Source organism: uncultured Microbulbifer sp., assembly GCF_947498635.1.
Lineage (GTDB): Bacteria > Pseudomonadota > Gammaproteobacteria > Pseudomonadales > Cellvibrionaceae > Microbulbifer > Microbulbifer echini.
This window is the reverse complement of sequence record NZ_CANMKV010000001.1, coordinates 230,687-273,185: the sequence shown is the minus strand read 5'-3', so window position 1 is coordinate 273,185 and position 42,499 is coordinate 230,687. Positions and strand designations below refer to the sequence as shown.

38 protein-coding genes (1 of these 38 only partly in view) are annotated in these 42,499 nt (G+C 54.2%); 23 read left to right on the top strand and 15 right to left on the bottom strand.

What is annotated here, in order from left to right; translation table 11 throughout:
• Positions 1-385, top strand: a 385-nt coding sequence (locus Q1A69_RS01205) for an ATP-binding cassette domain-containing protein (RefSeq protein WP_299579846.1), incomplete at its 5' end; no start/stop codon positions are given.
• Positions 386-1,054: 669 nt separating this feature from the next.
• Here the strand turns inward: Q1A69_RS01205 and ettA are convergent.
• Positions 1,055-2,719, bottom strand: coding sequence for an energy-dependent translational throttle protein EttA (gene ettA, locus Q1A69_RS01200; RefSeq protein WP_299579843.1), 1,665 nt, complete (start codon positions 2,717-2,719; stop codon positions 1,055-1,057).
• 180 nt (positions 2,720-2,899) lie between these two features.
• Between ettA and Q1A69_RS01195 the strand changes: the two genes are divergently transcribed.
• The 5 genes from Q1A69_RS01195 to fnr (Q1A69_RS01175) all read left to right on the top strand — a co-directional run bounded on the left by Q1A69_RS01195 (position 2,900) and on the right by fnr (Q1A69_RS01175) (position 8,358).
• Positions 2,900-4,006 (top strand): enoyl-CoA hydratase/isomerase family protein, encoded by a 1,107-nt coding sequence (locus Q1A69_RS01195; protein ID WP_299579840.1) that lies wholly within the window; start codon positions 2,900-2,902, stop codon positions 4,004-4,006.
• Positions 4,007-4,063: 57 nt separating this feature from the next.
• The gene (gene mmsB, locus Q1A69_RS01190) at positions 4,064-4,972 is read left to right on the top strand and encodes a 3-hydroxyisobutyrate dehydrogenase (RefSeq protein WP_299579837.1); all 909 of its coding nucleotides are present in this window, start codon (positions 4,064-4,066) and stop codon (positions 4,970-4,972) included.
• Positions 4,973-5,355: 383 nt separating this feature from the next.
• Positions 5,356-6,051: an OmpW family outer membrane protein gene (locus tag Q1A69_RS01185; RefSeq protein ID WP_299579834.1), complete on the top strand. Its 696-nt coding sequence runs from the start codon at positions 5,356-5,358 to the stop codon at positions 6,049-6,051.
• 122 nt (positions 6,052-6,173) lie between these two features.
• Positions 6,174-7,559, top strand: coding sequence for an oxygen-independent coproporphyrinogen III oxidase (hemN, locus tag Q1A69_RS01180; RefSeq protein WP_299579831.1), 1,386 nt, complete (start codon positions 6,174-6,176; stop codon positions 7,557-7,559).
• 70 nt (positions 7,560-7,629) lie between these two features.
• Positions 7,630-8,358 (top strand): fumarate/nitrate reduction transcriptional regulator Fnr, encoded by a 729-nt coding sequence (gene fnr / locus Q1A69_RS01175; RefSeq protein WP_299579828.1) that lies wholly within the window; start codon positions 7,630-7,632, stop codon positions 8,356-8,358.
• Between the two features lie 41 nt (positions 8,359-8,399).
• On the opposite strand, the gene Q1A69_RS01170 is transcribed toward fnr (Q1A69_RS01175), so the two are convergent.
• The gene (locus Q1A69_RS01170; protein ID WP_299579825.1) at positions 8,400-9,404 is read right to left on the bottom strand and encodes an adenosine deaminase; all 1,005 of its coding nucleotides are present in this window, start codon (positions 9,402-9,404) and stop codon (positions 8,400-8,402) included.
• Positions 9,405-9,642: 238 nt separating this feature from the next.
• On the opposite strand from Q1A69_RS01170, the gene Q1A69_RS01165 reads away from it, so the two are divergent.
• Complete coding sequence (locus Q1A69_RS01165; RefSeq protein ID WP_299579822.1) at positions 9,643-10,512, top strand: SDR family oxidoreductase; 870 nt, start codon at positions 9,643-9,645, stop codon at positions 10,510-10,512.
• A gap of 257 nt (positions 10,513-10,769) precedes the next feature.
• Entirely contained in the window at positions 10,770-11,501 is a 732-nt protein-coding gene (gene fnr / locus Q1A69_RS01160; RefSeq protein ID WP_299579819.1) for a fumarate/nitrate reduction transcriptional regulator Fnr, read from the top strand.
• A gap of 126 nt (positions 11,502-11,627) precedes the next feature.
• Here fnr (Q1A69_RS01160) and Q1A69_RS01155 read toward each other — a convergent pair whose 3' ends face one another.
• Both Q1A69_RS01155 and Q1A69_RS01150 read right to left on the bottom strand, forming a co-directional pair.
• Positions 11,628-12,071 (bottom strand): STAS/SEC14 domain-containing protein, encoded by a 444-nt coding sequence (locus tag Q1A69_RS01155; RefSeq protein ID WP_299579816.1) that lies wholly within the window; start codon positions 12,069-12,071, stop codon positions 11,628-11,630.
• Positions 12,072-12,109: 38 nt separating this feature from the next.
• Positions 12,110-12,685: a hemerythrin domain-containing protein gene (locus Q1A69_RS01150; protein WP_299579811.1), complete on the bottom strand. Its 576-nt coding sequence runs from the start codon at positions 12,683-12,685 to the stop codon at positions 12,110-12,112.
• 566 nt (positions 12,686-13,251) lie between these two features.
• Between Q1A69_RS01150 and Q1A69_RS01145 the strand changes: the two genes are divergently transcribed.
• From Q1A69_RS01145 to ribA, 12 genes are all read left to right on the top strand, one after another.
• Entirely contained in the window at positions 13,252-13,749 is a 498-nt protein-coding gene (locus Q1A69_RS01145) for a porin family protein (RefSeq protein WP_299579808.1), read from the top strand.
• Positions 13,750-13,964: 215 nt separating this feature from the next.
• Positions 13,965-15,233 (top strand): serine hydroxymethyltransferase, encoded by a 1,269-nt coding sequence (gene glyA, locus Q1A69_RS01140; protein WP_299579805.1) that lies wholly within the window; start codon positions 13,965-13,967, stop codon positions 15,231-15,233.
• Between the two features lie 149 nt (positions 15,234-15,382).
• Positions 15,383-15,850: a transcriptional regulator NrdR gene (nrdR, locus tag Q1A69_RS01135; protein ID WP_299579802.1), complete on the top strand. Its 468-nt coding sequence runs from the start codon at positions 15,383-15,385 to the stop codon at positions 15,848-15,850.
• Positions 15,847-16,992 (top strand): bifunctional diaminohydroxyphosphoribosylaminopyrimidine deaminase/5-amino-6-(5-phosphoribosylamino)uracil reductase RibD, encoded by a 1,146-nt coding sequence (ribD, locus tag Q1A69_RS01130; RefSeq protein ID WP_299579799.1) that lies wholly within the window; start codon positions 15,847-15,849, stop codon positions 16,990-16,992. The genes nrdR and ribD overlap by 4 nt, the downstream gene beginning before the upstream one ends.
• The gene (locus Q1A69_RS01125; RefSeq protein WP_299579796.1) at positions 16,992-17,654 is read left to right on the top strand and encodes a riboflavin synthase; all 663 of its coding nucleotides are present in this window, start codon (positions 16,992-16,994) and stop codon (positions 17,652-17,654) included. The genes ribD and Q1A69_RS01125 overlap by 1 nt, the downstream gene beginning before the upstream one ends.
• A gap of 99 nt (positions 17,655-17,753) precedes the next feature.
• Positions 17,754-18,866, top strand: a complete 1,113-nt coding sequence (ribBA, locus tag Q1A69_RS01120; RefSeq protein ID WP_299579793.1) for a bifunctional 3,4-dihydroxy-2-butanone-4-phosphate synthase/GTP cyclohydrolase II — start codon at positions 17,754-17,756, stop codon at positions 18,864-18,866.
• Positions 18,867-18,931: 65 nt separating this feature from the next.
• Positions 18,932-19,402, top strand: a complete 471-nt coding sequence (gene ribE, locus Q1A69_RS01115) for a 6,7-dimethyl-8-ribityllumazine synthase (protein WP_299579790.1) — start codon at positions 18,932-18,934, stop codon at positions 19,400-19,402.
• A gap of 65 nt (positions 19,403-19,467) precedes the next feature.
• Positions 19,468-19,911 (top strand): transcription antitermination factor NusB, encoded by a 444-nt coding sequence (nusB, locus tag Q1A69_RS01110; protein ID WP_299579787.1) that lies wholly within the window; start codon positions 19,468-19,470, stop codon positions 19,909-19,911.
• 10 nt (positions 19,912-19,921) lie between these two features.
• Entirely contained in the window at positions 19,922-20,869 is a 948-nt protein-coding gene (gene thiL, locus Q1A69_RS01105; RefSeq protein WP_299579784.1) for a thiamine-phosphate kinase, read from the top strand.
• A gap of 34 nt (positions 20,870-20,903) precedes the next feature.
• Positions 20,904-21,392, top strand: a complete 489-nt coding sequence (locus Q1A69_RS01100) for a phosphatidylglycerophosphatase A (protein WP_299579781.1) — start codon at positions 20,904-20,906, stop codon at positions 21,390-21,392.
• A gap of 16 nt (positions 21,393-21,408) precedes the next feature.
• Positions 21,409-22,044, top strand: coding sequence for a TIGR02281 family clan AA aspartic protease (locus tag Q1A69_RS01095; protein ID WP_299579778.1), 636 nt, complete (start codon positions 21,409-21,411; stop codon positions 22,042-22,044).
• Positions 22,045-22,061: 17 nt separating this feature from the next.
• Complete coding sequence (gene ribA, locus Q1A69_RS01090) at positions 22,062-22,691, top strand: GTP cyclohydrolase II (RefSeq protein WP_299579775.1); 630 nt, start codon at positions 22,062-22,064, stop codon at positions 22,689-22,691.
• Positions 22,692-22,767: 76 nt separating this feature from the next.
• On the opposite strand, the gene pulA is transcribed toward ribA, so the two are convergent.
• The gene (gene pulA / locus Q1A69_RS01085) at positions 22,768-26,094 is read right to left on the bottom strand and encodes a pullulanase-type alpha-1,6-glucosidase (protein WP_299579772.1); all 3,327 of its coding nucleotides are present in this window, start codon (positions 26,092-26,094) and stop codon (positions 22,768-22,770) included.
• A 606-nt stretch (positions 26,095-26,700) separates the two neighbouring features.
• Between pulA and rsgA the strand changes: the two genes are divergently transcribed.
• Complete coding sequence (gene rsgA, locus Q1A69_RS01080) at positions 26,701-27,828, top strand: ribosome small subunit-dependent GTPase A (RefSeq protein ID WP_299579769.1); 1,128 nt, start codon at positions 26,701-26,703, stop codon at positions 27,826-27,828.
• A gap of 98 nt (positions 27,829-27,926) precedes the next feature.
• On the opposite strand, the gene Q1A69_RS01075 is transcribed toward rsgA, so the two are convergent.
• Positions 27,927-28,244, bottom strand: a complete 318-nt coding sequence (locus tag Q1A69_RS01075; RefSeq protein WP_299579766.1) for a multidrug efflux SMR transporter — start codon at positions 28,242-28,244, stop codon at positions 27,927-27,929.
• Positions 28,245-28,451: 207 nt separating this feature from the next.
• On the opposite strand from Q1A69_RS01075, the gene Q1A69_RS01070 reads away from it, so the two are divergent.
• Positions 28,452-30,527, top strand: coding sequence for a TonB-dependent receptor (locus tag Q1A69_RS01070; RefSeq protein WP_299579763.1), 2,076 nt, complete (start codon positions 28,452-28,454; stop codon positions 30,525-30,527).
• A gap of 68 nt (positions 30,528-30,595) precedes the next feature.
• Here Q1A69_RS01070 and Q1A69_RS01065 read toward each other — a convergent pair whose 3' ends face one another.
• From Q1A69_RS01065 to Q1A69_RS01045, 5 genes are all read right to left on the bottom strand, one after another.
• Positions 30,596-32,446: a DUF885 family protein gene (locus Q1A69_RS01065; protein WP_299579760.1), complete on the bottom strand. Its 1,851-nt coding sequence runs from the start codon at positions 32,444-32,446 to the stop codon at positions 30,596-30,598.
• A 147-nt stretch (positions 32,447-32,593) separates the two neighbouring features.
• Positions 32,594-34,510 (bottom strand): 1-deoxy-D-xylulose-5-phosphate synthase, encoded by a 1,917-nt coding sequence (dxs, locus tag Q1A69_RS01060; protein WP_299579757.1) that lies wholly within the window; start codon positions 34,508-34,510, stop codon positions 32,594-32,596.
• A gap of 93 nt (positions 34,511-34,603) precedes the next feature.
• Complete coding sequence (ispA, locus tag Q1A69_RS01055) at positions 34,604-35,512, bottom strand: (2E,6E)-farnesyl diphosphate synthase (RefSeq protein WP_299579754.1); 909 nt, start codon at positions 35,510-35,512, stop codon at positions 34,604-34,606.
• The gene (locus Q1A69_RS01050; RefSeq protein WP_299579751.1) at positions 35,513-35,764 is read right to left on the bottom strand and encodes an exodeoxyribonuclease VII small subunit; all 252 of its coding nucleotides are present in this window, start codon (positions 35,762-35,764) and stop codon (positions 35,513-35,515) included.
• A 71-nt stretch (positions 35,765-35,835) separates the two neighbouring features.
• Complete coding sequence (locus tag Q1A69_RS01045; RefSeq protein WP_299579748.1) at positions 35,836-37,350, bottom strand: PQQ-dependent sugar dehydrogenase; 1,515 nt, start codon at positions 37,348-37,350, stop codon at positions 35,836-35,838.
• An 809-nt stretch (positions 37,351-38,159) separates the two neighbouring features.
• On the opposite strand from Q1A69_RS01045, the gene Q1A69_RS01040 reads away from it, so the two are divergent.
• A complete protein-coding gene (locus Q1A69_RS01040) occupies positions 38,160-38,729 on the top strand; it encodes an HNH endonuclease (RefSeq protein WP_299579745.1) in 570 nt (189 codons plus the stop codon).
• A 93-nt stretch (positions 38,730-38,822) separates the two neighbouring features.
• Here Q1A69_RS01040 and Q1A69_RS01035 read toward each other — a convergent pair whose 3' ends face one another.
• The 4 genes from Q1A69_RS01035 to Q1A69_RS01020 form a co-directional block, all read right to left on the bottom strand.
• The gene (locus Q1A69_RS01035; RefSeq protein ID WP_299579742.1) at positions 38,823-39,818 is read right to left on the bottom strand and encodes a D-alanine--D-alanine ligase; all 996 of its coding nucleotides are present in this window, start codon (positions 39,816-39,818) and stop codon (positions 38,823-38,825) included.
• A gap of 4 nt (positions 39,819-39,822) precedes the next feature.
• A complete protein-coding gene (mepA, locus tag Q1A69_RS01030; protein WP_299579739.1) occupies positions 39,823-40,731 on the bottom strand; it encodes a penicillin-insensitive murein endopeptidase in 909 nt (302 codons plus the stop codon).
• A gap of 77 nt (positions 40,732-40,808) precedes the next feature.
• Complete coding sequence (hisC, locus tag Q1A69_RS01025) at positions 40,809-41,882, bottom strand: histidinol-phosphate transaminase (protein WP_299579736.1); 1,074 nt, start codon at positions 41,880-41,882, stop codon at positions 40,809-40,811.
• On the bottom strand, positions 41,879-42,499 hold the 3' portion of the coding sequence (locus Q1A69_RS01020; RefSeq protein ID WP_299579733.1) for an FHA domain-containing protein. 420 nt of this gene lie beyond the right edge of the window; 621 of the gene's 1,041 nt are visible here — the last part of the coding sequence; its start codon lies beyond the right edge, outside the window; it ends in the stop codon at positions 41,879-41,881. The genes hisC and Q1A69_RS01020 overlap by 4 nt, the downstream gene beginning before the upstream one ends.

The following is a 42,499-nucleotide window of genomic DNA, read 5'->3' as shown; positions in this document are numbered from 1 at the left end:
GTGGAAGCTTACTAGCCTACAGCCAGCTGACCTCTCTCGCTATTGCCAAGTGTGTCGGTTGTTATGGGAATCTAGGCAGCTCTTGTGCTATATCCGTGACTTGTACTTTTGTTGTCCCAGTAAAGATAAGGCGGCACTAGAGGATTGTAACCTGAGTATTTATCCGGGAGGCCGCCTGCTTCTTCAAGGTGCTTCCGTTTCTGGTAAATCTACTTTGGTGAATGTAATTACTGGTGTTCAAAAACCGGATAATGGGCTTCTACTCATTAATGGGTACGATCGAGCCAGTATCGGCGTGAAACATTGGTGCGGGTTAGTCGCCTCAGTCTCCCCCAATTTCATGAAAATCATGTACTTGGTGATTCCTTCTTATTTAACCTATTAACCGAATCAAAGGGCGATTAATGGCTACGAAATCAGGAAAGCGTATTCGGGCTTACAGTATTTATGATGAGCTAGGGCTGGCGCCATTATAAAAAATGCCCGCAGGTAAGCTGCAGACAGATGGGGAAATAGGTTGGCGTTTGTCTCACAGGGAAATGAGCCACTTATTTGTAGCCTGGAAAATTCTGCAAAATCAATGGTGATGGATGAGAGTTTTGCAGCATTGGATTTCGAGAACTTGAGACAGGTGTTCCAGTGTGTGCGAAAAAATTTGAACAGTTTATTTGTGATTGCTCACCCATAATTTTCGTTTAATTATGGTGTGCGAGGCTAAATTCGCGTTAAGCTACGCCTTGTCCCTAACTATGGTTTGTTTTGGACGGTGTTTAACTTTTATAAGGAGATGCGACATGCATACTGAAACTGATATTATGGCTGGCCCTGATGCAGTTATTGCACTGCCAGAAAATTAATATTTTGACTGTAAATGCTTGAGGCTAAATATCTTGATATGAAGGGAACCCTTAGGTCTTAAATGGCACTGAATGTGTATCCTTCATCTGCGTCGCTTTAATAGGTTTGTAATTCATAATAGTTTGCTAACCTAATATTGTTGAAGATAAAGCTTCTGTATTTTAATAAAAAGCCCGCTTACGCGGGCTTTTTATTTTTAGGTCTTCAGCTTTTTGTAATGCATCCGATGTGGTGCGGCGTCTTCCCCTTTGCGCTGTACAAAGTCTTCGTGGTACTCGGTGTAGTTGCCTTCGAAGAAAACCGCTTCACTCTCACCCTCATAGGCGAGGATATGGGTAGCTACGCGGTCCAGGAACCAGCGATCGTGTGAGATTACCAGGGCGCAGCCGGGGAAGTTGAGCAGGGCCTCTTCCAGGGCGCGTAGGGTTTCGATATCCAGGTCGTTGGAAGGTTCGTCGAGTAGCAGTACGTTGGCGCCCTGCTTGAGGGTGTAGGCCAGGTGCAGGCGTCCGCGCTCACCGCCGGAAAGTTCACCTACGCGCTTCTGCTGATCCCCACCCTTGAAATTAAAGCGGCCAACAAAGTTGCGTGAGCCCACTTCGTAGTTGTTGATCTTTAGCATATCGTGGCCGTCGGAGATCGCTTCCCATACGGTCTTGCTATCATCCAGGTTCTCGCGGCCCTGCTCCACATAAGCGACCTTGACGGACTCACCAATATTGATTTCGCCGGAGTCGGGCTGTTCAGTGCCGGTAATCATGCGGAACAGGGTGGATTTACCGGCGCCGTTACCGCCGACAATGCCCACAATCGCACCTTTGGGTACGCGAAAGGTGAGATCGTCGATCAACAGACGTTCGCCGAAGCCTTTGCTCACCCCTTTAAATTCAATCACATTGTCGCCGAGGCGCTCACCGGGCGGAATATAGATTTCGTTGGTTTCGTTGCGGGACTGGAAGTCCTGGGATTGCATTTCCTCGAGGCGAGCGAGACGAGCCTTGCTCTTGGATTGGCGACCCTTGGGATTCTGTCGGGCCCATTCCAGTTCTTTTTGCATGGCTTTGGCGCGGGCCTGCTCGCCGCGCTGTTCCTGCTCTAGACGCTTCTCTTTCTGTTCCAGCCAGGTGGTGTAGTTACCTTCCCAGGGAATACCGTGGCCGCGGTCCAGTTCCAGAATCCAACCGGCGACGTTGTCGAGGAAGTAGCGGTCGTGGGTGATGGCTACTACGGTGCCGGTGAAGTCGTGCAGGAAGCGCTCCAGCCAGAATACGGATTCGGCATCCAGGTGGTTGGTGGGTTCGTCCAGCAGTAGCATATCGGGGCGGGAGAGCAGCAGCCGGCACAGGGCCACACGGCGCTTTTCACCACCAGATAGATTGTTAACGTCGGCGTCCCAGGGGGGCAGGCGCAGGGCATCTGCCGCGACTTCCAGGCGGTGCTCCAGATTGTGGGCATCCCAGGCCTGGATGATGTCTTCGAATTGCTGTTGTTTTTTCGCCAGGGCATCGAAGTCGGCGTCGGGCTCGGCGTAATCCGCGTAGACCTGCTCCAGGCCTGCGAGGGCGTCGATGGCTTCGCGCACACCGTCTTCCACATTGCCACGCACGGTTTTACTGGCGTCGAGCTGGGGTTCCTGGGGCAGGTAGCCCACTTTGATACCGGGCATGGCGCGGGCTTCGCCGTTAAAGTCCTGATCAACCCCAGCCATAATACGCAGTAGGGTGGATTTACCGGCGCCATTTAGGCCCAGTACGCCAATTTTGGCGCCGGGGAAGAAGGATAGAGAGATGTCCTTGAGGATCTCGCGCTTGGGGGGCACTACTTTGCCCACCCGGTTCATGGTGTATACGTATTCGGCCATTTGAGCTTCCGTAATGGGTGTTGGAATCGGTCAGAATTTGCGCGCAACTTATCAGTTTGCGTAAAAAGTGCAACCGCACCCCAGCGCTTGTCGCCACTGTACCCGCGTGTGGCTGACGCCGAATCTGATATGTGATTAACTGCGACGCTAACTAGTACAAGTGCAATAAGATAGAAAGCAATGGATCAGGACTCCCCGGTATTGTTCTCCCGGCGCGGCGCATTGGCGATCGCGACCCTCAACCTGCCCAAGGCGCTGAATGCGTTGAATCTGCAGATGATTGATCGACTCTCGGCACAATTGGATGATTGGGCTAGGGATGATGAGGTGGCTGCGGTGTGGATCGATGGCAGTGGCGACAAGGCCCTCTGCGCCGGCGGCGATGTGGTTGCGTTGTACGAGCAGTCGGCAGCCTACGGCGAGAGCCCGGACTATAGCTACCCTAGTGATTTCTTCTCTCGCGAATATCGCCTGGATTACAAAATCCATACTTATACCAAACCGATCGTGGTTTGGGGTGGGGGTATCGTTATGGGTGGGGGGATCGGCATTATGGCCGGCGCCAGCCACCGTATCGTCACTGAAACCACGCGAATGGCGATGCCGGAAATCACGATTGGCTTATTTCCCGATGTGGGTGGCAGTTGGTTTTTAAATCGTATGCCCGGTCGCCTGGGCCTTTTCCTGGGATTGACCGGGGCCCAGTTTAACGGTGCGGATGCCCTGTTTGTCGGTATGGCCGACCGCATTATTGCCCAGGCGCGGCGTGAGCCCGTTTTGGCCGCGCTGGCTGAACTGGAATATTCACTCGATAGCGATGTTAACCATCAATTAATCAGCCACTGCCTTAAGCTCCAGGAGCTCCCCGTTTTGCAGCGGCCCGAGTCGGTGCTACGCGAGCACTTTGACCAGATCCAGCAACTCACGGATTTTGCCAGTCTGCCTGAGGTCTGTGCGGCAATCAGCACTTACCAGGGTGAGGATAAGTGGCTGCAGCGCGCCGCAACCACACTGGCCGGCGGCTCACCGCTGACACCCTGGGTGGTGTGGGAACAGTTGCGCCGCGCGCGCCATCGGTCTCTCGCTGATGTGTTCCGCATGGAGTTGGTACTCGCGGTGAACCTGTGTGCCAGTGGCCACTTTAAAGAGGGGGTGCGGGCCCTGTTGGTCGATAAGGATCGCGCGCCTAAATGGCGACCTCAGTACTTGACGGAGATTATTCCACAACAGCTGGCGGACTGCTTTGCGGCGCCATGGAGCGGGGCGCATCCGCTTGCGGATTTATAAAGCGACCCGGGCCGCTTTACGCGCGGGATACCAACAACAAAATATGGAGTGGCATTTATGGAAAAAATAGCCTTTTTTGGTCTGGGTAATATGGGTGGCCCAATGGCTGCCAATCTGGTGAAAGCCGGTTACAGGGTAGCGGCTTTCGATCTGAATTCTACAGCACTGGAGCAGGCGCGGCGGGATGGCTGCACACCCTGTGACTCTTCTGTGCAGGCCGTTGATGGTGCCGGCATTGTGATTTCTATGCTGCCCAGTGGCGAGGCCGTGAAGGGGCTCTACCTGGGTGAGGAGGGTCTGTTACAGAGGCTTCCTGCAAATACTTTGGTTATCGATTGCTCCACTATTTCTGCGGAAGATGCTCGCCTTGTGGCTGAGGCTGCGCGTGAGCGGGGCCTGCGCGCTATCGATGCGCCGGTTTCCGGCGGTACCGCCGCTGCTCAAGCGGGCAGCTTGTGCTTTATGTGCGGGGGTGAGGAGGCGGTAATTGATGCCGCGCGTGCGCCACTGCAGGCGATGGGGGTTAAGATTTTCCACGCCGGTGCAGCAGGGGCGGGGCAGGTGGCAAAAATTTGTAACAATCTGCTGCTGGCGATTCATATGACAGGCACCGCCGAGGCGCTGCAGCTCGGCGTCGATAAAGGGTTAGACCCCAGGGTATTGAGCGAGATCATGACCGCGAGCTCTGGCAATAACTGGTCCCTGGCTAATTACAACCCTTACCCCGGTGCCATGGAAAATGTACCCGCGGCCAATGGGTATGCCGGTGGCTTCAGCGTGGCGTTGATGCTGAAAGACCTGGGGCTTGCCATGGATGCTGCCGCGACCAGCGCTTCCTCCACACCCATGGGCGCGCTGGCGAAAAATTTATATCAATTGCACGGGGCCAGTGCCGAGAATCAGCCGTTGGACTTCTCCAGTATCCAAAATATGTTTCGCCGTCCGGCGGGAGGCTTAAGCTGGTAGGGTTGGCCGGTCTTATCCCCTAAGCTTCTCTTGCTTTCTCCCCGACTGATATCGGCAGAAGCCGGGGAGAAAGCGTTGTCATCTAACGGTAAAAGTTGGCACCAGTTCGCAAAATTGGCAATAGGTACCAAATAGAGCCGCCCTCCCAGTTCCTTCGCTGTAACTCTGTCGCTATCTTCGCCGCCCGGTTCGGGATCCTTTAAATTTTGGCTAGACATGGCGCAACAGGGCGTTCGCTGGTTTTCACTCTGCGAAATTCAACTGCTTGATTTGGATCAAGCTTTGGCTCGTGGCCAGCGGTTAACCTGCCTGCGACTTGTGATTGTGCCTGGAGGGGGCCTTCCTGAGCCGGGAAAATGCTAAATCGCTATATGGAGAAGTTGATGAATCGTATAACTGCTTGTGCAACAGCCGCCTTGACCGCCGTACTTTCTGCACCGGTACTGGCCTATGAAGAGGGCAGCTTTATTGTGCGCGGTGGTATGGCCACAGTAGCACCCGACACCAATTCCAGCGCACTTTCCATAAATGGAGATGCACAAAATGGTACTGGTGTGGATGTGGAAAATGGCTCGGCACTGGGCCTGACCGGTGTGTATATGTTCCGCGACCACTGGGGTGTGGAACTGGTAGCCGCTACGCCCTTTAGCCACGAGATTAACGCAGAGGGCCTGGGACCGACTTTTGAGCTGGGTGAAACCAAACACCTACCGCCCACCCTGCTGCTGCAGTGGTACCCCATGGAACCACAGTCTGCAATCCAGCCCTACGTGGGCTTGGGGGTGAACTACACCGCTTTCTTCGATGAGGAAATCACTAGCACAGGTAATGCGACTCTTAAGAGTCTCGGTGCCAGTGGTGATTCCAAGCTGTCCCTGGATAATTCTTTCGGTCTGGCCGCCGAAGCCGGTATCGACTTTGCCTTTGGCGCCGACCAGCGCTGGCTCTTCAACATGTCTGTGTTCTGGATGGATATCGAGACCGATGCCACTGTCAAGGTACCAGGCTTGGGTAAAGTGACTGCCAATGTAGATATCGATCCGCTGGTCTATATGGCGGGTCTTGGCTACCGCTTCTAAGGTAGCGACACTCTCGTTTTTGGGGTGGGGCAGTTGCTGTGGTTTTCTCTGTGAGAACTCGGCAGCTGCCTTTTAGTTTGTGCGGGGGGCTGTCGCAAACGATTGATTGAGGTTGTCGAGATATGATGCAAGAGACAAAGAGCAATATGGGTGGTTTGTCGGAAGAGCTGCTGTCCCGTTACAGTGGACCCTGCCCACGCTACACCTCCTACCCCACCGCCGACCGGTTCAAACCCCTGGATGGCAGCATCCGCCCTTGGGATACCTTGCAAGATATTCACAGCCTATCTCTGTATGTTCACATCCCCTTTTGCCGCTCACTTTGTTATTTCTGTGCCTGTAACAAGGTAATCACCTCGCAATATGGCCTCGCCTCCAGCTACTTGGATAATCTGTTGCAGGAAGCGCGTTGGTATCGGGACAAAGTGGCACAGGTGCCCGTCACCCAGTTGCACCTGGGGGGAGGCACGCCCACTTTCCTCAGTGATGGTGATATGCGTCGCCTGATGGACGGGCTTGGTGAAATCTTCAATTTGCACCCTGGCGACGGGGTGGAGTACAGCATCGAGGCCGATCCGCGCACTCTCGAGCTGGAGACTTTGGATACCCTGCGGGAACTGGGTTTTAATCGCCTCAGTCTTGGGGTCCAGGATTTTGATATCGATGTGCAGAGATCCATTAATCGGATTTGTAGCGCTGATCAGGTAACCGAGCTGACGGTTGCGGCGCGCGAACGAGGGTTCGAGTCAATTTCCTATGATTTGATTTACGGCCTGCCCAAACAAAATCTCAACAGCTTGCACAGTACCCTGGATAAAGTACTGGATTTGCAGCCGGATCGTATCGCCCTCTATCACTATGCACATCTGCCACACCGTTTTAAGGCCCAACGCCTTATCGATACCGAATTGATTCCCTCCTCCACAGAAAAAGTAGCCATGCAGTTGGCGGCGGTGGCGCATTTGGGCCGTGCTGGTTATGAATTCCTCGGTATGGACCATTTTGCCCGCCCAGGCGATGAATTAGCCAAGGCCGCACATGCGGGGATGCTGCAGAGAAATTTCCAGGGCTATACATTAATGCCCGCGGATGCCCTCGTAGGATTAGGGGCATCGGCAATCAGCTACAGCCGCAATGGCTTTTGGCAAAATTTGCACCGTCTGAAGGACTATACCCAGGCGGTGGGTGAGCGAGGCAACGCAGCCAGTCGCGGGTGGCTGATGAATGATGAAGACAAGCTGCGCCAATGGGTGATTACCGAGCTAATGTGTCGCCTGCATCTGGACAAAACTGAAGCAGAGTGTCGAGCTGGAGTGCCCTTTGACGAGTATTTTCACGAGGAGCTTCAGCGTCTTCAGCCTATGTTTGACGATGGTCTTATTTATCAGGATGAAAAAACGATCGTCGTCACCGAACAGGGGCGTTGGTTCGTACGCAATGTTGCCTCGGCTTTTGATATGTATTTACACAACCAGCAAACGGATGCGCAATATTCCCGAGTTCTTTAATTCTCTGCAGGAGACGATCGAGGGCACAGCGGGTACAATAGCCGCAAATTAGTTTACCGGCTGGTTTCGTATGATGGACTCCTCAGTAGCGGTTAGCTGCAGCAACTGCTCCGTTAGACGTTTGTGTCTGCCCGCGGGATTATCCCAGGCAGATATTGATCGATTGGAGCAGGTTACGCGCCGCAAGAAAATTGTAAAAGCTGGCGAGACGCTGTATCGATCCGGTGATCCTTTTGCAAACCTGTATGCTATCCGTTCCGGCAGTTTTAAAACCGTCGTTATCGCAGCGGATGGCGATACCCAGGTAACCCACTTTGCCCTACCGGGTGAATTATTGGGGCTGGATGCCTACAGCAGTCGCGTTCATCCCAGTTACGCCGAGGCCCTGGAAGATAGCAGTGTTTGCCTATTACCTTTTACCCAGTTGGAATTACTGGCCCATCAGGTATCTGCATTGCAGCAACAAATTTTCAGTATTTTTTCTGAGGAGCTGCGCCAGGAAAACGATATTTTAATGCTTTTGGGCAAGCGCTCAGCCGACACTCGTTTGGCAGCATTACTGATAAATATTTCCAGCCGTTACGCTCGTCGTGGATATTCCCACAGCGAATTTGTTCTCTCGATGCCACGTACCGATATTGCCAATTATCTGGGGTTGACGGCCGAAACCGTGAGCCGATTATTTTCGCGCTTCCAAAAAGAAAAACTGATCAAGGTGAGTGGCCGTGCGGTAGAGATACTGGATTTGGTGAGTTTGAGTGAGCTTGCGGGTACCCACTGCGGCTATGATGACGATTAAATCATTGGCCTGGCCATGCTCTGGGCCAGGCCAATGATTCTTTAAAGTGCTTCGATAGTATCTATCCACTTCTGTTTTTCACTATCGGTAAGATAGCTGGCTTTGAAACTATTGATGGCCAGGCGTTTAGCTTGTTCTCTTGTCATACCCAGGCTTTCACTTAGTGCCAGATAATTTCTATTTACATAGCCGCCGAAATAGGCCGGATCATCGGCGTTCACAGTGACGCACAATCCACGCTCCAGCAGGCCTAAAATGGGATGCTGGCTCATATCATCGTACACACAGAGCGCGGTATTGGAGAGAGGGCAAACAGTGAGGGGAATTTCCTGTTCCTTCAGGCGCTCAATCAGAGTTTCATCTTCCACACAGCGAACCCCGTGATCTACCCGGCTGACTTCGAGTAAATCCAGGGCTTCCCTTATATATTCTGCCGGTCCTTCCTCGCCCGCGTGGGCAACACGCTCTAAACCTAACGCCTTGGCCATAGCAAATACTTTTTGGAATTTACTGGGTGGGTGACCTAGCTCGGAGGAGTCCAAGCCCACGCCCTTGATAAATTCCAAGTGGGGTTTGGCGGACTCCAGTGTGGCGATGGCGTCCTCTTCACTCAGGTGGCGAAGGAAACAGAGAATCAATTGGCTGCTCATTCCCCACTCTGACTCTGCGGCTTTTAGCGCACGGTGAATCCCCCGAATAACCACGCCAATATCAATGCCTCTTTCGGTATGGGTCTGGGGATCAAAGAAAATTTCTGTGTGTACAACGTTATCTTCGCGACAGCGCTGCAGATAGGCCATGGTCAGGTCGTAAAAATCCTGTTCGTGGATAAGTACCGAGGCGCCTTTATAGTAAATATCCAGGAAGGACTGCAAATTATGAAATTTATAGGCGGCTCTGATTTCATCAATACTGGAGAAGGGAATCCCAATATTGTTGCGCCTGCTGAGCTCAAACAGCAGCTCCGGCTCCAGGGAGCCTTCAATGTGCAGGTGTAGCTCAGCCTTGGGCAGGGCCTTAATAAAATCCAGGTCGGCGATACTCATAGTAATAACTGTGTTAGGGGTGGGTTTGGGGGCTGTTGCGGGAGCCAGGGGCTACCTTTATCGAACAGCGGCATAAAATCCGGCAATGGTAACAGTTTCTCCTGGGTGGCTGAAAAGCCGGCCAGTGCCCAGGTACAAGAAACCCCATTGTGATGGTATGAGAGAAAGACTTGTCAGCGCATAGGTAAACTAAGAAGTTTACTTGTTCGCAGGGGGATTGAGACATCGGAGCAAGGCTATGAGTAAGGTTGTGCTGATTACCGGAACATCTACGGGGCTGGGTTTGAGTTTGGCGATTAAAATGGCTGAACTGGGATATTGTGTCTATGCCACTATGCGGGATTTAGCGAAGGCAACCCCGTTGCAGGAGGCCGCTGAGCGCGGTGCCCGACTCAAGGTTTTGCCACTGGATGTGCAAAATATGGACAGTATCCAGCGCTGTGTGGATACGATTATCCGAGAGCAGGGGCATATCGATATATTGATTAATAATGCCGGTGCCGGTTTTGTAAAGTCCACAGAGATGGCCTCTGAAGCAGAGATCCACTGGGTGATGGATGTGAACTATCTGGGCGTGGTGCGCTGTACCAAGGCTGTACTCCCCTATATGCGTAAAGCCCGTAGTGGCCGGGTTGTTAATATTTCCTCGGTGGGAGGGCTGGTGGGGCAGCCTTTTAACGAGTTGTACTGTGCGGCCAAATTTGCCGTGGAGGGCTATACCGAGGCCATGGCCAGCTATATCCAGCCTAGCTTCAATATTTTATTCACAGCCGTTGAGCCCGGCGGTATCTATTCAGAATTTGCCAACAGTATTTTGTCCCAGTTGCAAGCAGAGGGTGGCGTGCCTGAGGGGGATTACCGGGATGTCTTTGAGCAATACCTGCAGAGTATCCAGGGGCGCACAGCAGAACAAACAGCCCGCCTTTACCAGAGCACAGAACAGGTGGCACAAGTGGTTTTGCAGGTCATTGAGAGCGATCAGCCGCCGGTGCGGGTGCGCACCTCCACTTGGGCCAATGAGTTCTGTGTTTATAAAACAGAGGCAGACCCAAGTGGTAAGGCACAGCAGAAGATGGTGATAGATACCATGTTGCGAAGGAATCCGTAAAGCACCTGGAGATCGCGGTAGCCCGTTCACGGCATTGTTGGCTCGTGGATCACAACAAGTAATACCCTTCGGTCAATTATTCCCTGCAAAAATGGCAGAGAAAATATTTTAATTTTCCAGGCAGTGAAAGCTTTTTAAGGAAATGAATGGATCTTTTCTGGGAAAATGTTCTATGGATTTTGATGTTTATTTGTCGATAGAGACGCTTCTCCCTATTGCCGATACAATCGTGAAAAGTGTTATCCGGCCACTTGGGTATGATTGACTCATCAGTAGCGGTAAGTTGCAGTAATTGTTCTGTCAGGCGTCTGTGTCTACCGGCAGGCCTTTCCCTGGAGGATATTGCTCGTCTTGAGCAAGTCACTCGAAAAAAGAAAGTGATCAAAGCGGGAGAGTCTCTCTACCGCCCAGGGGACTCATTTCAAAATCTTTATGCCATTCGTTCAGGCAGTTTTAAAAGTGTAATTATTGCTGCAGATGGCGATACGCAGGTAACACATTTTGCCCTGCCAGGGGAGTTGCTCGGACTCGATGCCTACAGCAAGCAAGTGCATTCGAGTTATGCTGAGGCACTTGAAGACAGTAGTGTTTGCCGATTGCCATTTGCGCAATTGGAAATCCTGGCTCAGCAGGTTCCGGCCCTGCAGCAACAGATATACAGTATTTTCTCTGAGGAATTACGCCAGGAAAATGAAATATTAATGTTGTTGGGAAAGCGTTCCGCAGACACTCGCCTCGCTGCATTGTTGATCAATATTTCCAGTCGTTACGCCAGCCGCGGTTATTCACACAGTGAATTTATTCTCTCTATGCCGCGTACAGATATTGCTAATTACCTGGGGCTGACAGCAGAAACGGTTAGCCGGTTGTTTTCACGCTTTCAGCGGCAGAACCTTATCAAGGTAAATGGCAGGGTCGTGCAGGTAATAGATTTACTTGGGCTTAGTGAATTGGCTGGGACTCACTGCGGTTATGAAGGCGAGATATAGTTGAGGCTATGCGTGATAGGGCTTGTGAGGGTTGCTTTCTGAAGGGAAAGTGTGTGACCTTACTGAGCTGAAAGAGTTTTACGAAGAAAAAAGGGGGGCGTAAACGCCCCCTTAATCCACTACTTATCAGGAGTGTGTGGAGAAAGCTAATTCCTTGCCGGTACCGCTTTTCTTTGACTCTTTTTCTAGAGCCTGAGAGAGCCAATCCATGGCCTTATGCTGTTTTTCGAAGTAGCGCACTTCGCCACTGACAAACCATCCTCCAACTTTAGTGGCTAGCTCTTGCCAGCCCTCATCGCCTAGCACGGCTATTCGATAGAATTCATTGCCGTGTTTGAGGGTCAGTTTAAGTTCATCCCAGATAGCATGTAGACCCCACCCTTCAAAATCCCTGAGATCTATCAGCATTCGTACTTGCTGTTTTTTTACTCCCGCAAGCGCGTATTCGAGCAGGGGTGTGATGTGCTCGTAGTCTTCGTGTGTAAGTTGGCCGATGGCTTTAATGTACAGGAAGAAATCGCTGTTCATTCTCTCCATGCCAATAGAGATTCCGTGGCGCTTGATTTGCATCTTTCCTCCTTGTTGAATTGACGAACAATTTTAACGCTTTATGCGAAGGCTTTTATCGGTTGTTCTGGTTGCGTAAGGTATTCGTGTAAAGACTCATAAATATTTTTGGTGCTTTTGTTGAATAATGGGTCCTTAATTTCTTCTACTTGCCTGCGTATCTGCTTCCAGTCTTCCATCTGTAGATATTGCTCTATTTGGGGGAATATTATTGAGTTTTCCAGGTCGATATGGCTGCGTTGAAGCTGCAGGTAAGCCCGGCTGGCTCCTTGTAAAACTCTTCGTTCCACCATGGCATTATTCGCAACAGCATAAAAAAGTGCACACATATGCTTGGTGGTTGCTGCAATTTGTTCGTGCTGCATTTGCGCTTCATAGATCGCATTGCGATCATGTACCGGCTTAGTGAGAAGCCGGGCCAGAATTAGGTCTTCCACCGGATGATGATACCTGTCTGGATAGACAGAAAAATAATCCAGTGCATCCAAAATGAGCGAGAGGGTATTCGGATCTCGCTCACTATCTCCAAAAAGGTCCAGCAGAAGATGTTCAAAGGCGTTGAGCATTTGCTGCATGTTTTTATGGTCTAAACAGAGCTGTCGGTAGATGCTATTCATCCCAGACCTCCGCGATCAGTTTCGAGACTTATTGTTGCTCGGCAGGGGGGGAGAGAATTGATGTGGATCAAGTGGGGGAAAGTTTCACTATTTAGCGGGAGGCTTTTGGCGCAGTTAGGCAAGTGCAACGCCGCGGAGGCTCGAGCGGGTCGGCTGCAGGAATACTTTTCTTGCCGTTATTAATTCATGGCGTGATACCGTCCAGTGCGAAGAACTCGTGTTGAAGGTTGGTGCGATACTGACAGAGTCGTGTATCTGACCCAGTGTTCCGTTTGTTTGGGCAAGAAGACCGAGGGATTCACGCTCGGTACTGAATTTTTGTTTAGTGTCTCTGTGGTCAGCAATCCGTGGTCAATACATAAGCCTTACCCGAGGGGCTGGGCCTTCTCTTCAATCGGAGGAGGCTGTGCTTCCCCCGTCCTTTCCAGCTTGTAAGGCTGCTCCTTGCAGCTCTTTTAGCGCACGGTTTCAGTCGTTCTCTATCCATGTAAGTGAGCACTTGCATACATCTCATTGGAATCTATAATCCGCCGCCTTTATATATCTTCATAAGTAAGGGGAAGGTGATGGGTTTTGGTATTAGATCCTTGGTTGCCGTTGTGGTTTTAGCATGTTCCACGGCTGTTCAGGCAGAAGGCGCCTATGTCGGAGCTGTTTTTGGTGTAATGAACACCGATGTCAGCGGGGATGATAGCCCCCTCAATGCCGGCATTCGTGCGGGGTATAGCTGGAATTCCGGTTGGGGCCTGGAAACAGAATTCACTAATTCTGTAGTCGAAGGTGAGTTCAATTACCACTACTGGGGCGCAGAGAATTACTCTCTGGCGACCCAGGCGATTTATGCAACTTACCGTTCCGAGGGTGATATTTATCTCAAGGGTCGCCTTGGTTACCTCCGTGAAGAGCTGGAGATTGATCACTTTGGCGAATACTCGGATAGCGGTGCGTCTGCGGGCATTGGTGCCGGATTTAAGCTGACCGAGCGGGTTTTGTTCGAGACGGAATACACCTTTATTGAGTCTGACGTGGACTATTGGTCGGGCTCTTTGGTTGTTCGTTTTTAAGACAGTCATTTTTTCTAAGCGCGGCCATTGGGCTGCGTTTGCGTTTTTGCGCAATCCCTCGGGCCTTGGTGTACAATGCGCGCCTTTCTAAAATGCTCAGGATTGTTTGAGTAGCCAGTGCGACCTGTTGGCGCCTGAGGCCAAGTTGCAAGGCCTGAGCACAGTGGTTTCGAGTTCACAAGTCTCTACTCAGCCCGCATTACCGAGGGAACACCATGTTTGATTCATCTGTCACGCTCGCTTCTTACGACCCCGAAATCTGGGAAGCTATCTGCGAAGAAGATTCTCGCCAGGAAGACCATATTGAGTTGATCGCCTCCGAGAATTACACCAGCCCGCAAGTCATGGAAGCCCAGGGCAGCAGCCTCACCAATAAATATGCAGAGGGCTACCCAGGGAAGCGTTACTACGGTGGCTGTGAGTATGTGGATAAGGTGGAAACCCTGGCGATTGAGCGTGCCAAGGCGCTGTTTGGTGCCGACTACGCCAATGTGCAGCCGCACTCCGGCTCTCAGGCCAACTCCGCGGTATACCAGGCCCTGTGTGCTCCCGGCGACACAGTGTTAGGGATGAGCCTGGCCCACGGTGGTCACCTGACCCACGGTGCCCGCGTCAACTTCTCCGGCAAAATCTACAACGCGGTGCAGTACGGTTTGAACCCGGAAACCGGCGAGGTGGATTACGAAGAGGTGGAGCGTCTGGCTCTGGAACACAAGCCGAAAATGATTGTGGCCGGTTTCTCCGCTTACAGCCGAGTCATGGATTGGGCTCGCTTCCGCGAGATCGCCGATAAAGTGGGTGCCTACCTGTTTGTGGATATGGCGCACGTGGCCGGCTTGGTTGCTACCGGTGAATACCCCTCGCCAATTGCGCACGCAGATGTGGTGACTTCCACAACCCACAAAACCCTGCGCGGACCGCGCGGCGGCATTATCCTGGCCCGCGCCAACGAAGACATCGAGAAGAAGCTGAATTCAGCCGTATTCCCCGGTGGCCAGGGCGGCCCCCTGATGCACGTCATTGCGGCAAAAGCGGTTTCCTTCAAAGAGGCCATGACCCCGGAATACAAGGCTTATCAGAAGAAGGTCGTAGAAAATGCCCGCGCAATGGCAGAGACCTTCCTCGATCGCGGTATTAACATTGTGTCCGGCGGTACGGATGACCACCTGATGCTGGTTGACCTGATTGGTAAAGAGTACACCGGTAAAGACGCCGATGAAGCTCTGGGTAATGCCAATATCACCGTAAACAAGAACGCGGTGCCCAATGACCCGCGCTCGCCCTTTATCACTAGCGGCCTGCGTGTCGGTACTCCGGCCATTACCACGCGCGGTTTTGGTGTAAAGGAAACCCAGCAACTGACGCACTGGATCTGCGATATTCTGGACGCACTGGAAGGTGGCGATGTAGCGGCGACCATCGCCGATGTGAAGCAGAAGGTGTTGGAAATCTGTGCACAGTTCCCGGTGTACAAGAAGGCCTGATCGGCCTTGTAAAGAAAAGCGGCTCGGCGAGCCGCTTTTTTTATGGCTGTAGTCGGGCGCTGCACCGGCGCAGTGCGCTGTGCAGTCACAGGGTGCAGCGGCTGTGGTAAACTGCGGGCCATTTTCCACTCCCCTGGGGACGATCCCACATGCACTGTCCTTTCTGCAGCGCAGAAGAAACCAAAGTAGTTGATTCCCGCCTGGTGGCCGAGGGCGATCAGGTGCGCCGCCGGCGCGAGTGCCTCGAATGCCATGAGCGCTTTACCACCTTTGAAACTGCCGAACTGCTGTTGCCCAGAGTCATCAAGCAAAATGGCCAGCGCGAACCCTTCAATGAAGACAAGTTACGTGCGGGTATCCAGCGCGCAGTAGAAAAACGCCCGGTCAGTATTGAGCGGGTGGAATCCGCAGTCTCCCAGATCAAGCACGCCCTGCGCGCAACCGGTGAGCGTGAGTTGCCCGCAAGGGCTATCGGTGAGTTGGTCATGGAGCAGTTGCGTGAGCTGGATCAGGTGGCCTATGTGCGTTTTGCCTCTGTATATCGGCGCTTTGAAGATGTCAGCGAGTTCAGTGAAGAGATTGAACGCCTGACCAGTAAGGAAAACCAAACGCAATGACTCAATCTGCTGTAGAGAGTGCCCGGGCACTTATGGGCCGCGCTATTCAGCTGGCGGAGCGCGGACTCTATACCACCATGCCCAATCCCCGGGTAGGTTGTGTGATCATCGATGGTGAAGGCAATCTCGTTGCCGAGGGCTGGCATAAGCGCGCAGGTGAAGCTCACGCTGAAATCGAAGCTCTGCGTGTCGCCGCTGAGCGGGCTCGCGGAGCCACGGTGTATGTGACCCTTGAACCCTGCAGCCATACCGGCCGCACCGGGCCCTGCGCCGAGACGCTGGTAAAGGCCGGGGTTGCCCGGGTGGTCTACGGCATGGAAGATCCAAATCCCGAAGTTGCTGGCAGTGGCCTGCAGAAATTGCGCGATGCGGGCATTGAAGTGGAAGGGCCGGTGCTCGAAGAGCGCTGCCGTGCCCTCAACCCCGGTTTTATCAAGCGCATGACGCTGGGTTTACCCCTGGTGCGCAGCAAGTCCGCGATGAGCCTGGACGGTCGCACCGCCATGGCTAGCGGGGAATCCAAGTGGGTGTCCGGCCCCGCTGCGCGCGCCGATGTGCAGCGCCTGCGTGCGCGCAGCTGCGCAATCGTGACCGGGGTCGAGACAGTGCGTGCCGACAACCCGAACCTGAATGTGCGCGCCGATGAGATGGCATTGGAGCTGCTCGAAGCTGAGCAGGCGGCGGAAGTGCAGCCCCTGCGGGTAATTGTCGACAGCGAGCTGCGTACACCGGCGAGAGCCTTTATTTTGCAGGGGGATGCCCCCACACTGGTGTGCACCACCGAGCGCGCCGATACTGAGCGTCGCGCGCGTATTGAGCAGGCCGGTGCCGAAGTGGTCGTTTTGCCCCAGGACAAAGAGGGCCGGGTTGATCTGTTGGCTCTGCTAAAAGAGCTGGCGCGGCGCCAATGTAACGAGGTGTTGATTGAAAGCGGCGCGACGCTCTCCGGTGAGTTCCTGTACCGGGGGCATGTAGACGAGCTGATTGTCTACCTCGCCCCCAAGCTGCTCGGCAGCACTGCACGCCCGCTGTTTGAATTGCCGATCGAGCGCATGGGCTCGATTCTGCCGATAACGATTACCGATATGCGCGCGGTCGGACACGACTGGCGCATTACCGCAACCACGGATATCGAGCGCTGATGTTTACCGGAATTATTGAAGCCGTTGGCGAGATTGCTGAGCTGAAACCCCAGGGTGGTGATCTGCGGGTGCGGGTCAGGAGCGGCAAGCTGGATCTTGCCGATGTACAGCTGGGTGACAGCATCGCCAACAATGGTGTCTGTCTCACTGTTGTGGGCCTGCCCGGCGATGGTTACTGGGCAGATGTCTCTGCGGAAACACTGGATGTGACCAGTGTAGGCCGCTGGAAAAAAGGCGATCGGGTCAATCTGGAAAAAGCCCTCACACCGCAAACCCGCCTTGGTGGCCATATTGTCAGCGGCCATGTGGATGGCATTGGCGAGGTGGTGTGGCGCAAATCTGAGGCCCGCGCCGAGCGTTTTCGACTGCGTGCGCCGGATAACCTGGCCCGCTATATTGCCCACAAGGGATCGATTACCGTCGACGGCACCAGCCTCACGGTGAATGCGGTGGATGGCGCTGAGTTTGAACTCACCATAGTGCCGCATACCCTGCAGGAAACCATTATGCAGGCTTACTCGGCCGGCACCCGGGTCAATTTGGAAGTGGACTTGATTGCGCGCTATTTAGAGCGTCTGCTCCTCGGTGAGGAGGCTGCGCAATCCAGTAGCCAGGGTATGACCCTAGAATTTCTTGCCCAAAACGGGTTTTACAAGCGCTAGCTGGCCCCATCCCGGCATGCCGCGCCAGTGAGGGCGGGTGAGTGTCACTGCAGGGAAAGCCACTCAATTTGCAATTGATAAATTTATCCAGAGTTAACAATGGAACTAAATACGGTTGAAGAACTGATCGACGATATCCGCCAGGGCAAGATGGTGATCCTGATGGACGACGAGGATCGCGAAAACGAGGGTGACCTGGTGATGGCGGCGGAGCAGGTGCGCGCCGAAGACATCAACTTTATGGCCACCCACGCCCGCGGCTTAATCTGTATGCCTATGTCCCGCGAGCGTTGCGAGCAACTGGACCTGCCGCTTATGTCGCGGGATAACGGTGCCCAGTTCAGCACCAACTTTACCGTTTCCATCGAAGCCGCCGAAGGCGTGACCACGGGTATTTCTGCTGCAGATCGCGCCCGCACTGTGCGCGCTGCGGTTGCCAGAAATGCCAAGGCCAGCGATATCGTACAACCCGGACATATTTTTCCGATTATGGCGCAACCCGGCGGTGTTCTGAGTCGCGCCGGGCATACGGAAGCGGGTTGTGACCTGTCCCGCCTGGCGGGTTTCGAGGCGGCGGCGGTGATCGTTGAGATCATGAATGAAGACGGCACCATGGCGCGCCGCCCGGATTTGGAGCAGTTTGCCAAGGAGCACAACCTCAAGATCGGCACCATCGCCGATCTGATCACCTACCGCGCTCTACACGAAAAGACCGTCGAGTGCGTGAATGAGCGCAAAGTGCGTACCGAATTCGGTGAATTCAAGCTGCTTACCTACCTCGACAAGGCGCGTCGTGAGCGCCACTTCGCCTTTATCAAGGGAGAGCCCACGCCAGAGGAGCCAACTCTGGTGCGTGTACATGTGGGCAACACTCTGCGCGATGTACTCACGATTCAGCGCGGTGATGAGAAATTTATCCCCTGGACTTTCCGCCGCGCGATGCAGCGCATCGAGAAAGAGGGCAAGGGTGTGGTGGTGTTGATTTGTCACAACGAGACGACCGAGGAAATCGAAGAGAGTATCGACTGGCTGATCAGCGGTAAGCAGCAGCGCCCGAGCCAGGACTTGGTATACAAGCAAGTGGGAACCGGCTCGCAGATATTGCGCGATCTCAAAGTGCGCAAGATGCGCTTGATGAGTGCGCCGTTTAAGTTCAGCGCTATTTCCGGCTTTGAGCTGGAAGTGGAAGAATACCTGAACGTCGAAGAGTAACAGTACAGCAATGCCCCGGCACTTTCGTCGCTGCGCGGGATTGGGAAAAATACGGATTAATAATTATGAGCAATATTCAAGTAATTGAAGGGGATTTTGTCGGCAGCACTGGCAAGTACGCACTGCTGGTGAGCCGTTGGAATAGCTTTGTAGTGGAGAGCCTGAAAGATGGCGCCCTCGATACTTTGCGCCGCAAGGGGATCAAGGATGAGGACATCACCATCTACTACGCACCGGGTGCTTTCGAATTCCCGCTGGCCGCGCAGAAGCTGGCTGAGAGCAAGAAATTCGATGCGATTATCGCCCTGGGCGCGGTGATTCGCGGCGGAACCCCGCACTTTGAATATGTGGCCGGTGAATGTACGAAAGGCCTGGCCCAGGTTTCCCTCAACACGGGAATCCCGGTGACCTTCGGTGTACTCACCGTGGACTCCATTGAACAGGCCATTGAGCGCTCCGGCACCAAGGCTGGCAACAAAGGCTGTGAAGCCGCCGAAACCGCACTGGAAATGGTTTCACTGCTCGGCAAAATTTAATTGCCACAGCGCCGGCCAATGATGCCGGCACTGCCCACTCTGAGAAGTATTTACCGGAAAAGATAATGACCGTAACTGCATCCGCTCGCCGCAAGGCGCGCCACTACGCCATGCAGGCGCTCTACCAATGGCAAATGGCTGGCGCCAGTCTCAATGCCATTGAGGCCGAGTTCCACGCCGACAACGATATGAGCAAAGCCGACGTGGCCTATTTTCGCGATATTTTCCACGGGGTCGCCAAGAATCTCGACGAAGTGGAAGGCGCTTACTCCAGTCACCTGGATCGCAAAGTGGAAGACCTGGACCCGGTATCCCGTGCTCTGCTGCGCATGGCAACCTACGAACTAAAAAGCCGTATCGATGTACCCTACAAAGTAGTGATCAACGAAGCGGTGGCCCTGGCGAAGAAATTTGGTCCTACCGATGCCTTCAAGTATATCAACGGTATTCTGGATAAAACCGCCGCAGACCTACGTTCTTCGGAAGTGACCGCTGACAAGAAATCCTGAAGTCAACGCTATGGGAACTGCGCCGGGCGAGTTTGAAATTATCCGCGATTATTTCGCCAGTGCCGCACAGGGCGAGGGCGTTGTGTTGGGAATTGGCGATGATTGCGCGCTTTTACAAGCACCTGCCTCGGGCCAGCTGGCCACCTCCATGGACACCCTGGTGGCGGGCCGGCACTTTCCTGAGGATGCGGACCCCGCGGCGATCGCCGCGCGCGCGCTGCGGGTAAACCTCAGCGATTTGGCCGCCATGAATGCCCGCCCTCTGTGGTTCACTTTGGCATTGACCCTGCCCCGCAGTGATGCGCAGTGGCTGCGCCAGTTTGCCGATGGCTTACTGCAGACTGCCGCGCAGTTTGGTGTTTCCCTGGTGGGGGGCGATACGACCGCAGGTCCCTTATCGATCACACTTCAGGTGATCGGACACACGGAAATGCCTCTGCGCCGGGACGGCGCCTCCCCAGGTGATCATGTCTATATCAGTGGCCCCCTCGGCGCCGCCGCCGCTGCCCTGCCGGTGATTCTGGGAGAGCAGCGGGTAGATCCTGAGACACAGCGCCAGGCCGAAGCGGCCTACTTTTTTCCAGAGCCCCAGTTTGCCTTGGCCTCGGCCATTTCCGGGTTAGCCAGTAGCGCCTTGGATATATCCGATGGTCTACTGGCGGATCTGGGGCATATCTGCGTGTCCAGTGGTGTCAGTGCCGATGTTTATCTGGAGCAGCTGGCCGTTGCTCCCCTGGCACAGGCACTCGCCGGAAAGGAGGCCCTGGAACGGGCGGCGGCTGGTGGCGATGATTATCAGCTGTGTTTCACTGTGCCCCAACAGCAGGTAGCGAAATTAAACAAGCTGGACCTGGAGATATTTGCGATCGGTACCCTCACCGAGGGCGATGCCGGGGTGCGCTGTTGGCATAATGGCAATCCCTGGCAGGTATCCTCCACGGGATATAAGCACTTTTAAGTGGCATTGGCCGGGAAGAGCCGGAAATAAAACGATGAGCATAAAAAACCCAAGTTTCTCCCAGCTTTTGCGCGATCCCTCTCTGATGCTGGCATTTGGCTTTGGTTCGGGTTTGGCGCCCAAGGCGCCGGGCACCTTTGGTACCCTGGTCGCGATTCCCTTCTGGTGGCTGATGAAGGATCTCCCCCCGCTTTGGTACCTGGGAATCCTTGTGGTGACGGGCCTGCTGGGTTGTTACCTGTGCGGCACGGCCGCGCGCAAACTGGGGGTGCACGACCACGGGGGAATTGTCTGGGATGAAATGGTGGGCTATTGGCTGACCATGTTTCTAGCTCCGGTAGGCTGGGGTTGGGCCCTGTATGGTTTTGTACTATTTCGCCTGTTCGATATCGCCAAGCCCCCGCCGATTGGTTGGGCGGATCGGCGTGTTCAAGGTGGCGTCGGAATTATGCTGGACGATATACTGGCGGCTGTTTACGCGGGCTTGGTGTTGCAAATCACTGCGTGGTTTATGGGTGCTTAGCAGATAGGGATTATCGATGCGAAAGGCATTTTGGCTTTTGTTAGGTGTACTGATTTCCTGCGCAGCTAATGCCCAGCAGGTACAGCTGAAGGGCCTGTTTGGCGATAGTGCCATGTTGGAGATTGACGGCCGGCAGCACATTCTCAAACCGGGGAAAAAATCACCGGAAGGGGTGAGTCTCCTTGAGGCGACCACTAGCTACGCCCGCATTCGTGTGAATGGGCGAGAGCAAAAACTGACACTTGATGCGCCGATCGCGGCCAGTTATGCCCAGGCCGAGCGCGCCGAGGTGCGTTTGATGGGGGATCGTCGCGGCCACTTTAATACCGAAGCCTGGATCAATGGTATGCGGGTTGGGGTGATGGTGGATACGGGGGCGAGCACCCTGGCGATCAATTACCCTACCGCCCAACGTCTCGGTTTAAATCTCAGCGGTGCCAAACGTATACCGGTGTCGACGGCAAGCGGTATGACCAGTGCTTATTTGATCAATCTCAGCAGTGTCACCATCGGTGGCATTAAATTGCACAATGTAGAAGCTACCGTGCACACGGATAACTTTCCCCAAGTGGTACTTCTGGGAAACAGTTTTCTCGGCCGGGTAGATATGCAACAGCAGAGTGGTGTGCTGATACTGCGCGCCCGCAACTGACTTGAAGAGGTTTTAAGTTGACCATTCGTTATGTGGAATCCTCAAAGCTGCCCACCTCTTGGGGAATGTTTGAGATGCACGGTTTTGAAGAAGTGGAGACCGGTAAGGAGCACGTGGTGCTCACTATGGGGGACTTCGATACCGATGAACCTCTGCTGGCCCGCATTCACTCCGAGTGCCTGACCGGTGATGCGCTTTTCTCCCTGCGTTGCGACTGCGGAGCCCAGCTTCAACACGCGATGCATCGTATTGCCATGGAGGGACGCGGTGCGATTTTTTATCTGCGTCAGGAAGGTCGTGGTATTGGCTTATTGAATAAGATTCGTGCCTACCATTTGCAGGACTGCGGTGCGGATACGGTGGAAGCCAATGAGCAGCTCGGCTTTGGAGCCGATATGCGGGACTACTCGATTCTGAAAGCGATGATTGAGCATCTGGGTATTCATGCGATTCGCCTGATGACCAATAATCCGCGTAAGGTGAAAGCGTTGCAGGATTTGGGTATCGAGGTTTTCGAGCGTCTGCCGCACCAGTCCGGGCGCAACCCTCACAATGCCAAGTACCTATCCACCAAGAAGGGGAAACTTGGACACCTGTTTGAGAATGGGGATGAAGGCGAAGGAGAGGGAGGGGGAGAAGAAAAGTAACTCTCTTTTTTATCTCCTCAATAAAAAGGCCGGAGTTATCCGGCCTTTTTAATTTCCGCAAAATTAATCTCTAAAATTAATCTCTGCGACGGAATTGTACGAATACCGCGGTCGTGCGGCCGGGCAGGGTAAAGCGACCGTTATCGCGATCGAACTTCACCCAGTACTGGCGCGGATCGATAGAGCGGCGCTGGCGTGGGTGCTTGTGTAAGTATTTGCCACGCAGGTTTTCACTGGAAAATTCTACCGTTTCATCATCCCCATTAAACAGCACCACCACACGCTTAAAGCGTGGATCAATGCTGCCGTCCTGATCGGATAGTTCCATCACAATCAGTCCCGGCACCTGGTCGGGCCCCGTATTGAGGAAGTTGAGGTGCGCTTCTACCAATTCGGCCTCCGGCAGGCGGAAGAGGGGCGAGCTGTTGCGGATGGCCAGTTGCTCGCGGAACAGGGCGGCACTCCACCAACGGTGGCGACGCTTGGGTGCCAGTTCCGGGTTTGCCAGTAGAGGCTGCATCAGGGGCCAGGCGTCCTCGTTTTTATCCGCGATCGGCAGGCCCGCGCCCCAGTTATCGGTAGCGAGGTTGAAATCCAGGGCGTTAAACCAGTCACCGGAGTTGTAGCTGTCGCGATCCATCGACTTGGAACGCAAGAAATCCTGGCCGGCGTGGATAAAAGGCACTCCCTGGGCGAAGAGCACTAGAGCGTTACTGAAGGCTTGTATACGCACTCGTTCGCGTAAGCTGGCGTTATCGCTGGCCTTAATTTGGATGCCGTCGAATAGCGTCTCATTATCGTGGGCGGCGATATAGTTGATGGACTCCTGCGGGTCGGCGGTATAGCCGGTGGGCTGGCCGTTGTAGATCAGCTCGCTGCCTGTGATGATATTGCCGCTGGCATCTTCAAAAGGGTAATCCGCCAGGTTACCGGCCAGGGAAACTCGGACTTTATCTGCCAGGGTCAGCAGGGTGGCGCGCTCGTCATTACCCTCGAACTTGCCGTTGCTGTCGGTGAACAAGCCGGTAGCAAAACCCTGCTCCTCAAAGCCGCCGAAGGGATTGCCACCGCGCACTGAGTCCCGCAGGCGATCGTTAAAGGTACCCACACCACTGCCGGCCATATTGGTTTGGCGGGCCTGCACAAAACGGGCATCATCGGCCACTTCGCCGAAGTTCCAGCCCTCGCCATAAAGATAAATGGCGTTGCCATCGATACCATCGGCTTCAGGGGTAAGCGACTGCAGTGCCGCCTGGGCCTTGAGAATATTCGCGAGGCTGTGGTGCCCCATCAGATCGAAGCGGAAGCTGTCCACCTTGTAGGCCCGGGCCCAGGTGACAAGGGAGTCGATCATCAGCTTTTCCATCATCCCGTGTTCGCTGGCGGTGTTGGCACAACAGCTGCTCATTTCCACATCGCCATTCACACTCCGGCGGTGGTAATAGCCAGGGACAATCTTGTCGAGTACGGAGTTGTCGTACTGGCCGTAGGCACTGGTGTGGTTATACACCACGTCCATTACCAGGCGCAGGCCGGAGTGGGAGAGCCCCTGTACCATCTGGCGGAACTCGTGAATGCGCGCAATGCCATCGGGGGCCGTGCTGTAACTGCCTTCGGGAACGGTGTAGTGCAACGGGTCGTAACCCCAGTTAAAGCCGTCAGTATCGCGCACCGCGTCCACTTGGGCCTGTTGCTCGCTGCTATCTGGGGCGTAGATGGAAAGATCTGGGGTTTGCTGTTGTTGCGCCCGGTCTTCATTCACGGTGGCAAAGTCGAAGGCCGGCAAGAGATGGATATGGGTGAGGCCCGCACGGGACAGTTTACGCAGATGGCGCATGCCGTCGCTGTAGTATCGTGTGAAGGCCTTAAAGGTACCGCGCTCTGCTTCGGGCACAGTGCTGTCCGCAATACTGAAGTCGCGCACATGCAGTTCGTAGATGCTGATATCTTCCGGTTGGGCCAGCTTGGGTTTGCGCAGGCGATCCCAGCCACGCGGTTTCAGGTCGCGGTCGTCCAGGTTGACGATCTGGCTCTTGCCGCTGTTGATCGAGAGGCTGAGGGAATAGGGGTCGGTTACCAGGTTGGCTTCAATCTGGCGGCTGAAATAGGAGTAAACCTCTACCTCATAGAGGTAAAAGCCCCGGTCCCAATGCTTGTTGATATCGGCAGTCCAAACGCCGCTAGATTCGTCGCGCTGCATGGAGACAACCCGATCGGCGGTTTCGCTTGATGGGTCGGTGAAGAGATGCAGTTTTACCGAGCGCGCGGTGGGGGCCCAGAGATCGAGCTGGATATGGTCTTCGCCAACACGGGCACCCAGATCACCGTCGTAGTAAAAGCGATCGTCCAGGGCACCGGCCATTTGGACACCGGAGGCGTCGAGTAACTTGCCATCGGTATCGTAAGCGGCGAGGGCAAGCTGCTGGATTACCAGATCATTCAGGGAAGCCTGCTCGGGCAGTTGCCAGGCACTGAAGGCGGCCAGGTGTGGGAATTTTTGCTGGGTGCTGTCGGGTAGGGCGGTGAGAGCAATGAGATCGATGGCGCCCTCTGAGAGGACATCGCCATCTTCCAACTTTAATTCGGCACTCGGGCTGTAGTGCAATTTGACAGTGCCGCCCTCCTCAAGCTGAATATCCCAGGCGAAGCTGGTGGCATCTACCCAGTGGGCTTTATCGCGGCTGAGATCACCTTTGGCAAAGCCGTCGCTGCTGACGGTTATCGCTTTACTGGTGGAGTCAAAAGCAAAGTAGATTTCGTCATGGTCTGCCGCCACGGAAAAGCTGACATTGTCCCCATCATTGCCATAGCTCTCGTCCCAACCCTCGTGCAGGGCCACTTTGAACTCGTAGTTGCCAGCGGGTAGCGCGGAGGTGACAAAGGTGTAGGTGCCATCACCGTCGGCGTCCTGCATCCAAGTGCGCAGGCAATTCGGCTGCCAGTTTTCCGGACAACCCAGCAGAGATTGGAAATTGCCAGCTAGGGTTGCAATCACACTGTTGGTGTTATCGGTGATCCAGTGGCTTTCGTGGTCGTAGATAAACTTGACCTCGCGGGCCTCGTCTAGATTGAGTGGAATATTGGCACCGTTGCTGTGCCCGCCCTGACCGTAGTTTTCGTCCCAGCGACGGTTGAGGGCCGCTTTATATTCCCAATTGCCAGCGGGCATTAAAAAGCGGCCCTGCCACTTGTCGTCGTCACTGTCATAACGGAGCATGGTGGCCGCGCAGTCCGGCTGCCAGTCCCCATCGCAACCCAGTTGGCTTTGTAGGTTACCGGGAATATTGACCGCTGTGGGATCTGGCGTGTCTGAGGCCCAGGCGGGTAAATGAATGGAGCAGAAAAACGTACCCAGAATCAGCCCCATCCTTGTACCGGGTTCTGTGAATTTTGCGATTGGCATGGTTTTTTCCGTTTGTTGTTATGTGCTTTGTAAGCTTGGAAATGGCTTTTGCGTTTCTCTCAGCAAGCATTGAAGCGCAGTCATGCAGTGGTGACCTCCCACCCCATGGAGGTTGAGGCCGCGGGTCGAGAGATTAGGGTTGTCATAAAACCGTTATAAAAGCGTCATTTGGTGGAAATACCTGCGGGAGAAGATATTTCACGAGTAAGGGAGATGGCGAAAGGAAAAGCCGGATCTATACTCAACTGATCAGGTTACTGTGGGTCGAGAAAGGTGATGCACTCGCTGTAATCGGATTCGAAGGCCGGCTTTTGCCGGCTTTACTTTTTGTGGCGGGGGAACTCTTCTGAAGCCATCGACTTGCCCCGATACCCAAGCAGTGCTAATTTGCCCTTAACCCGCCAGCGCTTTTGGCCGGGTCCAGAATTTCATTTTACCGCGGAGGATGATTGATGATTGTTACAACCCTCCGCCGGGTCCCGTAGTAGCCTCGAGCTGCTTCGCCCGGCGATAGACTCCAAAACGTCGGGCTTTCCCTGAAGAAAGCTCTGTTGACCGCATATTGGTGGTCGCTAGGTGCATTCTTGCGCCCAGAGGGTTTCAATCGTGAGTAAATCACACTTTTTCCGTCGTTCTGTCAGCAGGCACGGCATCCAATCTGCAGGCCTCTCTAATGAGCGCACGCGCGAGGTCTCTCCACTAGAAAAACTCGGCTGGAAGCCATTCTTTTTACAGCAGTTGTCGTTCGAAGAGCTGGAGCAAACGCTTCCACTGAGGGTCATGGCGGTGCACCGCAACCGGTTGGAATTGGCGGGTGAGCAAGGAATAGTGTCCCTGCCATTAACCGCTAACGTGGCCTTGAACATGCCTACGGTGGGCGACTGGCTGTTGTTGCAGCGGGAAACCGCTCACTTTGTGCGTATGCTGAATCGCAGCAGCCAGTTTGAACGAATGGCCCCCGGAGGTCAGCAGGTGCAAATGATTGCCGCCAATGTGGATAGCGTTTTTATTGTTTCCTCCATGAATGAGGACTTTAACCTGTCTCGCATTGAGCGCTACCTGGCCCTGGCAAAGGAGTCCGGTTGTCGTCCCCACTTGATATTGAGTAAGGCTGACTTGTGTGAAGATCACAGTCTCTTCCTCCAAGCATTGCGCCCGTTCGGCGAATTACCGGTCGCGGTAGTGAATAGTCTCGATAAAGACAGCGTGGTGCAGCTGCGCCTGTGGTGTCTGCCGGGGGAGACCATCGCGCTGTTGGGCTCGTCGGGAGTGGGCAAGTCCACGTTGCTCAATACGCTGTCTGGAGAGCCCCTGGCCGAGACCGGGGAAATTCGCGAAGCCGATAGTAAGGGCCGCCACACGACACGGAAGCGCTCTCTCCACCCTCTCAGTTGGGGGGCGTTGCTACTCGATAGCCCTGGTATGCGGGAATTCGGATTGGTACATGTTGAAGGTGGTCTGGCGCAGACGTTTGCAGATCTGGATGAGCTTGCCAGGGAGTGCCGTTTTTCCGACTGTCAGCATCAGTCAGAGCCGGGCTGTGCCGTCCAAAAGGCAATAGCAAATGGCTCTATGGAAGAGCGACGCTTACAAAATTGGCAAAAGCTGCAACGAGAGCTCTGCCGAAATAGCCATACATTGGCGCAGAAACGTGCTGGTGATCGAGCGCTTTCACAATTGTATCGCTCTGTTCAAAACCAAGCGCGTCTTCGTAAATATCCTGGGGAAAATTGATATTGTGGCGATCCAGGTTACAGGCCTTTTAGGCCTGTAAGTGTTATGACTCTACGTATTGAGGGCAGCCACAGCTGCCCTCAACGAAGGACAGAAGGCTAGCCGGCAAGTTTTAATGTGACAACACCGGCAATAATTAACAATACGCCGAGATACCGGCCGAGACTGGCGGTCTCACCGAAGAAAATAAGCCCCACCAGAAAGGCACCGGCGGCACCGATACTGGTCCAGACAGCATAAGAGACGCCAATAGGAATTTCCCGCTGTGCGAGCCATAGTAGATAGCCGCTAAGGCTAATAAATACAGCCGCCAACACAACACCTAATACGCGGGTGGGTGCTTCCTGGGATATTTTCAGGCCAACTACCCAACCAATTTCACAGATACCAGCTATTAACAGGTAGAACCAGGCCATTTTTTTCCTCTTTAAGGCGTAATTTTTTATTGAAGAAGTGCTTACTGCACTGTCCTTCAGGAGGTTAGGTCGGGGAATAGCAGTCTGCCACTTATGTTGGCAATCTAGGATTAACTTGGAGGCTTGAGCGGATTTAGGTCAGCGCGAGAAAACAAACTCACGGTCCTGTATTGTTGGTTAATGTAAAAGGAAGAATAAGCTGGAAGCATGTTTAAAAAACCTAAGAGCCTGGGACTAATTTTGTTGGCAATAAGCCAGACTATTCTGGCTGGTCCAGAGCATGTTGAAACGTTAGTAGTAACGGCCAGCCATTTTGAGAGGCAAATACAGCGCTATCCGGATAGTCTCTCATTGATTGATGAGCAGGTACTGCAGCTGGTTAATCACAACCATATCCAGCAGAGTCTGGTCAGGATTCCTGGTGCCAATGTGGCAAGGGGCAATGGCCAGGAATATTTGCCTGCATTGCGCTCGCCAGTGCTGTCGGGCGCCGGAGCCTGTGGCAGTGTGCTGACCATGGAGGATGGCATCCCCCTGCGGGCAAATGGCTTCTGTAACATTAATGAATTGTTTGAATCCCACAGTGAAATGGCCCAGCGAGTGGAAGTTATTCGGGGGCCGGCAGGTACCCTGCATGGTTCCAACGCTATTCACGGTGTAGTAAATATTATTAGCCCAGAAATTGGCAGAAATACTTCAGGCCTCAGCGGCACTTTAGGTTTTGAAACCGGCCCACACGATTACTACCGAACCAATATTTCAGTAGGAACTGCGATTTCTGAAAGGGGGGATGTCCGTGCAGATCTTTCCCTGGCATCGGATGGTGGTTACCGGCACCAATCTGGATACGATCAGCAAAAGCTCAGTCTCCAGCATCTGGTGACAATGGGGCGAGCAGACATTCGCACTCGCCTGGCAGTCACCAATTTAAACCAGGAAACCGCAGGGTATATCGAAGGCTCGTATTCATATCGGGACCAGCAACTCAGCAGGGAAAACCCAAACCCCGAAGCATTTCGCGATGCCTCTGCGATACGACTTTACTCCAAGTTTGATATCGAACTGGGCAATGGGCGACAGCTGTTATTGACGCCTTATCTAAGAAAAACAGATATGCGTTTTTTACAGCACTATCTACCGGGGCAGGCGCTGGAAGAAAATGGCCAGGAGAGTGCCGGTCTGCTGAGCCGTTACCTTTTTGTCGGGGGAGACGACTTGGAGGTGGTAATGGGGCTCGACGCGGAGTTTACCCATGGTTATTTACGGGAAATTCAGCAGAGGCTTACAGAGGGGTCAGACTTTTTACAGGCGACTATTCCAGTCGGAAAACACTACGACTATCAAGTTGATACTTACAGCGTCTCTCCTTTCACCTTAATGACTTGGCGTGTTAGCGATATTTTGACACTTTACGGCGGAATACGTTTTGAGTCGGTGCAATATGACTACAACAATAAAATGTTGTCGGGCCGTACTGCTGAGGATGGTACTCCCTGCGGCTTTGACGGTTGCAGGTTTAGCCGACCGGAAGACCGTAAAGACCGTTTCCATAATTGGTCGCCAAAATTGGGGGCTACTTTTCAACTCAGTGCCAACATACAGCTTTTTTCAAATATAGCTTGGGGGTATCGTATTCCCCAAGCGACAGAGCTTTACCGTTTACAGAGAGAGCAGACGGTTGCTGAATTGGATTCTGAGCAAATCAGTAGTATTGAATTGGGGGTGCGAGGCTTTAAAGAGCGCTTTTCCTATGAGCTGGTGGCTTATGGAATGCGCAAGCGCAATGTGATTTTTCGGGATACGGAATATTTTAACCAGTCCAACGGAGAAACCGCACATCGCGGTGTGGAATTGGCGCTTGGCTATGCACTCGCCCAGGATTGGCGAGTAGAGATTGCTTCCAGTTATGCGGAGCATCGTTATCGTGATCAGCGAGCGCTGCAGGGTGTGTTATTGGATGGCCATCAGGTGGACTCAGCCCCCAGGGTTTTCGGTAGCTATCGTCTGCAGTGGCAACCGAGGCAGGAGATGACGGCTGAGCTGGAGTGGTTGCAACAGGGGCGTTACTACACTGACCCCCAGAATCAGCATGAATATTCCGGACACAATTTATGGAGCTTGCGAACTCGGTGGGAATTTGATCGCTGGGCCCTTTCGGCAAGATTGTTGAACCTTACGAATAAGTCCTATGCAGAACGAGCGGACTACAGCAGTTTTGTGGGAGAAAGGTATTTTCCTGGTGAGCCCCGCTCGATTTATCTGTCTGTATCTTCCGAGTGGTAAGAGGATTATATGAATTTCAACGAAAGTGGCTCGGTAATAAAAAAGGCAGGAAATACCTGCCTTTTTTCCTAGCCTGCTGAGGCTTGCTGGGTTGCAGACGAGGTTGACCGGGCCGATGTAGAGCCCTGACTTTCAATCCAGCGATCCATGCGAGCTTCAAGAATATTCAGGGGCAGGGCGCCGGCGCCGAGAAGGGCGTCGTGGAAGCCGCGGATATCAAAATTGCTATCGAGGTTTTCCTCGGCTTTCGCCCGCAACTCTTTAATCTTGAGTTGGCCCAGCTTATAGGCCAGAGCTTGTCCGGGCCAGACCAGGTAGCGGTCAATTTCCACAGTGACATCGTGCAATGGCTTGGCGCTGTTATCCATAAAGTACTCAATGGCCTGTTCGCGACTCCAGCCCAGTTGATGCATTCCAGTGTCCACCACCAAGCGCACCGCGCGCCACATATCGTAGGTCAGTGCACCAAACTCGCTGTAGGGGTCTTTGTATAAACCCAAGTCATACCCGAGGCTCTCGGAATAGAGGCCCCAGCCCTCTACAAATGCGGTATACAGGGTCATGCGTCGCAGTGGGTGAATATCAGCTTGCTCTTGAGCCAGGGCAATCTGTAAGTGGTGGCCAGGCATCGCCTCATGCACAGTCAGGGCTTCCATTTCCCACTTGGGTCTGCTGGGGAGGTTGTAAGTATTGGCAAAGAAAATACCGGCGCGTCCGGCTTCTTTAGAGCCGGGTTGGTAATAGGCGGTTGTTTGCGACTGCTCCGAGTACCTGGGGATGGGCTTCACGCCATAGGGCAATCTAGGCAGGGTGCCGAATAACGCCGGTAACTCGCCATCGATGCGTTTGGCGATATCCCTGTAATCCCTCAGTAAGTCTTCGCGACTGGTGTGATAAAAACGCGCATCTGTGCGCAGGAATTCGGTAAAGGCTTTAAAGTCCCCTTGGAAACCTGCCTTTTGAATAATTTTATCCATTTCTCCACGGATACGCCGCACCTCGGCGAGACCGATGCGGTGGATTTCCTCCGGGCTCAGGTCGGTGGTGGTGTTCGTCAGTACCGCATGGGCATACCAGCGCAGGCCATCTGGGCGACTGCTGAGAGCGATGCTCTTCTGCGCTCCTGGGATATATTCTCTCTCGACAAATTCGGCCATGCCCCGCCAGGCAGGCAACAGTTGCCCGCGGTAGATACCGAGGGCACGCTGGCGCAGGCTTTTTTGTTTTGCTTTGGGGATAGTTTTGGGCATATCCGCAAAGGTTTTCAGTAGAGGGCTCTGCTCTGGGTTTAGGGGGATCAGGGCACGGATCTGTCGGGGCAGGTCACGCAGAGTGATCTGCGGCGGGGTAACACCTTTTCTCATGCCCTGTTGCATGAGTGCCTGTGTTTGCGTGACCAGCGCGGGGAGCTTGGCGAGGCGTGCCAGAATATCTTCGTAATCGGCCACGGTGCGTCTGGGCATGCTGTTAATAACGGCAGGCACACTGCGCTGGATGCCACTCATATGGGTGACGGGCTGCAAGTGATCGGGGAATTGGAAGCCCTTTACTTCGCCGAGCAGATCCTGGTACAGCAACTGGTAGTCGAGCTGTTGTTGTTTGGGCAATGTGTCAACGTTGAGATTGCGGGCGGCGCCCAACAGTTGACGTGTCTGCTCTTGGCGTTGCTGTATACCTTTGCTGGAATTGTCCGCCCAGCGATCGTTATGGCCGGGATACCCCTCGTAAGTGGCTTGGCTGGGGAAGCTCTCCATGATCCAGCGGTAGCGCAGGTCTTGCAGGGCCACCAGTTGTTCTGAGGCATTTTCTGAAGGCAGGGCTCTGAAAGCCCTCTTGAAATCCCTTTGCTCCATGGCGGCAGCGTTGAGGCTGGCGATCAGGCTGATCGAAGTAATAAGGGCTTTCTTGAGTAGTGACATCTTTCCCCCAAAGCAAGCGGAAGCCAATGGATAGGTGGGCGGCAAGCCCGGTGGTACCTGCCGAATGCAAAGTACGTGGCAGGTACTCGTTGGCAGAACTCAATGTTTGAGCGAGCCCGTTAACCAGAGGTTATCGGGCCCGCTGACTCAGTTGGCTGCGGCGGCGCGGTCGATAAAATTGTGCCCGCCCAGCAGCTGTTGGCGTCGGCGGATCTGTTCCTCAATACCTGTGGCATCGAGGCCAATTTCGGCGAGCAGATCCTGGTGTTTACCGTGCTCGATAATCTGGTCGGGCAGTCCCAACTGCAGTACGGGCATGGTCCTGGCCGAAGCGTTGAGATACTCGAGTACGGCACTGCCGGCACCACCGGCAATAGTATTCTCCTCAATCGTCACCAGCAATTGGTGGCGATCGGCCAGTTCATCAATCAAGGCTTCATCCAGTGGCTTTACCCAGCGCATATCCGCTACGGTGGCACCGAGGCGCTCAGCTGCGGCCATCGCTGGGGAGAGCATGGTGCCAAAATTCAAAATTGCTACATTGCTGCCCTCGCGTAACAAGCGGCCCTTGCCGACAGGTAATTCGCGCATTTCCTCCTCGAGCGCGGTGCCCATACCCGTGCCACGAGGGTAGCGCACTGCAGCGGGGCCATCGTGGCAGTAAGCGGTATACAGTAGCTGGCGGCACTCGTTCTCATCGCTGGGCGCGGCGATAGCGAGAAAGGGCAGGCAGCGCATAAAGGTCAGATCGAAGCTGCCTGCATGGGTTGGGCCGTCCTCGCCTACCAGACCGGCGCGGTCGATGGCAAAGGTGACATCCAGGTTCTGGATGGCTACATCGTGCACCATTTGGTCGTAGCCGCGCTGCAGGAAGGTGGAGTAAATAGCCACTACCGGTTTTTGCCCTTCGCAGGCGAGGCCGGCGGCGAGCGTGACGGCGTGCTGCTCGGCAATGGCGACATCGTGGAAACGCTCTGGGAAGCGTTGGGAGAAATCTACCATACCCGAGCCCTCGCACATGGCGGGGGTAATGCCGATTAAGCGCTCGTCCTGTGCCGCGGTATCGCACAGCCACTGGCCGAAGATATCCTGGTATTTGGGCAGTTTTTTCTTGCCCGGCACTGCGACCTGGACCTTGCTCTTGGGCTCCAGCTTGTTCAGTGCGTGATAGCCCACGGGGTCCGCTTCTGCGGGGCCGAAGCCCTTGCCCTTGGTGGTGGCTATATGCAGCAGCTGCGGGCCCGGTTGGCTGCGCAAGTTGCGCAGGGTCTGCACCAGGTCGTGCATATTATGCCCGTCCAGCGGACCCACGTAATTGAAGCCCAGCTCCTCAAATAAAGTGCCCGGGGTGATCATGCCCTTGACGTGTTCCTCTGTGCGCCGCGCCAATTGCCAAGCCTTGGGGATGGCCGAAAGTATTTTACGGCTGCCCTCGCGCATATTGAGGTAGGTTTTACTGGCCAGGATTTTGGCGAAATAGGTGGCCAGGCCGCCGACATTCTTTGATATCGACATACTGTTGTCATTGAGCACAACCAGCATATCCCGGCCGGTGTGAGCCGCGTGGTTGAGGGCCTCAAAGGCCATACCAGCGGTCATGGCGCCGTCGCCGATCACCGCCACTACTTTGCGCTCCTCGGGAGAGCCCAGGGCCATACCCAGAGCGGCGCCAATCGAAGTGCTGGAGTGGCCCACACCGAAGGTGTCGTAGGGGCTCTCACTGCGCTTGGGGAAACCGGACAGGCCGCCCTGCTGACGCATACTGAGCATCTGCTCGCGGCGGCCAGTGAGGATCTTGTGGGGGTAGGTCTGGTGACCCACATCCCAGACCAAGCGGTCTTCTGGAGTGTTGTAGATATAGTGCAGGGCGATGGTCAGCTCCACTACACCGAGGCCGGCGCCAAAGTGTCCGCCGGTTTGGCCGACGCAGAACAACAGGTACTCGCGCAGTTGACTGGCGAGTTCGGGCAGTTGGCGTTCATCGAGTGCGCGCAGTTGGGCGGGCTCGTCGATGGCGTCGAGCAGTGGCGTATGCGGGCGTGTGCGTGGAATTTCTTCGAGCATCAAACGGTTCAATTGCTACAAATGGTAATAGTGAGGGGATTGTATGCCTGTGAGGGGCATATTGCATCCCAATGGCGGGGCGAATGCCTCGAATCAATGGCTGCGTTGGACGATGTAATCCGCCAGCTGCTTCAGCAACCGTGTATCGCCGGGAAGGGTTTCGAGAGCGTTTAGGGCCTCGCTATGCAGGCCTCGTAACTTTTCCCTCGCAGCATCGAGGCCCAATAGGGAGACATAGGTGGGCTTGTTGAGCAGGGCATCCGCCCCTTGTGGCTTGCCCAGTACAGCGGTGTCTACGGTGATGTCGAGAATATCGTCCTGAACTTGGAAGGCCAGACCAATAGCCTCGGCATAGCGGGTAAGAGCTTCCAGTTGTGCGTTATCGGCGCCGCCGAGCAGGGCGCCCATGCGCGCACTGGCGCGTATGAGTGCACCTGTCTTCAAGCGGTGCATGGTCTCCAGTTGTTCCAGGGACAGTGTTTTGTCCACAGAATCTAAATCAATCGCCTGGCCTGCGACCATCCCCCGGCCGCCGGAGGCGCTGGCGAGTTCCTGTAGAAGCTGTAGCTTTAGGCTGGGTTCGGAACTGTCTGTCAGCAGCAGTTCAAATGCTTGGGTTTGCAGAGCATCCCCGGCGAGAATTGCGCAGGCCTCGTCGAAGGCGATATGACAAGTGGGCCGGCCCCGGCGCAGGTCATCGTCATCCATGGCCGGGAGGTCGTCGTGTATCAGCGAATAGGCGTGGATGCATTCCACGGCGGCGGCGCTGGAGTCGCATCTTGCCGCATTAAAATCGACCCCATGGAAAATCTCGGCACAGGCATAAACGAGCGCTGGGCGCAGGCGTTTACCCGGCCCGAGCGCCGCGTAATGCATTGCCTCAAAGAGCTTGTCCGCATCGCTGCCGGGTTCGCTGAGAGCCTCATGCAGCCGAGTTTCTACACGCTGTGAAGATTCTTTGAGGAAGCTCTGGAGTTTGGGGGCCTGTGGCAAAGTACTCACTTAGGCGTCGCCCTGGGAGTCGTCGGTATCGAATGGCAGCTCGCGAATACTGCCGTTCTCCTCCATTAGAAGTTTGACTTTTTGCTCGGCACTGGCCAATTTCTTCTGGCACTCGCGGGTGAGTTTAACTCCGCGCTCAAAGTCGGCCAGAGCCTCTTCCAGGGGGAGGTCCCCGGCCTCCAGGCGCTCTACTAATTCTTCCAGGGCCTCCAGGCTCTGTTCAAAGGTTGCCGATTTTTTCTTCGCCGCCATAGCATTGCCTCGTAATTGCGGGGCAACCTTAGCCGCTGGCGCGGCGAGGGTCAATTGGCACGCGACAGGGCCTATTGCAAGGCTTCGCGCGCGAGTAGGTAATGAGCCAGGGCCTTTTTTTGCTCGTCAGTAAAGTCGTACCTGGGCATGGGTGGTGTTGGAGTGTCAAAAAAGTCTGAGAGGGTCTGCAGTGTGTATTTCTTATTGAGTTCTTTTAAGGGTACTTGTTGTTGGTGACATTGAGCGCAATTGTGGCTTAGGTAAAGGGCTCTGCCCTCCTGTGCTGCAGCGGCGTTCGCAGGTGGAGGTTTTTTCGGTACCCTGCCTGGGGCCGGGGCCGGGGCCGGGGCCGGGGCCGGGGCCGGGGCCGGGGCCTTGGTTTTGCGGGGGGCTACCGTTTTTTGTGGATCACTGGGGGATAAGCGGTAGATTGCGCCTGCGTAATCATCAGAAATATAAATGATGCCTTGGCCGTCCTCGGCAATGGCCACGGGCCTGCCGGAAACCTCCTTGCGGTCTTGGCTGAGAAAGCCCCATAGGAAATCCCTCTGGGTAATATTTCCGCCTTCATCCCAGTGTAGGGAAACCACCTTATAGCCATCCTTGACGCTTCGGTTCCATGAGCCGTGCAGCGCTACCAGAGCGGCGCCGCGATAGTCTGTTTGCTGCTCCGGGCTGCGCAAAAAGCGGATACCGAGCGGGGCATTGTGGGCGGCGAACTCATGCACCGGGGGCAGGGAGGAGGCGATCATCTCTTTGATGGTCGGACTCTCGTCATTGATGAAGTCCGGATCTGGAATTCGGTCGCCATAAGCGTAAGGCCAACCGTAGAATTTCTCGGGCTGAATTAAATTGAGTTCATCGGGTGGCAAGTTATCACCCAACCAGTCGCGACCATTGTCAGTGGCGTAGAGACCGCCGTCTTTTGGCGACCAGTCAAACCCGACGCTGTTGCGCAAGCCGGTGGCGAGTATTTCTAGATCACTACCATCGGGGCGCAGGCGCATAATGGTGGCGCGGCGGCGATCCTTTTCAATGCAGACGTTACAACTGGAGCCACTACTTAGGTACAGCCAACCATCGGGGCCCATTTCGATGGTCTTGGTCCAGTGTCCGCTATCCTCCAAGTCTTCCAGAATTCGCTCGTAACGCCCAGCCAAACGGCCATCGGAGTGATCGAAGGGCACCCTTCCAATGGCGTCGCTTTCCGCTATATATAGCCAGTTCTCGTGGAAAGCAAGCCCGTGAGGGCGGTTCAGATCATCAATGAGCATGCGTTGGCTGTCGGCGCGCCCATCGCCGTTAAGGTCGGGGGACAGCAGGGATATACGGCCCTCTTTGGGCTGGGAAACCAGGAGATCCCCCTTGCGGGTTATTGCGAGCCAGCGAGCATTGGGCACGTTGTCGGCAAACAGTTGCAGCTGGTAGCCAGAGGCCGGTGTTAGGCCCTGGGTTACTTTCTGTTCGTCGGTTTTCGCTCCGCCAACAATTTGGCGCCAGGGTACGCTGATACCCGATGCGACGGCAGCGAAAGCGCCTGAAACCACGGCGCTGAAGATAAGCAAAAATATTAGCGTATATTTCAACGTCTTTTTCCCTGTTTGGATTGAACTTGAAATAGAGGTGTTTATAGTGGCCGCGCACTGCACTGAGCCTTGTTGTACCACAGGCTACCTATTGGGTCTCCCCCTCAATTGTTAAAGAAATATTTCACTTTGTGAGATATGTCCTACATAAAATTCAGCAGATTGCCCCTACTTTTTTCTCGCCTGATGTCCATAATTAACTGGCAGGGACGCACAAGGGACTGCAACTCTGCGGCAAAGGATAAATGGATTGCGCCGCTCGCCCTAAGGATATGGGCACCATCCTGTGAGACGCACCGCCCGGGCCGGATTGCCCGGGCGGTGTTTTAATAATCCCGCCACTCATACTCCTACCACCTGTTTCCATTGCTGTGATCGCAGGGTGTGCCGTTAACCTTTTGAAATTCCTGTTATCTTTTGGCGGTAAGCTTGCTGCCAGAGTGTCACAATCTGGAATTTGTAATATTTATCCGCTTTAATAATAAGAGGTCGGCCACTATTGCTCGGGCCGGTGGAGGGTGATGCATTCAGCAATCTATCATCAGCAGTACCTGTTTATTCCCTGGCAATATCTTGTCGCTGCGCTGCTGTTTCCTCATTAGTCAAATCATTTACGGGTTGCCACACTTCTCCCGCTAATGGCTTATTGACACCAAATCCTCTGGTTCAAACACAATTTTATTTCCCTTTTTCCTATTCGCTTTTTCCTGGCGGGCTGATTATCACTGATCGATCGCTACTCTCATTCACTTTTCTAATTTTGATGGCATCGGGCCGGGTTTTCTGTTTGATTGCGGGGAGGTAAGGTCATGCAAGCGCGAATCTTACGTCTGAATTTGGCAGGGCAGCCATTAGATTGGCTTACTTGGCAAGAGGCTTCCTGTTTATATGTTCGGGATCTGGTTACATGGTCTCTGGGCGGTATAGTACAGCGGGTACGAGGTGGATTTAACCGATATGGTGAGCGCTCCACCCTGGATCTGGCGTCGATCATTGCCTGTGGTGGTTCGCGAATGGCTCGCCCGCGTCGCCGGCCTCCGCTGACAAACCGGGCGCTTTTTTTTCGGGATATACATAGCTGTCTGTATTGCGGCAATATTTTTAAGTCGATCGAGCTGACACGAGATCATGTTATCCCTGTATCCAAAGGAGGGATGGACTCTTGGGAAAATGTGGTGACCGCTTGTCGGCGCTGCAATCAGCATAAGGGGAACCATCTCCTTGAGGAGATCGACATGGAATTATTGGCACTGCCCTTCTGTCCCAATGCGGCGGAGTATCTGGCTTTGATCAATAGTGAGCGGATTCGCGGGGACCAGATGGAATTTCTGCGCAGTCAATTCTCGCGTAGGCGCCAACAAGATTGGTTATTACATTAAATCTCGCGATTTTAAGAAGATAATAAAAAGGGACTGAAGCCCCTTTTTATTTTTTCTGATTGAGCGGCAAGACTAAATATCAAGACGTGGCTGTCAATCGGACTGGGATGAGCGGATAAGGCCGGTTAGGTATTCGGTAAAGTTGTGGCCATGGTTTTCCATCATTTTGGGGAACATGGATTTAGGCGTCATGCCGGGGAAGGTGTTGACTTCATTTAAGTAGAGCTCTCCTTCATTGGTCAGAAAGAAATCGATACGGGAGAGATCTTTAAGCTTCAGGGCTTTAAATGTGCGTATCGATACGTCACGAATCCATGCCTGCTGTTCTTTATTCAGACCTTCGGCCTCAATAAAAGTCTCAGCACGACTGCCGGTGGCATATTTTTCCTTGTAAGTATAGAAGGTATCCGACGGGGCACGTACTTCACCGGGGAGGGTGGCTATGAGTTCTTCCCCAAAAGTGTAAACAGCCACCTCCAGTTCGCGGGCGTTCAGGGCTTTCTCAATGAGTACGTAGGGTGAGAGGGTAAAGGCCTCCTCAATAGCACCGTGTAGATCCTCTCTACGAGTGACTTTAAAGCAGCCCACCGAGGAACCCTGATTAGAAGCCTTGATAAACACTGCTTCCCACGTCTCCAGTGCCGCATGGGCCTTATCCAGCTCCTCAGCTTCAAGGCTGTGCAGAAATAGGTAGGGAGTGTTATCGATCCCCAGAGCGCTTAGCCACATTTTTGTTTTAATTTTGTTAAAACAGATTTTACTGGCTTCCGGGGCTGAGCCGAAGTAGGGAATGCCGAACATTTCCAGCTGGGATTGCAGATCACCGGTCTCACCGGGGTATCCGTGTATTGCGGGGATGACATAGTCCACATCCCAGGCACTGCCGGCTTCATCGCGGATCTTACCATCATAAAAGATATGGTAAACGCGACCGTCCTTATCGGTGAGACAGCCGCTAGCGTCCATCTCAACCCGCATCAGGTCAATATCCTCGGATTCGGCCAACTGCTCTTCGATAAAATCTGCGGTGCGCAAGGATACTTCGTGCTCGCTGCCGCCACCGCCGCAGATAAGCAAGGTGTTGATCATAGAGTTATTCCGTCGTGGTACCGGCTGGAGGTGCCAGTAATACCTGCTGGCACTGTTGCGGCATCGTCTTGGGTTTGGGTTTTGTCGGCTTGGTCTTTGTGCCGTTCAGTATTGCGTAGAATTCGTCGCTAAACCACCAGTCCAGATCGTTGCCGCAGGGAGCGGTACGCACCGGGGCCTGTGGTTTGCAGTGGCGACTACCTTCCGGGCAGGTGAGGCGCACATGGAAGTGATAATTGTGCCCCCACCAGGGGCGTACTTTGCGCAACCACGCATTATCAGTACCAGAGATCGCACACAGGTGCTGTTTGATGGTGGGGTGTACGAAAATGCGTTCGACACGCTGGTCTTCGGCAGCCATACGCAGAATCTTTGGGACCCGGTTGTCCCAATTCTCTTTGATCAGGCGGTGTTGGCGCGCATCTGCCAGGGGGATGGCGGAGATATTATCGCGCTCCCACTCTGTGAGAGGACGCTCTGCGGCGCGTTGGTCCTGCGAGTACCAGATATCTATATCCAGTCCGGTCTGATGGCTGCTGTGCCCTCCGCTGCCAAAGGGACCACCGCGCGCCATGGACATATCGCCGATCTGTATCCTACCGAGATCACTTTGCGCGACATTTTGGGAGAAGTCCTTCAGGAAGGCGATGGTATTTGCATGCGCGAAGTGTCGATCGCGGCCAGTGCGCACGAGTTGGTAGCCATCTCCACGCAGGGGCAGCGTTTCCCCCCCGGCAAGGCAGCCGTTGGTGTAGGTGCCGATACTGGCAGAGTCTTGGGCGCTGGGGCTGTCACTCTTCTCCCAGGGATTGGCCTGGGCGAAAGCGCTCAGGGCAGCAGTGGCGAAAACCAGTGCGCGGGTGAATATCCTGGGGCCAGTGAGCCGTTCGGGGCGTTTATAAAAGAGAGGCATAAATCTCTAGTTACCGGTAAGTCTTGGTGGTCAGGTCACGCAATGCGTGGACCCGACGAGTATAGACAGACAGTGTACTAGCTCTGTGACGCAAGTATCTCTTTGCAGTTCCGTATCAACTGGTCCATGTCGTCATCGGTGCCGATGGAGATTCGCAGATAGTCACTGATACGAGGCTTGTTGAAATACCGCACAAGAATGCCCCGTTCACGCAGGGCGTGATAGAGGGCCTCTGCACCAGGGGCCGGTGGTTTTGCCAGGATAAAATTCGCCGTGGAGGGAATTGTGTCGAAGCCTAGCTCCAGTAGGGCTTTTTCAGTGCGGCGGCGTGTGGCGGCCACTTTGCCACAATTGTCCGCGTGCCAAGTGCGGTCGCGAATGGCTGCCGTTGCCACTTCTTGGGCGATTGCGTCAATGGGGTAGGAGTTAAAAGAGTTCTTGGCGCGCAGCAGCCCTTCAATCAAATGTTCCTGTCCCATGGCGAAGCCCAGGCGTAGGCCAGCCAGGGCATAGGATTTCGACAGGGTATGAATGACCAGTAAGTTGGGGTAGCGGTCGATTAGCTGGGTGGCACTTTCTCCACCGAAATCGATGTAGGCCTCATCGATTATCACTACCCGCTCAGGTTGCAACTGCAGCAATGCTTCCACTCTATCGAGGGATAGATAGCGCCCGGTGGGCGCGTTGGGGTTGGGGATGATAATCCCCCCAGCAGCCCCTGAGAACTCTTCTATATCGAGACTGAAGTCTTCCAAGAGTGGTATGCAGCGGGATTTTATTTCGAACAGCTGGCAGTACACGGGGTAGAAACTGTAGGTGATATCGGGAAACAGCAGGGGCTCTGCGCGGCGGAAAAAACTGTAGAAGCTCAACGCCAGGACTTCATCTGAACCATTACCGACAAAAACCTGTGTGTCGCTGAGGTCGTAGCGCTCGGCAATTGCCGTACGCAGTGCACAGGATTCAGGATCGGGGTAGCGACGCAGGGCATCGGCAAAGTCCCTTTGTGCCAAGAGCGTCAACGCCTGGGGTGAGGCGGGATAGGGGTTTTCATTGGTGTTGAGCTTGATTAGGGTTTTGCCACTGGGCTGTTCACCGGGAGTATAGGGTTCCAGTTGTTCCAGACCCGGGCTCCAAAACGATGTGTTCACTGTTCTACCTCTGGACTGTCGTCTTCTGCGGAAGAGCCGTCCCTGCTCTCTGTTTCTTCTGAATCGTCTTTTTCAATAGGAATATCAAATACTGTCGCTGAGCCGGCAATAAATTCCTGCATGGGCACAGGCTTACGCAACAGCATATTATCGTACTTGAGTTCGGTGGAGATCTCTGGGGTCTCACTGAAATCATCGATCCCACCAATGGTTTCAACCAAACTGAGCCCCAGGAATCCGATCGGCAACACCAGAGCGACAGCCCAGCGCCAGGCACGGCCTAGGTTAGTGGCCAAGTAGCAGGCGCACCAGAGCATGGCCGGCAATATGATGGCGAGCACGAGAAAATCCAGGATCTCCATGGTATCGCCGATGGCGAAATTGTAATTCAGTACGCTGCCGAACCACTCCCACACGGCGTAACTGAGTGCGCCAATCGCAGCGATAGAGAGGTGGGCAAAAAAGTGCGTTTCATGGCGTACCACTCGGCCTATAAAGGCCCAGATCCCCGCATAAATGACCAAGCCAATAATTGCACTTGCCAAAATATTGAGCGCAATAGTCCACTGGTAAGTGCGCGCATACCCCAGATAACTGAGTAGTACGGTGGAGAGTGC

Coding starts and splice junctions, on each gene's coding strand:
- ettA (WP_299579843.1), bottom strand. CDS start 2,719: ATGGCCGAATACGTATACACCATGAACCGGGTGGGCAAAGTAGTGCCC.
- Q1A69_RS01195 (WP_299579840.1), top strand. CDS start 2,900: ATGGATCAGGACTCCCCGGTATTGTTCTCCCGGCGCGGCGCATTGGCG.
- mmsB (WP_299579837.1), top strand. CDS start 4,064: ATGGAAAAAATAGCCTTTTTTGGTCTGGGTAATATGGGTGGCCCAATG.
- Q1A69_RS01185 (WP_299579834.1), top strand. CDS start 5,356: ATGAATCGTATAACTGCTTGTGCAACAGCCGCCTTGACCGCCGTACTT.
- hemN (WP_299579831.1), top strand. CDS start 6,174: ATGATGCAAGAGACAAAGAGCAATATGGGTGGTTTGTCGGAAGAGCTG.
- fnr (WP_299579828.1), top strand. CDS start 7,630: ATGATGGACTCCTCAGTAGCGGTTAGCTGCAGCAACTGCTCCGTTAGA.
- Q1A69_RS01170 (WP_299579825.1), bottom strand. CDS start 9,404: ATGAGTATCGCCGACCTGGATTTTATTAAGGCCCTGCCCAAGGCTGAG.
- Q1A69_RS01165 (WP_299579822.1), top strand. CDS start 9,643: ATGAGTAAGGTTGTGCTGATTACCGGAACATCTACGGGGCTGGGTTTG.
- fnr (WP_299579819.1), top strand. CDS start 10,770: ATGATTGACTCATCAGTAGCGGTAAGTTGCAGTAATTGTTCTGTCAGG.
- Q1A69_RS01155 (WP_299579816.1), bottom strand. CDS start 12,071: ATGCAAATCAAGCGCCACGGAATCTCTATTGGCATGGAGAGAATGAAC.
- Q1A69_RS01150 (WP_299579811.1), bottom strand. CDS start 12,685: ATGAATAGCATCTACCGACAGCTCTGTTTAGACCATAAAAACATGCAG.
- Q1A69_RS01145 (WP_299579808.1), top strand. CDS start 13,252: ATGGGTTTTGGTATTAGATCCTTGGTTGCCGTTGTGGTTTTAGCATGT.
- glyA (WP_299579805.1), top strand. CDS start 13,965: ATGTTTGATTCATCTGTCACGCTCGCTTCTTACGACCCCGAAATCTGG.
- nrdR (WP_299579802.1), top strand. CDS start 15,383: ATGCACTGTCCTTTCTGCAGCGCAGAAGAAACCAAAGTAGTTGATTCC.
- ribD (WP_299579799.1), top strand. CDS start 15,847: ATGACTCAATCTGCTGTAGAGAGTGCCCGGGCACTTATGGGCCGCGCT.
- Q1A69_RS01125 (WP_299579796.1), top strand. CDS start 16,992: ATGTTTACCGGAATTATTGAAGCCGTTGGCGAGATTGCTGAGCTGAAA.
- ribBA (WP_299579793.1), top strand. CDS start 17,754: ATGGAACTAAATACGGTTGAAGAACTGATCGACGATATCCGCCAGGGC.
- ribE (WP_299579790.1), top strand. CDS start 18,932: ATGAGCAATATTCAAGTAATTGAAGGGGATTTTGTCGGCAGCACTGGC.
- nusB (WP_299579787.1), top strand. CDS start 19,468: ATGACCGTAACTGCATCCGCTCGCCGCAAGGCGCGCCACTACGCCATG.
- thiL (WP_299579784.1), top strand. CDS start 19,922: ATGGGAACTGCGCCGGGCGAGTTTGAAATTATCCGCGATTATTTCGCC.
- Q1A69_RS01100 (WP_299579781.1), top strand. CDS start 20,904: ATGAGCATAAAAAACCCAAGTTTCTCCCAGCTTTTGCGCGATCCCTCT.
- Q1A69_RS01095 (WP_299579778.1), top strand. CDS start 21,409: ATGCGAAAGGCATTTTGGCTTTTGTTAGGTGTACTGATTTCCTGCGCA.
- pulA (WP_299579772.1), bottom strand. CDS start 26,094: ATGCCAATCGCAAAATTCACAGAACCCGGTACAAGGATGGGGCTGATT.
- Q1A69_RS01075 (WP_299579766.1), bottom strand. CDS start 28,244: ATGGCCTGGTTCTACCTGTTAATAGCTGGTATCTGTGAAATTGGTTGG.
- Q1A69_RS01070 (WP_299579763.1), top strand. CDS start 28,452: ATGTTTAAAAAACCTAAGAGCCTGGGACTAATTTTGTTGGCAATAAGC.
- Q1A69_RS01065 (WP_299579760.1), bottom strand. CDS start 32,446: ATGTCACTACTCAAGAAAGCCCTTATTACTTCGATCAGCCTGATCGCC.
- dxs (WP_299579757.1), bottom strand. CDS start 34,510: ATGCTCGAAGAAATTCCACGCACACGCCCGCATACGCCACTGCTCGAC.
- Q1A69_RS01050 (WP_299579751.1), bottom strand. CDS start 35,764: ATGGCGGCGAAGAAAAAATCGGCAACCTTTGAACAGAGCCTGGAGGCC.
- Q1A69_RS01040 (WP_299579745.1), top strand. CDS start 38,160: ATGCAAGCGCGAATCTTACGTCTGAATTTGGCAGGGCAGCCATTAGAT.
- Q1A69_RS01035 (WP_299579742.1), bottom strand. CDS start 39,818: ATGATCAACACCTTGCTTATCTGCGGCGGTGGCGGCAGCGAGCACGAA.
- mepA (WP_299579739.1), bottom strand. CDS start 40,731: ATGCCTCTCTTTTATAAACGCCCCGAACGGCTCACTGGCCCCAGGATA.